50 protein-coding genes (2 of these 50 running past the window's edge) are annotated in these 57,671 nt (G+C 62.4%); 20 read left to right on the plus strand and 30 right to left on the minus strand.

Annotated features, from left to right (window positions below; translation table 11 throughout):
- The 13 genes from fliD to QZ497_RS07080 all read right to left on the minus strand — a co-directional run.
- Window positions 1–388: the start of a flagellar filament capping protein FliD gene (gene fliD / locus QZ497_RS07020; protein ID WP_295472558.1), read on the minus strand. It extends 1,052 nt beyond the left edge of the window; only the first 388 of its 1,440 coding nucleotides appear in the window; the start codon lies at window positions 386–388; its stop codon lies beyond the left edge, outside the window.
- A gap of 81 nt (window positions 389–469) precedes the next feature.
- Window positions 470–841 (minus strand): flagellar protein FlaG, encoded by a 372-nt coding sequence (locus tag QZ497_RS07025; protein ID WP_295472561.1) that lies wholly within the window; start codon window positions 839–841, stop codon window positions 470–472.
- A gap of 72 nt (window positions 842–913) precedes the next feature.
- The gene (locus QZ497_RS07030; protein ID WP_295472563.1) at window positions 914–1,762 is read right to left on the minus strand and encodes a flagellin domain-containing protein; all 849 of its coding nucleotides are present in this window, start codon (window positions 1,760–1,762) and stop codon (window positions 914–916) included.
- 254 nt (window positions 1,763–2,016) lie between these two features.
- Window positions 2,017–2,943 carry a ketoacyl-ACP synthase III gene (locus QZ497_RS07035; RefSeq protein WP_295472565.1) on the minus strand — a complete coding sequence of 309 codons (927 nt, stop codon included), beginning with the start codon at window positions 2,941–2,943 and terminating at the stop codon, window positions 2,017–2,019.
- Window positions 2,944–3,193: 250 nt separating this feature from the next.
- On the minus strand, window positions 3,194–6,079 hold the full coding sequence (locus QZ497_RS07040) for a glycosyltransferase (protein WP_295472566.1): 2,886 nt from the start codon (window positions 6,077–6,079) through the stop codon (window positions 3,194–3,196).
- A 19-nt stretch (window positions 6,080–6,098) separates the two neighbouring features.
- Window positions 6,099–9,677: a glycosyltransferase gene (locus tag QZ497_RS07045; protein ID WP_295472568.1), complete on the minus strand. Its 3,579-nt coding sequence runs from the start codon at window positions 9,675–9,677 to the stop codon at window positions 6,099–6,101.
- Window positions 9,678–9,768: 91 nt separating this feature from the next.
- Complete coding sequence (locus QZ497_RS07050) at window positions 9,769–11,358, minus strand: flagellar hook-associated protein 3 (RefSeq protein WP_295472570.1); 1,590 nt, start codon at window positions 11,356–11,358, stop codon at window positions 9,769–9,771.
- Window positions 11,359–11,371: 13 nt separating this feature from the next.
- The gene (gene flgK / locus QZ497_RS07055; RefSeq protein ID WP_295472572.1) at window positions 11,372–13,441 is read right to left on the minus strand and encodes a flagellar hook-associated protein FlgK; all 2,070 of its coding nucleotides are present in this window, start codon (window positions 13,439–13,441) and stop codon (window positions 11,372–11,374) included.
- Between the two features lie 11 nt (window positions 13,442–13,452).
- Window positions 13,453–14,715, minus strand: a complete 1,263-nt coding sequence (gene flgJ, locus QZ497_RS07060; protein ID WP_295472574.1) for a flagellar assembly peptidoglycan hydrolase FlgJ — start codon at window positions 14,713–14,715, stop codon at window positions 13,453–13,455.
- Window positions 14,716–14,725: 10 nt separating this feature from the next.
- Window positions 14,726–15,835, minus strand: coding sequence for a flagellar basal body P-ring protein FlgI (locus QZ497_RS07065; RefSeq protein ID WP_295472576.1), 1,110 nt, complete (start codon window positions 15,833–15,835; stop codon window positions 14,726–14,728).
- A 13-nt stretch (window positions 15,836–15,848) separates the two neighbouring features.
- Window positions 15,849–16,544, minus strand: a complete 696-nt coding sequence (gene flgH / locus QZ497_RS07070; protein WP_295472684.1) for a flagellar basal body L-ring protein FlgH — start codon at window positions 16,542–16,544, stop codon at window positions 15,849–15,851.
- 89 nt (window positions 16,545–16,633) lie between these two features.
- Entirely contained in the window at window positions 16,634–17,422 is a 789-nt protein-coding gene (flgG, locus tag QZ497_RS07075) for a flagellar basal-body rod protein FlgG (protein WP_295472578.1), read from the minus strand.
- A gap of 46 nt (window positions 17,423–17,468) precedes the next feature.
- The gene (locus tag QZ497_RS07080; RefSeq protein WP_295472580.1) at window positions 17,469–18,209 is read right to left on the minus strand and encodes a flagellar basal body rod protein FlgF; all 741 of its coding nucleotides are present in this window, start codon (window positions 18,207–18,209) and stop codon (window positions 17,469–17,471) included.
- 282 nt (window positions 18,210–18,491) lie between these two features.
- Between QZ497_RS07080 and QZ497_RS07085 the strand changes: the two genes are divergently transcribed.
- Window positions 18,492–18,683, plus strand: a complete 192-nt coding sequence (locus QZ497_RS07085; RefSeq protein WP_295472582.1) for a hypothetical protein — start codon at window positions 18,492–18,494, stop codon at window positions 18,681–18,683.
- Between the two features lie 238 nt (window positions 18,684–18,921).
- Here the strand turns inward: QZ497_RS07085 and flgE are convergent, their stop codons facing one another.
- The 6 genes from flgE to QZ497_RS07115 form a co-directional block, all read right to left on the minus strand.
- Window positions 18,922–20,277 carry a flagellar hook protein FlgE gene (flgE, locus tag QZ497_RS07090; RefSeq protein ID WP_295472584.1) on the minus strand — a complete coding sequence of 452 codons (1,356 nt, stop codon included), beginning with the start codon at window positions 20,275–20,277 and terminating at the stop codon, window positions 18,922–18,924.
- A 28-nt stretch (window positions 20,278–20,305) separates the two neighbouring features.
- The gene (locus QZ497_RS07095) at window positions 20,306–20,998 is read right to left on the minus strand and encodes a flagellar hook assembly protein FlgD (RefSeq protein WP_295472586.1); all 693 of its coding nucleotides are present in this window, start codon (window positions 20,996–20,998) and stop codon (window positions 20,306–20,308) included.
- Between the two features lie 13 nt (window positions 20,999–21,011).
- Window positions 21,012–21,455, minus strand: a complete 444-nt coding sequence (gene flgC, locus QZ497_RS07100) for a flagellar basal body rod protein FlgC (RefSeq protein ID WP_295472588.1) — start codon at window positions 21,453–21,455, stop codon at window positions 21,012–21,014.
- Window positions 21,456–21,458: 3 nt separating this feature from the next.
- Window positions 21,459–21,869: a flagellar basal body rod protein FlgB gene (flgB, locus tag QZ497_RS07105; protein ID WP_295472590.1), complete on the minus strand. Its 411-nt coding sequence runs from the start codon at window positions 21,867–21,869 to the stop codon at window positions 21,459–21,461.
- Window positions 21,870–22,175: 306 nt separating this feature from the next.
- Window positions 22,176–23,003 carry a protein-glutamate O-methyltransferase CheR gene (gene cheR / locus QZ497_RS07110; RefSeq protein ID WP_295472592.1) on the minus strand — a complete coding sequence of 276 codons (828 nt, stop codon included), beginning with the start codon at window positions 23,001–23,003 and terminating at the stop codon, window positions 22,176–22,178.
- A 38-nt stretch (window positions 23,004–23,041) separates the two neighbouring features.
- Window positions 23,042–23,974 carry a chemotaxis protein CheV gene (locus QZ497_RS07115; protein WP_295472594.1) on the minus strand — a complete coding sequence of 311 codons (933 nt, stop codon included), beginning with the start codon at window positions 23,972–23,974 and terminating at the stop codon, window positions 23,042–23,044.
- Between the two features lie 75 nt (window positions 23,975–24,049).
- On the opposite strand from QZ497_RS07115, the gene flgA reads away from it, so the two are divergent.
- From flgA to QZ497_RS07135, 4 genes are all read left to right on the plus strand, one after another.
- Window positions 24,050–24,808 (plus strand): flagellar basal body P-ring formation chaperone FlgA, encoded by a 759-nt coding sequence (flgA, locus tag QZ497_RS07120; protein WP_295472595.1) that lies wholly within the window; start codon window positions 24,050–24,052, stop codon window positions 24,806–24,808.
- Window positions 24,809–24,969: 161 nt separating this feature from the next.
- The gene (gene flgM, locus QZ497_RS07125; RefSeq protein WP_295472597.1) at window positions 24,970–25,287 is read left to right on the plus strand and encodes a flagellar biosynthesis anti-sigma factor FlgM; all 318 of its coding nucleotides are present in this window, start codon (window positions 24,970–24,972) and stop codon (window positions 25,285–25,287) included.
- A 40-nt stretch (window positions 25,288–25,327) separates the two neighbouring features.
- Entirely contained in the window at window positions 25,328–25,795 is a 468-nt protein-coding gene (locus QZ497_RS07130) for a flagella synthesis protein FlgN (protein ID WP_295472599.1), read from the plus strand.
- An 82-nt stretch (window positions 25,796–25,877) separates the two neighbouring features.
- A complete protein-coding gene (locus tag QZ497_RS07135; RefSeq protein ID WP_295472601.1) occupies window positions 25,878–26,624 on the plus strand; it encodes a flagellar brake protein in 747 nt (248 codons plus the stop codon).
- Between the two features lie 92 nt (window positions 26,625–26,716).
- On the opposite strand, the gene QZ497_RS07140 is transcribed toward QZ497_RS07135, so the two are convergent.
- Both QZ497_RS07140 and QZ497_RS07145 read right to left on the minus strand, forming a co-directional pair.
- Window positions 26,717–28,072 carry an MFS transporter gene (locus tag QZ497_RS07140; RefSeq protein WP_295472603.1) on the minus strand — a complete coding sequence of 452 codons (1,356 nt, stop codon included), beginning with the start codon at window positions 28,070–28,072 and terminating at the stop codon, window positions 26,717–26,719.
- Window positions 28,073–28,157: 85 nt separating this feature from the next.
- Entirely contained in the window at window positions 28,158–29,501 is a 1,344-nt protein-coding gene (locus QZ497_RS07145; RefSeq protein ID WP_295472605.1) for a glutamine synthetase family protein, read from the minus strand.
- Between the two features lie 259 nt (window positions 29,502–29,760).
- Here QZ497_RS07145 and vioA point away from each other — a divergent pair, with 259 nt between their 5' ends.
- From vioA to QZ497_RS07160, 3 genes are read left to right on the plus strand one after another with little or no spacing between them, the layout of a single operon-like run.
- Window positions 29,761–30,876 carry a dTDP-4-amino-4,6-dideoxy-D-glucose aminotransferase VioA gene (gene vioA / locus QZ497_RS07150; protein ID WP_295472607.1) on the plus strand — a complete coding sequence of 372 codons (1,116 nt, stop codon included), beginning with the start codon at window positions 29,761–29,763 and terminating at the stop codon, window positions 30,874–30,876.
- A gap of 3 nt (window positions 30,877–30,879) precedes the next feature.
- Entirely contained in the window at window positions 30,880–31,602 is a 723-nt protein-coding gene (locus tag QZ497_RS07155) for a class I SAM-dependent methyltransferase (protein WP_295472609.1), read from the plus strand.
- A gap of 57 nt (window positions 31,603–31,659) precedes the next feature.
- A complete protein-coding gene (locus tag QZ497_RS07160) occupies window positions 31,660–35,184 on the plus strand; it encodes a glycosyltransferase (protein WP_295472611.1) in 3,525 nt (1,174 codons plus the stop codon).
- A 96-nt stretch (window positions 35,185–35,280) separates the two neighbouring features.
- On the opposite strand, the gene QZ497_RS07165 is transcribed toward QZ497_RS07160, so the two are convergent.
- The 4 genes from QZ497_RS07165 to QZ497_RS07180 form a co-directional block, all read right to left on the minus strand.
- Window positions 35,281–35,871, minus strand: coding sequence for an acyltransferase (locus QZ497_RS07165; RefSeq protein ID WP_295472613.1), 591 nt, complete (start codon window positions 35,869–35,871; stop codon window positions 35,281–35,283).
- A 157-nt stretch (window positions 35,872–36,028) separates the two neighbouring features.
- On the minus strand, window positions 36,029–36,721 hold the full coding sequence (locus QZ497_RS07170) for a HAMP domain-containing sensor histidine kinase (protein WP_295472615.1): 693 nt from the start codon (window positions 36,719–36,721) through the stop codon (window positions 36,029–36,031).
- Window positions 36,718–38,319, minus strand: a complete 1,602-nt coding sequence (locus QZ497_RS07175; RefSeq protein WP_295472617.1) for a tetratricopeptide repeat-containing response regulator — start codon at window positions 38,317–38,319, stop codon at window positions 36,718–36,720. Before QZ497_RS07175 ends, QZ497_RS07170 begins: the two co-directional genes overlap by 4 nt.
- Window positions 38,320–38,603: 284 nt before the next feature.
- Window positions 38,604–39,284, minus strand: a complete 681-nt coding sequence (locus QZ497_RS07180; protein WP_295472619.1) for a TIGR04211 family SH3 domain-containing protein — start codon at window positions 39,282–39,284, stop codon at window positions 38,604–38,606.
- Between the two features lie 475 nt (window positions 39,285–39,759).
- On the opposite strand from QZ497_RS07180, the gene ppnN reads away from it, so the two are divergent.
- Window positions 39,760–41,133 (plus strand): nucleotide 5'-monophosphate nucleosidase PpnN, encoded by a 1,374-nt coding sequence (gene ppnN / locus QZ497_RS07185; RefSeq protein WP_295472621.1) that lies wholly within the window; start codon window positions 39,760–39,762, stop codon window positions 41,131–41,133.
- 54 nt (window positions 41,134–41,187) lie between these two features.
- On the opposite strand, the gene QZ497_RS07190 is transcribed toward ppnN, so the two are convergent.
- On the minus strand, window positions 41,188–42,054 hold the full coding sequence (locus QZ497_RS07190; RefSeq protein WP_295472623.1) for a helix-turn-helix domain-containing protein: 867 nt from the start codon (window positions 42,052–42,054) through the stop codon (window positions 41,188–41,190).
- Between the two features lie 145 nt (window positions 42,055–42,199).
- Here QZ497_RS07190 and pobA point away from each other — a divergent pair, with 145 nt between their 5' ends.
- Complete coding sequence (pobA, locus tag QZ497_RS07195) at window positions 42,200–43,384, plus strand: 4-hydroxybenzoate 3-monooxygenase (protein ID WP_295472625.1); 1,185 nt, start codon at window positions 42,200–42,202, stop codon at window positions 43,382–43,384.
- 167 nt (window positions 43,385–43,551) lie between these two features.
- Window positions 43,552–44,874: an MFS transporter gene (locus QZ497_RS07200; protein WP_295472627.1), complete on the plus strand. Its 1,323-nt coding sequence runs from the start codon at window positions 43,552–43,554 to the stop codon at window positions 44,872–44,874.
- Between the two features lie 66 nt (window positions 44,875–44,940).
- On the opposite strand, the gene hpaR is transcribed toward QZ497_RS07200, so the two are convergent.
- Together hpaR and hpaA are read right to left on the minus strand one after the other, a co-directional pair.
- Window positions 44,941–45,363 carry a homoprotocatechuate degradation operon regulator HpaR gene (gene hpaR / locus QZ497_RS07205; protein ID WP_295472629.1) on the minus strand — a complete coding sequence of 141 codons (423 nt, stop codon included), beginning with the start codon at window positions 45,361–45,363 and terminating at the stop codon, window positions 44,941–44,943.
- Between the two features lie 363 nt (window positions 45,364–45,726).
- Window positions 45,727–46,629 (minus strand): 4-hydroxyphenylacetate catabolism regulatory protein HpaA, encoded by a 903-nt coding sequence (hpaA, locus tag QZ497_RS07210; RefSeq protein WP_295472631.1) that lies wholly within the window; start codon window positions 46,627–46,629, stop codon window positions 45,727–45,729.
- Between the two features lie 194 nt (window positions 46,630–46,823).
- On the opposite strand from hpaA, the gene QZ497_RS07215 reads away from it, so the two are divergent.
- The 9 genes from QZ497_RS07215 (at window position 46,824) to QZ497_RS07255 (ending at window position 55,048) form a co-directional block, all read left to right on the plus strand.
- On the plus strand, window positions 46,824–47,495 hold the full coding sequence (locus tag QZ497_RS07215; protein WP_295472633.1) for a fumarylacetoacetate hydrolase family protein: 672 nt from the start codon (window positions 46,824–46,826) through the stop codon (window positions 47,493–47,495).
- Complete coding sequence (locus tag QZ497_RS07220; protein WP_295472635.1) at window positions 47,492–48,271, plus strand: fumarylacetoacetate hydrolase family protein; 780 nt, start codon at window positions 47,492–47,494, stop codon at window positions 48,269–48,271. Before QZ497_RS07215 ends, QZ497_RS07220 begins: the two co-directional genes overlap by 4 nt.
- A gap of 5 nt (window positions 48,272–48,276) precedes the next feature.
- A complete protein-coding gene (gene hpaE, locus QZ497_RS07225) occupies window positions 48,277–49,737 on the plus strand; it encodes a 5-carboxymethyl-2-hydroxymuconate semialdehyde dehydrogenase (RefSeq protein WP_295472637.1) in 1,461 nt (486 codons plus the stop codon).
- A gap of 123 nt (window positions 49,738–49,860) precedes the next feature.
- Window positions 49,861–50,784: a 3,4-dihydroxyphenylacetate 2,3-dioxygenase gene (hpaD, locus tag QZ497_RS07230; protein WP_295472639.1), complete on the plus strand. Its 924-nt coding sequence runs from the start codon at window positions 49,861–49,863 to the stop codon at window positions 50,782–50,784.
- A 55-nt stretch (window positions 50,785–50,839) separates the two neighbouring features.
- Window positions 50,840–51,250, plus strand: a complete 411-nt coding sequence (locus QZ497_RS07235; RefSeq protein ID WP_295472641.1) for a 5-carboxymethyl-2-hydroxymuconate isomerase — start codon at window positions 50,840–50,842, stop codon at window positions 51,248–51,250.
- A 50-nt stretch (window positions 51,251–51,300) separates the two neighbouring features.
- Window positions 51,301–52,611 (plus strand): MFS transporter, encoded by a 1,311-nt coding sequence (locus tag QZ497_RS07240; RefSeq protein ID WP_295472643.1) that lies wholly within the window; start codon window positions 51,301–51,303, stop codon window positions 52,609–52,611.
- Between the two features lie 10 nt (window positions 52,612–52,621).
- Window positions 52,622–53,425 (plus strand): 2-oxo-hept-4-ene-1,7-dioate hydratase, encoded by an 804-nt coding sequence (gene hpaH / locus QZ497_RS07245; protein WP_295472645.1) that lies wholly within the window; start codon window positions 52,622–52,624, stop codon window positions 53,423–53,425.
- A gap of 77 nt (window positions 53,426–53,502) precedes the next feature.
- On the plus strand, window positions 53,503–54,303 hold the full coding sequence (gene hpaI / locus QZ497_RS07250; protein ID WP_295472647.1) for a 4-hydroxy-2-oxoheptanedioate aldolase: 801 nt from the start codon (window positions 53,503–53,505) through the stop codon (window positions 54,301–54,303).
- 85 nt (window positions 54,304–54,388) lie between these two features.
- Window positions 54,389–55,048: a helix-turn-helix transcriptional regulator gene (locus QZ497_RS07255; RefSeq protein WP_295472649.1), complete on the plus strand. Its 660-nt coding sequence runs from the start codon at window positions 54,389–54,391 to the stop codon at window positions 55,046–55,048.
- Here the strand turns inward: QZ497_RS07255 and QZ497_RS07260 are convergent.
- Window positions 55,045–57,444, minus strand: coding sequence for an MMPL family transporter (locus tag QZ497_RS07260; RefSeq protein WP_295472651.1), 2,400 nt, complete (start codon window positions 57,442–57,444; stop codon window positions 55,045–55,047). The genes QZ497_RS07255 and QZ497_RS07260 overlap by 4 nt on opposite strands.
- 9 nt (window positions 57,445–57,453) lie before the next feature.
- Window positions 57,454–57,671, minus strand: the end of a protein-coding gene (locus QZ497_RS07265; protein WP_295472653.1) for a YCF48-related protein. The gene runs 844 nt beyond the window's last position; the window shows 218 of its 1,062 coding nt (coding positions 845–1,062); its start codon lies off the right edge, out of view; the stop codon is at window positions 57,454–57,456.

Here is a 57,671-nt window from a genome sequence, read left to right on the forward strand (position 1 = left end):
CACTCGGAATGGCACTGGCCTGGCTGGCGCTGAGCGCAGCCGTGGCCACCTTCGAAGCAGTAGCCAGGTTCTGTACTTTGATGCTGTAGCTACCGTTGACCGCCGAGTTGGTTGCTGTTGCCTTGATCACCGACTCGTCTGCCGAGGTGGCAGCGAACCCCAGAAATGCCGGAGTGGTCGTGCTCTTGAGCGTATTCAGAGTGCTCTGAAAGGTCGCCAGCGCCGACTTGATCTGGCTGATGCCCGAGAGAGACGCCGTGTTGGCCTTGGTCTGCTTGGTAATCTGGTTCTGCTTGGCCGCCTTGTCGGAGTCGACCAGCACCTTGACGATGTCGCCAATGTTCAGGCCTGAACCGATACCGGTCGTCGATGAGATTGGACTTGCCATATGCATCTCCTTCTAGAACGTTGCCAGTCTTTTGACCTTTCACCCGCATCAAAAGATCAGCAACAAGTTTCGTGCCAGGTATCAGACCTTGGCACTGAACAGCATGCTGCTTGCGTCACTCAAGCGATCCGCCAGTTTCAGCACTTCCTCGTTGGGAATTTGCCGAACCACCTCGCCAGAATCACTTGCAATTACCTTCACCACTACCTTGCCAGAACCTTCGTCCACTGAAAACTCCAGCTTGCGCTGGATGGAATCGAGAAACTTCTGGATCTCGGCAGCGGCCGTCTTGACCTGCTCATTTTCATCCTGCTGTGAGCCTTTACTCTCTTTCGTCGGAGCCACAGCTTCAGCAACGAGAGGTTTTTTCTCAGCCACCTTATCCACTGCGACAGCATCACTCGCCGGTTTAGCGGCTGGATAAGACAAGTTCAGCCTAACGCCCATATCCATGTCTATTTACCTCTGAAAGTAAAAAAGCGAGAGAGCACTTGACGCACCCCCTCGCCGATACTCACCCCAGGATTACTGGAGCAGTTTCAGTACAGCGGAAGGCAGCTGGTTAGCCTGGGCCAGGACCGAAGTCGAGGCTTGCTGCAGAGTCTGCTGCTTGGTCAGCTGGGCAGTTTCAGCAGCGAAGTCGGTGTCTTGTACACGACCCAGAGCGGCGCTGGCGTTCTCGTTGATGTTCTGCAGGTTGGAGATGGTGCTCGACAGACGGTTCTGAGCAGCACCGAGGTCCGCACGGCTGGAGTTCACCAGCGACAGAGCCGAGTCGATGGCAGCGATGGCGGCCGAGAACTTGGTTTCGGCATCAGCGCTGTCAGAGCCGGCGATGCTGATGGCGGAGTCCACGCCCAGGGCGCTGGCACCGAAGTCTTGGCTCAGGGTCAGGCTGATCTGGTTGGACGAACCAGTGTTGGAGCCGACCTGGAAGGTCATGGTGCTGGCGGTGCCGTCGATCAGGTTCTTACCGTTCAGGTTGGTGCTCTGAGCGATACGGGTCAGCTCTTCACTCATCTGAGTGAATTCTTTGTTCAGTGCGTCACGGTCGGTAGCGCTGTTGCTGTCGTTACGCGACTGGACGGCCAGCTCACGCATACGCTGCAGGATGTTGGTGGATTCTTGCAGGGCGCCTTCAGCGGTCTGGGCGATCGAGATGCCGTCGTTGGCGTTCTTGATGGCCATGGTCTGGCCTTTGATCTGCGAGTTGATGCGGGTAGCGATCTGCAGACCGGCGGCGTCGTCTTTGGCGCTGTTGATCTTCAGGCCCGAAGACAGACGGGTCATGGAGGTAGCCAGAGCGTCGGAAGCGCGACCCAGGTTCTTCTGAACGTTCAAGGAGGCAACGTTGGTGTTTACTGTTAAAGCCATGATGAATTCCTCGTTGGTTTGATTGCTGCGTGGCTTCCGGCCCCTGCAAGCGCCGGGTGTGCCTAGAGAACCTTCGTAATAGTTATCGTCGGCATGGCAAGTTGCTTGAGGGGTTTTTTTGAATTTTTTTGCCAGCATGGCGCCAGACCATGCAATTCAACGAGTTAGGGCGATTTCGCAGGGGGTACGAAGCCCTTTCTACAGAGACAAAACGCCCGGCTTGAGAGGCCGGGCATTCAGATCAAACGAGGGGCTCAGGCGCGATAGAGGATCGCCGAACCCCAGGACAAGCCTACACCAAAGCCGCTCAGTGCCACCCGCTGCCACGAGGAGCCCAGCACGTGCTTCTCGATCAGCAGCGGAATGCTCGACGACACGGTGTTGCCGGTCTCGACCATGTCCTTGACGAACTTCTCGGGCTGCTCTTCGAAACGCCGGGCCACGGCGTCGACGATCGCCGCGCTGCCCTGGTGGATGCAGAAGGCGTCGATGTCTTCAGCCTTGAGGCCCGACTCGTCGAGCAATTCGTGCAGGTGCGCCGGAACCTTGAGCAAGGCGAAATTGAACACCTGGCGACCATTCATGTAGAACACGCCATCACTGACCTTCAGATGCGGTGCGCCCGAACCGTCAGTGCCGAACTTGGCCTTGCCCAACTGCCAGGGGGCGTCCTCGCCCATCCAGGTGGCGGTGGCGGCATCGCCAAACAGCATGGTGGTGTTGCGGTCATCCGGGTCGACGATCTTCGAATAGGGGTCGGCGGTAACCAGCACGCCGTTCTTCAGGCCAGCGGCCTCCATGAAGCCTTTGATCGCATAGATGCCGTAGACATAACCCGAGCAGCCGAGGGAAATATCGAACGCCGCCACGGCGGTCGACAGGCCCAGCTTGTCCTGAACGATGGCCGCCGTATGCGGCAGACCTTCTTCATCGCCATTCTGGGTGACGACGATCAGCACATCGATACTGTCGCGGCTCAACTGCGGGTTGCTGGCCAACAGGGCATTCACGGCTTCGACGCACAGGTCGGAGGTTTCCTGCGCAGCGTCTTTGCGCGGCAAAAAGGTGGAGCCGATCTTGCCGAGGATGAACTCTTCATCCTTGCCGAACCTGGCGCCTTGCGCGTAGTTGTCCACCCCAGCGGAGGGCACGTAACTCGCTATGCTTTTTATGCCAATCATCGTGGCTTCCCAAATTAGTAAACGGCGGAACAGGCGCCCTGAAGCGATCAGGCCGCTCACGTATCAATTATGTGACGGATATTTTCAGGGGGCTGGCCACGAATAAGCAAGTCAGGCTCACTTCGCTCCCCGCAACGCACTCCATCAACAGATGCACGTTTGCGCTTGCAGGTCACTGACGCAGCAGGTTTTACGACTGACAGCGGATCGAGGGCGGCCGCAGAAGGCCGCCCTGCCCGCTCGAGAGGGACTAGATGTCCAGCGTGTAGCCCTGGCCGCGCAGCGCCAGATGACGATTGTAGGCGGTATCGTGCTCGAAGGCGGCGGCCCATTTGCTGCGTAGCGCGTGCAAGGCTTCAGGCGCCTTGGCGATATCGCCCGGATGCACCACCTGGACCTGCGGGGTCCATACGGTCAGGTAGCCGGCAGCCGACGCACTGAGGCATAGATCCACATCGGCATAGGCTGCAGCGAACACCTGCTCGTCCAGCCCCCCGAGCGCTTCGAACAACGCTTTGTCGATCATCAGGCAGGCGCCCGACACCGCCGAGACATTCTGCTCGACGGCAAGACGCTGCATGTAGCCGACGTCCTGCTTGGTGGCGCCCACGAATGCCGAACCCACCGCGTCGTCAAAGCCCAGAATCAACCCGGCCTGGGTCACGCTGCCCTGCTGATCGACGAGTTTCACACCCACTACGCCCACTTCCGGACGTTGTGCCTGGTTGAGCATCGATTCGATCCAGCCGACGTTGATCACCTGGCTGCGCGCATCCAGAAGCACCAGGTATTCCCCCTTGGCCTGCTGGCTGAGCTGGTTGTGCATCGCGGCAGAGCTCATCGGCTCGTCGGCACGGAATACCCGGATGCGGTTGGAAAGCTTTTCCTGCTGCTGCAGCCAGGCGAACACCTCGGGAGACTGGCTGCCGGCATCGCCGATGAGCACCTCGTAACGTGGGTAGCGAGAGCGCTGCAGCAGGTTGACCAGGCAACGCTGCAAATCGGCCAGGTTGTCCTGGCAACTGATCAGCACCGAGACCATGGGGCGATGCTCATGCCGGTAGTCGATCTTGAAAGTACCTGGCGATGCCGAACCCACCTCGGCCTGGTAACCGCGGGTGGCCAGATGGCGGGTCAGGACCTTCTGCTGATCCTCATTGGCCTCCGGCGAGGGGGCCTGGCAAATCACCACAGGTTCGCTGAGGTGGGCCATGCCGCCCATGCCGCCCTGCTCGATCAAGCGCAACAGCAGATCGAACTCCAGCGCATCCGGATAATCCCGCGAATAGCCGCCCGCCTCGACCAGTGCACTACGGCGTACCAGCCAATGACGCGCCATCAGGCTCGGCAGGCTCTGCAGCAGATCCAGGTTGAAATCGGGCAGCAGCACCGGTTGTAGGGTGTCATCGGCCTGACGATGAATGCTGTCGACCGCCACGGCACGGCAATCGGCCGCGTCCATCAGCGCATCGCTGGCCAGCAACAGCCCGGCGGGGGTGAACTGCTCGCCCGCCTGGGCCAGCATCAGCCAGTCGACGTCGGATTGGCGAATGACCTGGTTGATCCGGTCGACGTAGTTGCTGGCGGTCACCTTCACGAAATGCAGCGTGTGCTGCAGGGTGGTCGCGGCCGGCAGCTCGCCCGTGGTAAACACGATGACCTTGAAGTTGCGGTAATGGCTATTGATCAGGCTGTCGAAGCTGGCCTGTAACTTGAAGATATCGGCCTCGAGATCCAGCAATAGCACGCCGATCTGCGCGCCTGCCGGGTTAGCCGCCTGACGCACGAGCAGTCGCTTCAGCTCGGCAGCCTCCGGAGTTCGCGAAGCCAGCCACCTCAACAGGCGACCGGAAGGCATTTCGTCGAGCAAGCTGGCGTTGTCACGCGGGCTCGTTGCACGCAAACGCTGCCCCCAGGCGGTCAGTTGTTCGATCTGTTCGAGCCGGTCCTTTTCGTCACCCTGTTTGCTGCTACGCAGCTCCTGCTCCAGACGCCGTACGATACCTTCGCTGAAGGCATAGAGAGCGTAAGCCCGCCACAGTCGATTGAGCAGTGGCTCGGCATCCGGATTACTCTGCGGCCCTGCCAGTTCGGCCTGACGCAGCAGCACACCTTCCAGAGCGACCAACTGCCGCCCGGCGGGAAACACATGGATCAGGAATTCGACACGCGCCAGCACAGCGAAAAAGGCCTGGCTGTAGAACGGCAGCTCGACATGCTGACGCGGTTCGAAGTGTGCCTCACCCACTTCCCCGGCCAGATTCCAGATGCAGCTGAACAGCTTGTCGCGCCCTTGATAAGTCTGTTTCTTCAGCCCTTCGGCGAGCGACGCGAATGCCTCCAGCAGCCTGGATTCGTCGACCGGCAGGCTTGCAGCCAGCGCAGCGGCAAATGCCTGGCGCTCCGAACGAGTCTTGGGATCACTATGCTGCATGATGCCTTGCAGCGCGGCCGTGTGGCGGGCCTGCGCCTGAGCGTCAGCCAGATGCAGCGCATAAGGAACATCCAGAACACGCACCTGCCCGAGGTTCAGCAGATAGGCCGCCAGGCCAGCCTCCTGCAACGCGGCGCTGGTGCCACACGGCAAGGCCTGCAGGAAGGGCCGCAATGATGCCGTACGCAACACCGCATGCTGCAACGACACCGGCCGGCTCATGAAGCGCTCGATACGCTCGTGCCTCTCACCCTGATCATGACCGTCATCAACCTTGAGGTCTCGCAGCAGGTAATCGATTCGGTCAACGCCCGCCTCGTAACCGAGGCTGTAGCCTTGCGCTCCCACATGCCCAGGGTGCGCTTCCAGAAACTCGACCGCTTGCTCGAGTGCATCAGGCAACAGGAAGCTCTCGACGCTCGCCCAGACGACGTAAGGACTGTCGACACCCTCGAGGGCATGCAGGAGCCGTTCAGACAGCTCGGCGCCTGCCAGCTCGGGGACGTGCAGATAGTCAACGCCCACCCGGCCAGAGGCGTAGGCATCGGCACTCGCACTGCTGTCGAGCACCTTCACGACCATCGGGAAATCGCCGTACCAGGCCAAGGCACGGCGCAGGAATTCACCCTGCTCGCAGGCCAGCAGGATGAGCGTGAAGCGAGAGTCTACCGATGGCACTTCATGGCCGTTAGTGCTTTGCATAGTCATTCCTGTTGTCAAATCAGTCCGGCAACCAACCATTGGCCCAGTATTGCAGGTTCTCGCCGCGCAGCATGAAGTCGCGCAGCACGGTTTCACGCAATTCGTCACCCATGCGGTAGCTGGCGGCAGGATCGGCCAAATGCATGCGCACGGCGTCAAGCCATTGTTCAGTGCTGTTGTCCTTGACCCGGGTGGCGGGTAGATGACCTGCATAGGCCAGAGTATTGCTGCACACCACCGGATAGCCGCACGCACCGTACTCGAGCAGGCGCAAGTTGCTCTTGCAGTCGTTGAAGATATGCATCTCCAACGGTGCCAGAGCCAGGTCAAGATTCAGGCTGGCCAGTTTGGCGGGGTACAGGTGCAGCGGCACCGCCCGGTGGAACTCGTGAATATAGGGGCGCAGCAGCTCCGGGCACATGCCGAAGAATACCCACTCCACCTCATCGGCCAGTTCGCGCACGACGTCGACGATCAGTTCCAGATCGCCGCGGTGGCTGGTCCCGCCGCCCCAGCCGATACGCGGTTTGGAAGACGACCGGCGAACGCTCTTGAGCCCGTTCCACATGTGCGGTGCGAGCATGTTGGGCACCACGCGAATGTCGTGGTGCATACCGGACAGCGCATCGGCCAGCGGCTGGGTCGACACCACCAGCCGATCGCACATGCCGATGCCACGGCGCAGCACGTCCTCGAGGTTGTCCGGCATGCTGCGACGGTGCTCGTTCTTGGCCGGCACGTTGACGATGTAGTCATCCAGTTCATACACCCGCAGCGCATTGGAAAACACTTTTACGCGATCGATATCCGCCAGACGAGACTCGTTGTAACGCCCCTGAATCACCACTACGTCAGGGTCCTGACGCACCACCTCGGCCAGCGACGGCATCTCGTAAGCGATCTTGCCAATGATCCGTCCTGCCGCCTCCAGCTCGGACAATGGCTGGCTGAGACGATAATGGCCGACCGCGCCCGAATTGACCGCCATACCCAGGATCGAGGGCAAATGCCGCGTACAGAAAGGATTCCAGCCGCTGCGTATACCAGGATCAAGCAGATAGGCGCCGGCTTCGCTATGCACCAGATTGACGTTGTAGGCAGGATCACTCACCACTCTGGGCAACCACTTCAGAGACAAGGCCTGCTGCTGATTGACCAACCTGCCGTGCACCTCAGGGGCCTGCGGCGGTATGGCAGACTCATCGAGCACCACACAAGGCGTCGGGTCCCAGACCACCAGGTAGCCCTGCTGACCGGCACGCAGGCACAAGTCCAGCTCGTTCAGGCCATCGCTGAAGGTGGCCTCGTCCAGCGGGCCGATGGCCTCCAGCACGTCCCGGCGCACCATCAGGCAATGCCCGCCCAGCACCGTCCAGTTCTGCACCACCTGCAAGCGCTGCATATAGCCCATGGCGTCGCTCGGAACCCGCAACGAAGGCCGCCCGGCGACACTTTCCATCCACAGCACCATGCCGGCATGCAGCACCCTGCCCTGTGGATCGACGATCTTCGGCCCCACGACACCCACCTCGGCGCGTTGGGCATGATTGAGCAAGCATTCGATCCAGCGCTCATCCCGCACCAGCGCCTGCACGCTGAAACGCAGCAGGTAAGCGCCCCTGGCCTCGGCAAACGCCTGATTCCACGCCGCCGCCTCGTTTTCGCCATTCGTGGCCTTGATGACCCGCAGCTTATCGGAGCCCATCTCGGCCATGGCCGACAGCCAGGCCAGGGTCTGCGGTTCCCGGCTGCCTCGATCGACGATCAATACTTCATAGTGTGGATACAAGGTATGCGTCAACAGACTCTCGACACAGCGTTCGAGCACTGACAGCTGATCACGCACGAAGAGGATGATCGACACCAATGGCTGGTCGGCATGCAGGTACTCGACCTTGTTGAGCAGGGGCGAGACGTCATGATGAATGACGTGTTCGATGCCGAGGCGCTGCAGATGCCCATGAGTCAGGGTTTCGCTGGCCTGGATGACCGCAGGCGATGACAACCAGTCGGCCAGGGACAGACTGCTCTCCACCAACACCTCGGCGATGTGCTCGATGGCGTGCGGCCCTTCTGCCTCCACGATGCGCCAGATCACATCGTGCGGTGCCAGCTCTCCATAGTGCCTATCCAGGCCGCCGACACCCAGCAAGTGCTGGCGCTCGAAGGCCAGCACCCGCCCGACATAGGGATAGCTGCGCAATAGGTCGAGGTTGAAGTCGGGCTTGAAGGCCGGCTCCCGGGATTCATCGTCGCGCAGCGCGCCCTCGTCGCTGTAGACGCATTTGAGCCCGGGCATCTGCGCCACGCGCTCAGCGAGAATCAGCAGCGCGGGCTGGACCAGGCGGTCACCGGCACGCAGCAAGTAAACCCAGTCGGCCTGGTTCAGCAGCGGCACGATTTCATTGAGTTGCTGCAGTCCGTCACCACGCAACGGAAAATGCATCAGCTGGGCCTGCTCGGCCAACTGCGCATCGCTCAATACAACGATGGATTCCGGCGGGTAATCCTGGTCCATCAGGCTGTCGAGTGTCAGGCTCAGCAGCAGCGGGTCGTTATCGCGGTCAATCACGATCGGTACGATGCGCGGGCGGGAATGCCAGGAAGCGATGCGTTTGGGGAAAAGTTTTTTTTGCGCTGGGGTGTAGACCCGCTCAGCCAGCCACTGCTTGTACAACTCGGCGAAACTCTTGGCATAGGCGCCCACGCGGTTACGCAGCATGCCCTGGCGAGTCGCGGCAATGGCGTAGAGGCCGACCTCATCCCACTCCCGTGGTTCGAGTGCCGCGTTACGCAGCGCCACGAAGCGAGTCCAGCCCAACAGGGTCTCGGTCTTCTCCTCACGCACGGCCATCATCTGCCGCAGCCAGTCTTTCTCCACCTCGGCAACGGCAGGGATCCTGGGGTCCTGACTGAGCGCATCGGGGTGAATGCGCTCCGCCACGCTGACCGCATTAAGAGCAATCAGGTGGCTGTGGCGCAGCAGGCAGATGAACAGCGCGAAATCCAGCAGCGCCGAAAATCCCTCGCCGCCCGAGGCCAGTTGCGGCAGCAGCCTGGCTGCATCGTCGCGGCGCATCAGCGCCGCACTGAAGCCGCCCAGGTTGTTCTGCAGCAACTTGTCGAAGGCACCCAGAATATCTACGCCATGAAACAGGGCGTCATAGGGCACCAACCCCATGTTCTCCATACGCTCAGGCAGAACGTAGTTTTCTTGATCGATGAAATACCGCCGCGAGACGACCAGCCCGACATCGGTATGGCGCTGCAACGCATCGGCCTGCATAGCCACGCAATGGGGGTACAGAACATCGTCATCACAGAGAAACTTGATGAACTCGCCGCCAGCCTGCTCCAGACACTTGAGCATGTTGGCCTGGAAGCCCAGGCGCTGCGGATTGGCCAGATAGCGAACTGGATGCCGGGCGTCTACGACGCACTCGTCGAAAACGGCCTTGATTTCTCCGGTCTGGCAGTCATCGCAAACGATGATCTCAAGGTTCGACCAGGTCTGCGCCAACGCACTGTCGAGGGCAGCACGGAAGAAGCGAGGGTTGAATGCGGGGATGACGATACTGACGAGGGGGACTGAATTCACGATGAGGACCCACAGGCGGCGTGAAGGGCTCGCACCGTGAGCCCTCCGTTGCCACTGAAAAAAGACGGCTGGCTATGCTCGGAAACAGGCTTTACAGCATGCTGAACAGGCTGAGTTTGGAAGTTTGCAGGAACACCTGTTGAGACGCATCGAGCATGGTTTTCTGAAGCGTCAGGCGCGAAGCGGATTCGAACGGATCGGCCTGGGTGTACGAGTCGGACTCCAGCTTGTTGTTGCCCTTGAGCAGATCGTTTGTCGTGCCCTGTGCCGAGGCGGCCACCATCCGCGCACCGATACCGGAAATCGCCGTAGCGACCTGCTCGGTAGCACTGGTGAGGTTGCCCAAGGCCGAATTGACGGCATTGGTGAGCTTCTGCGTGGCGACCAGGTTGCCATCTGCCGGCGTGGTCAGGACCGCGATGAAATCGCTCAAGGTATTGAGCACGTTCTGGGTCTGATGGGTATTGGCCTCCACCACGAAGGTATCGCCATCCTGCGGTGTGCCCGCAACAGTGAAGTTGATACCGGCGGCGTTGATCGACGGGCCAAAGCCCGTGCCGGTGGCAATCGGCGGCTTGCCGTTGGTGACCGGTGACGCATACAGCTCATAGCCCGTGGTGGTGAACTTGAGGGTTGCACCACCGGACGGGAAAGTATTGTTGAACGCCGCTCTGTCCGCCACCGTGGTCCCGACCTCGGACTGGGTGATGGTGGCTGTGGAAGCATTGCCCGGGCTGCGCGATACCGCGATGTCCGGCGGGGTAGCGTCCAGGGTGTAGGTGCGCCCCAGCAGCGCCGCCTCGGCGGTGCTGGCACTGGCCGCTTCAGCCTGGGACAGGTTGACGTTCAGGTTCAGGTCGACCCCGCGGAAGGTGATGGTCTGGGTGGTAGACGTGTTGAACTTGAAGTCGCCTGCCGTACTCGCGTCGGTGGTGACGTCGGTACCGTTACGGTCGGTGATCAGCAGCTTAGGGCCACTGACGAAGGAGACCGTGTAGGGCTCGCCGCCCAGGAAGCCCGAGTTGTACGCAGAGGTAGACGACACCGTCCCTCCTGCCAGACCGACCTTGCCATCATCGGTCGCCGGCGAGGTCAGCGTAGTGCTGGCGCGGGTAGTGTTGACCGCCTGTTCGAAGGCCTCGTAGCCCGTGGTGTTGGCGGCGAGGACCAGGCCATCGCCTACCGCCAGGCCGACACCCGTCTGGTTGCCATGATAGGTGTAGGAGCCATCGGCGTTTGTCGAGTAAGGCGGCTGCGAACCGTCGGAACCGGAGAACAGGTACAGGCCGTTGGCGTCCTGGGTATTCATCAGGCCGAGGACCTGCTTCTGCAACTCCTTGAGCTCGGCGGCAGTGGACTGCCGATCGGCGTCGGTGTAGGAACCATTGCCAGCCTGGATCACCAGTTCACGGACCCGTTGCAGGGCGTCACGAATGCTCTCCAACGCAGTCTCGGCATTGGCGCCGTTGTTGTTGATCGCCGTGATGTTGGACGAATACTGGTCGAGCATCGCGTTCTGCTGCGCCAGCTGCAGCACACGCGCGGCACCGATCGGGTCGTCGCTGGCGGTATTGAGCTTGACCTGGCTGCTGACCTCTTCGCCGGTCTTGATGAACTTGGCGTAGTTACGCTGATAGTTGGCCGCCGAGGCTTCGTAAATCTGGCCAGTGGAAATGCGCATGGTCTACGACTCCTTAAAGACTGTTGATCAGCGTGCTGAAGATGGTCTGCGCCGCCTTGATGATCTGCGAAGAGGCGGTGTAGTACTGCTGGTACTTGACCAGGTTGGCCGCTTCCTCATCCAGCGACACGCCCGACACGCCATCACGAGCCGTTTTGGCCTGAGCCAGAACGGCGTCCGTAGCGGTTACATCGCTCTTCCCCTGGCCAGCCTGGGTACCGACCGTAGAGACAAGCTGGCCATAGGCGCTGGAAATGCTGGTGCCCACGCTGCCATCAGACACACCGACAGTGCGTGCGGTCTGCAAGCCAGCCAGCACGGTGGCGTTGCGGTTATCCGAGGACCCCGCACCGGTCAGGCTGATGCTGAAGGTATCGTTGGCATTCGGCGTGCCGGAAACGGTCATCTCGACGGTGAACGACTGCTGGGTCGAGCTGCTGTCGGTGTAACCGATGTTGAGCTTCAGGGTGTTGCTCTGACCCTGGATGATACTGCCGGTAATCGGGTTGCCACTCTGATCGTTGACCGGCGCGCCCTGGGCGTTGACCAGCGAGTAACTCTGGATGCCGCCACTCGCAGTGCCCATGACCAGACGCATCGGCGTGGCGCCCTTGAGGCCGTTCTGCAGGTCGAGCAGCTTGGTCGAATCGTAGATGTCCGGCTTGGTGGTCAGCACCGGTTGGGTGAAGCCGCCGGTGCCGCTGTTGCTCACCCCCGCCGCCGCAGTCAGCGGTGCAGCCGCGGCGAAGTCCTGGGGATCCTTCATGATCACCGAGATACCCGAGGCACCATTGACGGTCGGGGTAACCTTGAACACGTCGCCTGCTGCGACCGTGCCGACGCTTAACGAGGTGATCGAGAAGCCTTCGATACCGCCGGCTGGCGTTGCCGCTGCGGGAGGCGAGGTGGTCTCGAGGGTGCCGCTGCCGACACTTTCGCCATTCGGCAGGCGGCGCACGGTGTAGGCCGAGGCACTGGTGAAAGTGACTTCGTAATCGTTGCCGGTCAGCTTGCTGCTGTCGGTGATGGCAACGTTCAGGTTACCGGTACCGGTGTTGCCTACCTTGCCAACGCTGCGCTGCGACATGGCGTCGGCGGAGTTGATATCGCTGAACAGCGCCGTACCGAACTTGCCCTTGAGGTCGATACCTTGGGCCAGCTGGGTATTGACCTGGTCGGCCAGCACCATGCTGACACGGCCCAGTTCGTTGAAGGCCGGTGTCAGAACGTCGGAGCGATAGCGCAGCAGACCACCGATGGTGCCGCCGGTCACGACCGAAGTGACATCGGTCGGCGTGCCGCCGTAATAGACCTGCAGGTTGTACTGAGTTGGATCGGTCGAGCTGGGTGCGGCATCCATCCGGTACGACGTGCCCGCGACCACCAGCGATTGGCCGGTGCCGGTGTAAACGTCGAACCCGGTATTGTTTTCCACGACCTTGACACCAATCAGCTCGTTGAGCTTGCGCACTGCTTCGTTGCGCGAGTCCATGAGGCTGTTGGCCGACGTGTTGCCCGCCGACGCCTGGGTAATCTGCTTGTTGAGGCTGGCAATGGTGCTGGTCAGCGTATTGACGTTATCGGCCACGCTTTTGAGCTGGGTGTTGATATTGTCGTTCTGCGAGCTGAGCTGGGCCGCGATGGAATTGAAACGCGAGCTCAGCGCGGAGGCCTGGGTCAGCAGCGCCGAACGCTCAGCCGACGTGGTGGCACTGGCCGAAACCGACTGCATCTTGGTAAAGAAACTGGCCAGCTGCGCAGCGATCCCCGTGGTGCTGTCCGACAGCATGGTGTCGATCTTGTTGGCCTGAGTGGAGAACGCCGTGGCCTCGGCACTCAGTGCCGTGCTGTTCTGCAACTGGGTTTCCAGGTAGCCGTTGTAGATGCGTCGCACGTCGGACACGGTGGTGCCGCTGCCGATGTAACCGATGCCCACACCGATGCTGATCGGCGTCGAGGCAGTGGTCTGAACCTGCTGGCGCGAATAGCCGGCGGTGTCCACGTTGGCGGTGTTGTTGCCAATGGTGGCGATCGCAGCACTACTGGCATTCAGCCCTGAGAGTCCAATATTGATCAGCGACATGATTCAAGCCTTCATAAAGTCGTGGAAGAGTCCGATACGGCGGCGTAGTTCTGGTAACTCTTCATCTGCTTAGCGATCTGGGAAATCTTGCTGGCGTAGTCCGGGTCGGTGGCGTAGCCAGCTTTCTGCAATTCTTTTACAAACTGTTCCGGGTTATCGGCCGAATTGACCACTTCTTTATAGCGGCTGTTGTTCTGCAACAAGCTCACCAGGTCGTGGAAGCTGTCGGCGTAGGAGTCGTAGGCACGGAAGTCAGCGGTCTCCTTGACCATCTTGCCCTCGCGGAACTCACTGGTGACGGCACGCGCTTCGGCGCCCTTCCAACTGCCCATGGCCTTGATGCCGAACAGGTTGTGGCTGCTGCTGCCGTCGTTCTGACGCATGATCGACTTGCCCCAACCGGTTTCGAGGGCCGCCTGGGCAACCAGCATGATCGGATCGACGCCGATGCGTGCAGCGGCGTCCTTGGCCAACGGCAGCATGGTGGCGACGAACTGGTCGGCGTTGCCAAATGCACGTTTGGCGGGGGCCAGCGGTGGCTGGGCGATGCTGCGGCTGACCTCGGCGGGGGTCGCGAAGTCCGGGTTGCGCGTCCAGTCACCGTTGGCGCGGGCGATCAGCTCGCGCCCGGACACACCACTCGACGCCCCTGGCACATCGATACGCTTGTTGCCCTGCCCTTCGGCTGCCGTGGTCGCCGACGGCACGATACCGGCCAGCAGGCGGTCAGTGAGCTTGCTGGGCAGCGACAGGCGCCGCGAGTTGAGCATGGCCATGTCATTGCGCGCCTGCCCCGAGGCTTCGCCAGCGGCCAGCGCCTGGGAGGCGGAACGCGAACGGTTGGCCCACAGCGGTTGCTGATAGATGCCCGTGGCCAGCGCCGGTTGAGCCGCCTTGTCTGCCGGCTGCGTTGCAGCGTCGGCGACCGGCGTGTGCTTGACGCCCTTGTCCTTGGACAGTTGGCGCATCAGCACGTCCTGCAAGCCGATACCATTGCCACGGGTCGACAGGGTCACCGCCAACTGCTGGTCATACATGTCCTGATACTGGCGGGTGGCGGCCGTATTCATCGGGTTGTCCTTGGCCAGCACCTCGTTGGCCGAACGCATGGCCTTGAGCATCTGGCTGACGAACAGCGACTCGAACTCGCGGGCTACCTTGCGCAGGTTTTCCGGGCTGTCCTTGTCGCCGCCCTTCAAAGAGGCCAGGCGATTGACGTCGGTATAGGCACCCGAATCGACAGTGGACGAGGCCGGGCTCTTGGGCATATCCATCGACGCGTCCTCAGATCACGATCAGGTCGGCCTGCAACGCACCGGCCTGCTTCAGGGCTTCAAGAATGGCCATCAGGTCGCCAGGCGCGGCGCCCACCTGGTTCACCGCACGGACGATCTCATCGAGCGTGGTACCAGGGCCGAACTTGAACATCGGCTTCATTTCCTGCTGCGCATTGACCTTGGAGCGCGGCACCACCACGGTCTGACCACCGGAGAGCGCGCCCGGCTGACTGACGATCGGGTCTTCGGTGATGGTCACGGTCAGGCTGCCGTGGGTGACCGCAGCCGGTGAAACCTTGACGTTCTGGCCGATGACGATGGTGCCGGTACGCGAGTTGATCACTACCTTGGCCGAAGCCTGGCCCGGATTGATCTCGATGTTTTCCAGTATCGACAGATAGTCGACGCGCTGGGCCGGGTCCAGTGGCGCGGTCACACGCACCGAGCCTCCATCCAGAGCCTGGGCCACACCAGGGCCAAGCATGTCGTTGATCTTGTCGACGATACGCTTGGCAGTGGTGAAGTCGGAGCGGTTGAGGTTCAGGGTCAGCGAGTTGCCCTGGTTGAAGCCGCTCGGTACCGCACGCTCCACTGTGGCACCGCCGGGAATACGGCCGGCAGACGGAACGTTGACGGTGATCCTCGAACCATCCGCGCCACCGGCGTCGAAACCACCGACCACCAGGTTGCCCTGGGCCACGGCGTAGACGTTGCCATCGATACCCTTGAGCGGGGTCATCAACAGACTGCCACCGCGCAGGCTCTTGGAGTTACCAATGGACGACACGGTGATGTCCACGACCTGGCCAGGCTTGGCGAAGGGAGGTAGATCCGCGTACACGGCCACCGCCGCAACGTTCTTGAGCTGTACGGTGCCGGAGCCTGCCGGCACCTTGATACCGAACTGGGCCAGCATGTTGTTGAAGGTCTGCAGCGTGAACGGCGTCTGGGTGGTCTGGTCGCCGGTGCCATTGAGGCCCACGACCAGGCCGTAGCCGATCAGCTGGTTGGTCCGTACGCCAGAGATGCTGGCGATGTCTTTCAGACGCTCGGCCTGGACCGCGAAGGATGCGGTGCACAACAGAACGGCGGCGATCAGTTTCTTCAAGGCGATCATGGCTATCCCGCGATCAGAAAGGGAACAACGGACTGAGGAAGAAGCGATCGAACCAGCCTGGCTGGCTGGAGTCGGCGAAGGCTCCGGTACCCGAATAGGTAATCCGTGCATCGGCCACACGGGTCGACGACACGGTATTGTCCGTGGCGATATCGTCAGCGCGGATCAGCCCGGCGATACGCACCAGCTCATTGCCGGTGTTGAGTGTCATCCATTTCTCGCCACGTACCGACAGGATGCCGTTGGGCAGCACGTCGGCCACGGTCACGGTCACCGAACCGGTCAGGCTATTGCTCTGCGCCGCCTTGCCATCACCCTTGGTGGTGCGGGCACCGCTGTAGCCGGCGTTGAGGCTCAGGTCGTTGCTGCCGATCGGGTTGTTGGTGGTCAGCCCGGAGCCGAACAGCGAAGTCAGGCCGATGCTGTTGGTGCTGTTCTTGCTGAGATCGGAACTGGCCGCCTTGCTGGCGGCCATGCGCTCGGACAGGGTGATGGTGATGATGTCACCGACCCGGAACGCCTTGCGGTCGCCATAGAGGTTCTGCTCGAAACCGGCCTGGTAGATGGCGCCATTGTTGGCCGCCGCCGACATCGGCGTGCGCGGCAACACCGGAGCGTAGTAAGGGTCATCGGGCTTGGCGGTCGGCGCCACGCAGCCGCTCATCAGCAAAGCAGCGCACAGTGGAGCGACCAGCACGGGAAAACGCAGAACAGAAAAGCGCTTCATGACTCTTGAAACCTCGCGGTGTAGCAGGCGCCGTGACGGCGCCTTGACGGATTGAGCAGGTGCATCAGTTCTTACAGGTTTTGTACCAGGTTCTGCATCATCTGATCGGCGGTCGAGATCACCTTGGAGTTCATCTCGTAGGCACGCTGGGTGGTGATCATGTTCACCAGTTCCTCGACCGTGCTGACGTTGGAGTTTTCCAGGGTGTTCTGCAGCACCGGACCCAGACCGTTGAGGCCGGGCTGGCCGACGTTCGGCGCGCCGCTGGACGCGGTCTCGACGAACAGGTTGCCGCCCATGGCCTGCAGGCCGGCCGGGTTGATGAAGTCGGCGGTCTGGATGTTGCCGATCACCTGCGGCGTTGCAGTGGCGCCGGCCAGGGTCACCGATACGGTGCCGTCCTGAGCGACGGTGAAGGTCTGCGCGTTCTGCGGCACGACGATGGCCGGTTCCAGGGCAAAACCGTTGGAGGTGACGATCTGGCCGTTGGCGTTGAGGTGAAAGGTGCCGTCACGGGTATAGGCCAGGGTGCCGTCAGGCTGCATGATCTGGAAGAAACCGCGACCGTTGACCGCCATGTCCAGCGGGTTTTCCGTGGTCTGCAGGCTGCCGGCGACGAAGCTCTTCTGGGTGCCGACGATGCGCACACCGGTACCGACCTGCAGGCCCGAAGGCAGCTCGCTGTCCTGGGTGGACTGCGCGCCGGGCTGACGCTTGATCTGGTACAGCAGGTCCTGGAACTCGGCACGATCGCGCTTGAAGCCGGTGGTCGAGACGTTGGCCAGGTTGTTGGAAATGGTCGTCAGGTTGGTGTCTTGGGCAGACAGGCCGGTCTTGGCGACGTAGAGAGCTGGAAGCATGAAATTTCTCCTCGGGCGCCGACTTACCGGCGCGAGCTGTCAATGGTTAGCCAATCTGCAAGACGCGAGCCATGGCCTGGTCGTCTTCTTCGGCGGTCTTCATCATTTTCACGTGCAATTCGAACTGTCGGGACAGCGCCAGGATCGAGGTCATTTCCTCGACCGCATTGACGTTGCTGGCCTGCAGCACCCCCGACTCGACGCGCACGTTGGCATCCATCTCGGCGGCCTGGCCATTCTTGGTATGGATCAGGCCATCCGGGCCTTTCTCCAGATTGTTCAGTCCCGGATTGACCAGCTTGATACGGTCGATCTGCGCCATCACCTGCGGGCTTTCGCCGAGGGAGCGGACACTGATGGTGCCGTCGGAACCGATCTCGATCTGCTGTTGCGGCGGCACGGCGATCGGACCGCCGTTGCCCATGACCGGCAAGCCGTTGGCAGCGCGCAGCATGCCCAGGGCATCGATGTTCATGCCGGCACTACGGGTATAGGCTTCGCCGCCGTCAGGGGTCTGCACGGCGATCCAGCCATCACCCTTCACCGCAATATCCAGGTCCCGACCGGTCTCGATCAGCGGCCCGCCGGAAAGATCGGTGCCTGGCCGCTCGCTCATGGCATAGGCACGCGACGGCATGACCTCACCGAACACCGGCATGGAACGCGCCTGTTCGAAGTCACGCTGAAAACCGGTGGTGGATACGTTCGCCAGGTTGTTGGCACGCACCTTCTGCGCCAGGGCGTTTTCCGAGGCCCCGCTCATCGCGACGTAAAGCAACTTGTCCACAGTCTGTCTCCTCCGACAGGCACTTGCCGCCTGTAGCTGTACTGAAACAGGCAAAGCAATTTTTGAACCAACTTTCCAAGCCCGCTGAAAATGCGCCAATCCCCAGCATTCACGGGCGCTTGCGAGAAAGTGGCGATATGCCTCCACACAGACAGCGGCGAAGTCCTGCCGCCCCGCGACAGGAATCAGCCTGGGGGCCGCCAAAAAAACTGCGCGACTCGGCTTTGCCATTGCCGAAGCGGTGTTTTATCGTGATGGCATCACAACCTTGAGGGCATCGACATGCGATTCCCCACCATCATCACCACCACACTCGGCACTGCCCTGCTCTGCGCCACCCTTGTCACCGAAGCCGCCCCAGCCCGCTATTACAAATGGCAAGGCGCCGACCGCGTGGTGTGCGCCCAGACCAGTCCAGGCTGGGGCTGGAAACGCCTGAACGGCTCCTATGTGAAGTCCGACTGCTCGATCTGAGCGCCCTCCCAAGCGTCGCTAACCTCCGCCCCCCCTAAACCAATACTGGTCAGTTAGTTAGTCGTCATGCGGCCCAGCAGAAGCGGCTTCAGTCGAAAGCGCAGGAAATTCAGTGCATCTGCCATGAACAGGCGGTCGCTTCGCGGCTAAAGCCGCTCCCACCCGGTTCAACCGAACAGTATTGGTCCTTAAACAAAAAACCCCTGCACCAGGCAGGGGTTTTTCGGTAGAGCCGCTATCAGGTCATCTGGATAGTGGTCTGCATGATGGTGCTCTGGGTGGAAATGGTCTTGGCGTTGGCCTGGTAGTTGCTCTGCGCCTTGATCAGGTTGACAAGCTCGGCGGTCAGGTCGACGTTGGAGTCTTCCAGGGCCTGGCCGGTGAGGTAACCCAGGGTGCCACTTTGCGGCGCACCACTCACCGGCACGCCGGAGGAGAAGGTTTCACGCCAGTTGGTACCACCGGCCGAAGCCAGGCCCTGAACGTTGGCGAAGTTGGTCAGCGACACCTGGCCGATAACCTTGGACTGGCCGTTGGTGTATGTGGCGAACATGTTGCCGGTGGCGTCGATGCTCAGGGCGCTGATCTGGCCGGTGGCATAGCCGTTCTGGCTTTGAGTCACCAACCCCGATGCCGCAGCGGTCTGGGTGATGCCCAGCATGTCCAGACGGATACCTGCCGGAGTGCCAGTGAAGCCATCAGCACCGTTAGCCGCCCAAGTTACGGTAGTGCCCGAAGAGGTCTGCACACCCGGCACCCAGTTAGTGACCTGGAAGGTACCGTCGGTGTTGAGCGAGACATCACCAGCAGCCACCGGAGCACCCGTACCGCTGGTGATCAGCTTGCCCGCCGCATCAAAGGTCAGGGAAACCTTGTCGGCAGCCAAGGTAGTCGCAGTTGGATCAGCCACTGGATCGGAAATGGTACGACCATCGATCAGGGAGTACATGTCCCAGGTATTCACGCCGGTCTTGACGAAGTAGCTTTCCAGCTTGTGGGCATTCCCCTGGGAGTCGTACACAGGAGTGTCGTACTTGAGGTTGTAGCTCTTGGTGTCAGCCGGGTTGAACACCGTGATCGACGGTATGGCCGACGTGGAATTCAGGTTGGCGGTGTTGGTGATCGAGCTGGTGGTCTGCGGCGCCAAGTTGGAAGAGTCAACCCGCAGGTTGGACAGCGTACCGACCACTACACTGCCGTTCTCGTCGACGTTGTAGCCCTGCAGGTTCATGCCCGAGCTGTTGACGACGAAACCATCCTTGTCAGTGTGGAAGGCACCGGCACGAGTGTAGAGCTTCTCGCCGTTGTTGCTCAGCTGGAAGAAACCGTTGCCGTTGATCGCCAGGTCCAGGCTGTTGCCAGTACCGGTGGTCAGGTTGCCTTGCTGGAACTGCTGGGCCACTGCACCCACGACCACGCCGCTACCGCTGTTGACGTTGCCGGAGGTGCCGCGAATGGATTGCGCGTACTGGTCCTGGAATTCGGTACGGGACGACTTGAACCCCGTAGTGGCGACGTTGGCAATGTTGTTGCCGGTCACGTCCAGACTCTTGTTCGCTGCGTAGAGCCCACTCAGGCCGATATTGAATGACATTTACCACTCCTCGCCGTTTGGTCGGCTCTTACAATCCGATGGTCTGTACTTTGGACAGCGCGATACTGCTACCGCCTGCCAGATTAAGGGTCATGTCCGAGCCACTGGCTGCGGTCGTCACGCTATTGACGGTGGCCGGCAGGTAGGTGGTCAGGCCAGTGCCCGTGCCACTGATCGATGCATTGGCCTTGAACGTGTAATTACCTGCCGCCAGGGCAGCGCCGTCACTTCCCGTGCCGTCCCAGGTGAAGCTCTTGGTACCTGCCGATTGAGCCCCCAGATCGATGGTATCGACCAGATTGTTGTCCGCGTCGTAGACGCTGACAGTGGTCGAGGCGCTGGACGCCGGCAGCACCACCGAACCGGTGAGCCCCTTGGCCGGGTCCAGATAGACCGTACCGGTGTCCACCGTGACCGAGCGCCCGACCAACGAAGAAGCCTGCAGTGCCTGCGAAGACTTGTAACTGGTGGCGATGGCATCCACCGACGAGGTCAGGTTCTGCATGCTTTCCAGGCTGCTGAACTGCGCCAGTTGCGAAACGAACTGGGTGTTGTCCTGCGGATCCAGGGGGTTCTGGTTCTTCATCTGGGTCACGAGCAGTTGCAGGAATGCATCCTTGCCCAGTGCGCTGGTGCCGGTCTTCTCTTCGCTCTTGGTGGAGGAAGTCGGGTTCTGCAGCGAGTTGACGAAGTTTTTCGAAACGTCATTTTCAACGGCCATGTTCTACCGCTCCTTACTGACCGAGGGTCAAGACTTTCTGCATCATCGTCTTGGCGGTGTTCATGATTTCCACGTTGGTCTGGAACGACCGACTGGCAGAGATCATGTCGGCCATTTCCTCGACGACGTTGACATTGGGGTAATAGACATAGCCGTTCTGGTCGGCCGATGGATGATCCGGCTCGTAGCGCGCCTCGAGGTTGGAAGAGTCCTCGATGATGCCCGCCACCTGCACACCCTGCCCGGCCTGCCCCTGATCCTGGAACAGCGAGCCACCGGAGATCGACTGCTGGCCCTGCAGCACGGTGGCGAACACCGGATGACGGGCACGGTAGGTCTGGTCCAGGCTCGAAGACACGGTCTCGGCGTTGGCGATGTTGCTGGCCGTGGTGTTCAGACGCGTGGTCTGGGCACTCATGGCGCTACCGGCAATGTTGAATACATTGGACAGTGACATGGATTACTCTCCGCGAAGGGCCGAGACCAGCCCTTTGAACTTGCTGTTGAGCAGCGTGAAGCTGGCCTGGAAACCCATGGCGTTTTCGGTGTAATTGGCCTGCTCGACCTGAGCATCGACGGTGTTCTGGTCCAGCGACGGCTGCGACGGCGTGCGATACATCAGCACCCCCTCGTTGTCACCGCCCATGCCCTGGGCTTCGATATGACGGCTATTGGTGGTATTCAGCGCGAACTGACCCTTGCTGGCCTTCTCGCTCTCGGCCGCCAGTACCGCAGAGAACTCCAGGTCACGTGCCTTGTAGTTCGGGGTATCGGCGTTGGAGATGTTGTTGGCCAACACCTCTGCACGTTGCGCACGATAGCTCAGGGCTTTTTCGTGGATACCAAGCGCTTTATCGAAGCTGATGCTCATGTCGGGAAACCTTTCCGGTTGACCTGATGTTCGTGCAATGGAGAAAGCAATCAGCGTGCCACTTCCTGAAACCCTTGATTTACAGGGCCTGCACCGCCACTCCACGGCAGTGATGCCAGAAAAGCGGCAAGTCTTTTCCCCTGCACACGAGGAAGGCGGCAAGACGGGTGCCGTTTTTTTGCCAGTGCCACTGCCGCCCTTGCCCGCACCCAGAAACGAAGACGGGAGCGAAACCGGCGCCTCTTTCGAGGACGGTGTCGCTCCCGCGCAAGCTTCCGGTACGACCCGGAAGCAGCCATGTCGTGATTACTTGGCCTTGTAGATGATCCCTGGACTGCACTGCACCATCTGGTAATGGTCCGGCAAGCCGTTGAGCGCCTCCGATGCACCCAGGAACAAGTAGCCACCCGGCTTGAGCACACCATGAATGCGCAACAGTATGTCTTTCTTCACCTCGGCAGAGAAGTAGATCAGCACGTTGCGACAGAACACGATATCGAACTTGCCCAGGCTGGCGTAGCTGTCGAGCAGGTTGATCGGACGGAACTCAACGCGATTCTTGATCGGCGCCTTGACTGCCCAGCGCCCGGGACCCTTGGTGTCGAAATAGCGCTGCAGCCGCTCGCTCGACAAACCACGACCGATGGCCAGGCTGTCGTACTCGCCGGTCTTGCAGTTGTTGAGCATGGCGCTCGACAGGTCGGTGGCCACGATCTGCACACCGGACTTGAGCTGACCCGGATTGCTGCGTTCGAACTCATCGATGGACATCGACAACGAGAACGGCTCCTGCCCCGAAGAGCAGGCAGCCGACCAGATCCGCAGACGCTGGCCAGGGCTGGCCTTGATCTGCTCGGGCAATACCTTGTTCTTGAGCACCTCGAACGGGTAGGTATCACGAAACCACAAGGTTTCGTTGGTGGTCATGGCATCGATCACCTGCTCGCGCAAACCGCCGCGAGGCTGCGACTGGATCCGCTGCACCAACTCGCCCAGGGACTTGATGCCCTGCTGTTCCATCAGCTTGTTGAGACGGCTTGAAACCAGGTACTGCTTGTTCTCGCCCAGCAGGATGCCACAGGCTTTTTCCAGAAAGACCCGGAACTGTTCAAAATCCAAATTACCCGTAGACAAGGTGCCGCCTCTCAAATCATGTGAACACCAGGGAAACCCTAGCTTTGGTCTGCTGCCTTGATCCTCGCGACCACACGGGCCGCAAGATCGTCAGGGCGGAATTTCGCCAGGAAATCGTCAGCCCCTACTTTCTTCACCATCGCCTGGTTGAACACCCCCGACAACGAGGTATGCAAGGTGATGTGCATGTTCTTCATGCGCGGATCGCTGCGGATGGCTGCCGTCAAGGTATAGCCATCCATCTCCGGCATTTCAATGTCGGAAATCATCATGAGGAATTCTTCCTCGGGATTCTTGCCCTCGGCGAGCATGCCCTGCAGGTAATCCAGCGCCTGGCGACCGTCGTTGAGCGCGACCACTTCCACGCCCACGGTTTCCAGGCAGCGGCTGACCTGCTTGCGCGCCACGGAGGAGTCGTCGACTGTCAGCACACGCAGTGAAACCGCCTTGTGCTGGGTCGCTTCGTCGACCAGACCCGCCGACACCGATTCGGTGATGGGCGCCACCTCGGCGAGGATCTTCTCCACGTCGATGATTTCCACCAACTGGTTATCGACCCGCGTCACCGCCGTAAGGTAGTGATCGCGACCGGTGCCCTTGGGTGGTGGATGAATCTCTTCCCAGTTCATGTTGACGATGCGTTCGACCGAATGCACCAGGAAGCCCTGCACCTTGGTGTTGTACTCGGTGATGATCACGAAGGAATTCTGCAGGGAAATCATTCCGGCCGAACCGGTGGCCATGGCCAGGTCCATGATCGGGATGGTGCCGCCGCGGATGTTCGCCACGCCACGCACGATCCTGCTCGACTTCGGCATGATGGTGAGCTTGGGGCATTGCAGTACTTCTTTGACCTTGAACACGTTGATGCCGTAGAGCTGGTTGCCTTGCAGACGAAACAACAGCAACTCCAGGCGATTCTGCCCCACCAGCTGCGTGCGCTGGTTAACTGAATCCATCACTCCTGCCATGCCCTGCCCCCTTTCAGCCATCGTTCACCACGTACCAGGCTTGGCAAGCGGCACGGGCCTTGCTTTTTATACGTCATGAACGCCAAGACGACAATTTTTCGACACGCTGCATTAGAAACCCGCAAATGGCTGGGCGCAATCGCCCTGCTTTGCCTTTTCTTCGTAGCGGCACCCGGCAAGGCGGACAACTTCACCCTGCCTGAACAACTTATCGGCGCGACTCAGGGATTTCTTGAGTACAGCGTGCAAGAGTATTTATCGAGCGGCCAGATCGAGGGGCGCTACGAGATCAGCGTCAAGCAACTGGACCCACGGATGCGCCTGGCACACTGTGACAAGGATTTGACAGCATCGATGGAAAGCGCGCGCCCCATCGGCCGAGTGTCGGTCCGAGTGCGCTGCGAAGGCTCATCGCCATGGACCGTGTACGTCCCCGCTCAGGTGCAGTTGTTCCGCGAGGTGGTGACCACCTTGCGCCCCCTCAAGCGCGGCACGGTGTTGAGCGAGCAGGACGTCGCCCTGCGTGAACGGGATATCGGCACGCTCGGCCTGGGCTACCTGACGGCGGTCGATCAGGTGGTGGGGCAGAAACTGACCCGACCAACGGTCGTCGACCAGGTACTGGCGCCCAACTTTCTCGAACAGCCCGCCATGGTGCGCAAAGGCGACCATGTGGTGATCATCGCGCGCAGCAACAGCCTGGCCGTGCGCATGCCCGGCGAAGCCTTGTCTGACGGGGGTTTCAACGAACAGATCCGGGTTCGAAACCTGAATTCGCAGAAGGTGATAAAGGCCAACATCACCGGCCCTGGGCAGGTTGAGGTCGCCATGTAGCAAGGATTTATGCTGGTACAACCGGGTGGTTTTTCTTAGACTGCGGAGCATTTTCAGCGGTGTGCTGTCTGTTTTTCAGGCATCTGGTGGATTGAGCCTAAAGTTCTGCCAGGGGTGGCCGAAAACAAGGCAAGCGTCCAGACACCCAGAGGTAAAAGATCATGCCCATAGACTTCAGTCGACTAGGAAATTCGCAGCCAGTGAGCGGGGCTTCCCGCACCGGCAGTACCAAGGAAACCGGCAAGGCCGATGCGCAATCGCCTGTCGGTGCATCCGCTGACGTGAAAAGCGCCGGCGAATCCGTACACCTGAGCAGTGAGGCTCAACAGTTGCAGAGTATCACCGACAAGCTGCGTGACCTGCCGACCGTCAACAGTGCTCGCGTAGCCGAGCTCAAACAGGCGATCGCAGACGGCAGCTACAAGGTGGACAGCAACCGCCTGGCTGGCAAACTGCTCAATTTCGAAGCCCTTCGCTAATCGCGCGGGATCTTCAGGACGCTGAAAACCAGAGCACGCCATGCAAGATACGACTTTGCTCCAGATGATGACGGACGATCTCGTCCCGACCCGCCAGCTGCTTGACCTGCTCCAGGCTGAATCGCTGATCCTGCACGGCCGCAACATGGTCGAAATGGAGCAGATCCTGGCGCAGAAGCAGGCGCTGGTGGTACTTCTCGAGCAACACGGCCGGCTGCGCAGCCAGGTGTTGGCGAGCCTCGGGCTGCCGACCAATCGCAAGGGCCTCGAAGAACTGGCCAGCCAGTCTCCGATTGGCGAGGCGCTGCTGCAAAAAGGTGATGAACTGGCGACGCTCATCGCAGAGTGCCAGGCACTCAACGAGCAGAACGGCAAACTCATCCAGCTTCAACAGGTGACAACAGCGCATCAATTGCGCATCCTGAATGGCGGCGACACGCCGACGTTGTATGACAGCCGTGGCTCGACAGCAGGAAGAGCCAGGCCACGCCCACTCAGTCAGGCGTAACCTGTTATTTCAACGCGCCAAAGGTGATGGCAGAATGCCCATCATTGCGTTGCTGTAGTTTTTTGCCTGGAGATGCTTAGACGTGAATGGTTTAGCTGCGGATGATGCTCCGCAACCCCCGAAGGTTCTCAATACGCCTTTGGAAATTGCCTCGAACCTGCGGTTACTCATGGAGAGTCACGACCCGCTGATCATCAGCTTCCATGAACGTTCCCAGCGCTTCCAGAGCTACCTGGTGGAAGTCGATCGTGATACGGGGCTGATCGGCCTGGACGAAATGATTCCACGCGACGGCGAACGTTACCTGGCGGCGGGCGAGTCGTTCCGTGTCGAAGGCTTCCACGATGGCGTGCGCATCGCCTGGGAATGCACGACCCCAATGACCGTCGTCGATACCGACGAGCAACGTCTTTATCGCGGCGCCATGCCCGAGGAAGTCGTCTACCACCAGCGTCGCAACGCGTTCCGCGCTGCCCTCAAGCTGACCCAACTGGTCGACATCGAGATCGGCGGTGACAAGCTCAAGTTTCCCTTGACCGGCAAGCTGCTGGACATCTCCGCCACCGGTTGCAAGCTGCGCTTCGACGGTGATGTTTCCGAACGCATGCAACTGGGCCAAGTCTACGAGCGCTTTGTCGCCAAGCTGCCCTTCGGCGCCATGACCGCACCGGTCGAACTGCGCTACCTGCACTTCGAAGAGCGCTTCAACACCACCTTCGCTGGCGTGCGCTTCCACAACATGAGCGGCCTGGTACAGCGCCAGGTGGAACGCTTCGTGTATCAGCTGCAGCGCGAAGCGCGCCGTTTCGACAAAGACGACGACTTCTGATTCACCACCAGGCAGCCCGCCAGCGCCGTTCTCCGGCAATGCGCTGCGGGCACCTGGAAAAGCCCTCCCCCTCTACGCTCCCCCCTCCTCTCCTAACCCTGCTTCTCGGCCTGCCTGACCTCGTCATCGACCGTCTCGACCACAGGTTGCTGATGCGCCTCGGCAGGTTCGTCGGTATGAGTTTCTTCAACCTGCATCTTTTCCTGGACCACCTGTTCGTCGACCCGCGGGTCAAGAGCCACGGACAAGGGCGAACTGGCCATGCTGTCGGGCATCGGTACGTGGTGCAGCGGCGCGTTCTCGACCTCATGCAAGCGCGTGACGGCCTTGGGCCGGATCAGCACCACCAGCAGGGCTGCCATACCACTGATGAACGCATAGAGCATATTGCCGCCAAAGGTGCGCATCAGCACACCGGCAAGCAACGGCCCGATGCTCGCGCCGATACCGTAGGTCATCAACAGCATGGCCGTCAGCGATACGCGACGCTCGGCCTCGACGTGGTCGTTGGAAAACGCCACCGCCAGCGGGTAGAGGCTGAACTGCATGAGTGCCGCCACGAAAGCGATGACGAACAGCAATTCGACGGGCACGTCGGACAAGATCACCAACGGCAGGGTAAACAGCAGCAATAGCACAGCCACCATGCGGATCAGTCGAATACGGTCGAAGCGGTCCGACAGGATTCCCAGCGGCCACTGCACCACGAAACCGGCCAGGATGCAGCAGCCCATGAACAGACCGACCTGATCGGTGGGCATGCCATGGCTGGCGGCGTATACCGGAGCAAGGCCGTAGAAAGCGCCGAGGCTCAGGCCGGCGCCCAGCACGGCAGTCAGCGACTGCGGCACGCGCTTCATGAAGAACAGCGGCTCCAGGGGAGCCGGACGCAGCGGTGCGGGGTGGATGCTGCGGGTCAGCGCCACAGGCACCAGGCACAGTGCGAAACACATCGCTACCAGCATCAGCAGTTCCGGCCCCAGTTGCGGATGGACCACCAGGATCAGCTGACCCAGCACCAGCCCCAGGTAAGAGGCGATCATGTAGCCACTGAACACCAGACCGCGTTGCTTGGCACTGGCCTGCTCGTTGAGCCAGCTCTCGATCACCATGTACTGGCACATCATTCCCAGACCAACGATCAGACGCAGCCCGAGCCAGGCTGGCAGCCAGTCGGTCAATCCATGCCCCAGCACCGCCGCGCCGACGATACCGGCACAGGTGGCATAGGCGCGGATGTGCCCGACGCGGCCGATCAGCCGATGCCCCACCTTGCCGCCCAGCACCAGCCCGAAATAGTTGGCGGCCATCAGGGCACCCACCCACAGGCTGTCGACCTGATCGGCTGCCAGACGCAGCGCCAGATAGGTGCTCAGCAGACCGGAACCGATCAGCATCATCAGCGAGGCAAAATAGAGGGCGCGAAAGGACTTCCAGATTTGACGCATGGGATTTCCGACTGTCAGGTGGCAGGTTCGACAAGGTGTACAGGATTTTGCAGGGCCGCCCCGAATCAGGGGCGACCTGCCCGTATCAGATCTGGCTGCCCAGCACCCGACGCTCCCAGGGGGTGATCTCGTCGAGGAAGCTGGTCAGCTCCAGGGTCTTGGTGGCAATGAAGCCTTCGATGAACTCCGGCCCAAACAGTTCCCGTGCCGTCTGACTGTGACGCAAACGCTGCAAGGCGTCCTGCAGGCTGGTCGGCAGGGCCAGGTGTTCTGGCACCTCGATGTCGCCCTGCAGCGCCTCGCTGGGCACCAGCTGATGCTCCAGGCCATGCAACCCCGCTGCGAGGCTGGCAGCAATGACCAGGTACGGGTTGGCATCGGCGCCCGGCAGGCGGTTCTCCACGCGCCGGGCTTCGCCCGGGCTGGCCGGAATGCGCAGTCCTGCCGCGCGGTTGTCGTGCGACCAGCAGGCATTGTTGGGCGAGGCATAGGGATGGAACAGCCGCTGATAGGAGTTCACGTTAGGCGCGAACAGTGCGGTGAAGTCCGCCAGGCAGGCTTGCTGGCCACCGATGAAATGCCTGAAGGCGGCGGTCGGCTGGCCCTCTTCATCATTGAAGATATTGCGCCCGGACTCCAACTCCACCACGCTCTGGTGAATGTGCATGGAGCTGCCGGCGGCATGCGCCAAGGGCTTGGCCATGCACACCACGTTCAGGCCGTGCTTGAGGCCCACTTCCTTGAGCAGGTGCTTGAACAGGAATGTCTGGTCGGCCAGCCGCAAGGCATCGCCATGCCACAGGTTGATCTCGAACTGGCTGACGCCCATTTCGTGCATGAAGGTGTCGCCAGGCAGGCCCAGCGCGGCCATGCAGGCGCGTACCTCGGCGAAGAACGGCCGCAGGCCGTTGTGCGAGCTGACGCTGAATGCCGAGAACCCCTGCTCGCGACGGCTGTCCAGCCCGATAGGGGGCACAAAGGCTTGCTGTGGGTCCGGGTTGGGCGCGAACACGTAGAACTCCAGTTCGGTCGCGACCACCGGCGCCAAGCCACGCTCGGCATAGCGCGCCAGCACCCGCTTGAGCTGCGCCCGGGTCGACAGCGGGCAAGGCTTGCCGTCCAGCTCGTCGGCATCGCAGATGGCCAGGGCCAGGCCATTTTCGCTCCAGGGCAGCCTGTGGACCTGCGCAATGTCGGCGCTCAACGCCAGGTCACCGTCATCGCTGCCATAGAAGCGCGTGGCCGGATAGCCGCCCATGATGCATTGCAGCAGCACACCACGCGCCATCTGCAGGCGCCGCCCGGCACGAAAACCTTCGACGGTCATCACCTTGCCACGCGGTACACCGTTGAGGTCGGGCGTGACGCATTCGATTTCATCTACCCCGGCCAGACCATCCTGCACGGCCGTGGATTCGTCGCGAGTCATTTCTCGGATCCTTCGTCACTCATACCGCCAAGCGGCAAGGGCTACACCATAAGCAGCGCGTCGCGAGAATTTCAAGCGCGACATCCGGACCAGGTAGCACCAGAGGCAGCGAGACCACATTGGCCGGTTTCTTGCTATTTCCAGAGCACACAAAGCGCGGCTGTCATTTTTATGTCGTTCCCCGCCATGCGATCCTGTCGGTGCGGCTTCTCTGACATCGGCAGCGGCGATCCTTCAGATCATGCGTCGAGAGTTGTCCATGAGTGCACCCATTCCTGTCACCCGCCCCCTGCTTCCGCCGCTTGAGGAATTCATTCCCTATCTGGAGCAGATCTGGGACAGCCATCAGCTCACCAATGGCGGCCCCTTTCACCAGCAACTTGAAGCTGCCTTGGCTCAGTATCTGGGGGTCGAACACCTCTCGCTGTTTTCCAACGGCACGCTGGCGCTGATGACGGCGATTCAAGCGCTGCGTATCAAGGGTGAAGTCATCACCACACCCTACTCGTTCGTCGCGACGACTCATTCCCTGCTGTGGAACGATCTGACACCGGTATTCGTGGATATCGATCCGCATACCTACAACCTGGCGCCCGAACGCATCGAAGAAGCGATCACGCCTGCCACTACCGCAATCATGCCGGTGCACTGCTACGGCATTCCCTGCGATGTCGAACGCATCCAGCAGATCGCTGATCGTTACGGCCTGAAAGTGATCTATGACGCCGCCCACGCGTTCGGTGTGCAGCATCAGGGCGAGAGCCTGCTGCGTCACGGTGATCTCTCGGTGCTGAGTTTCCACGCCACCAAGGTGTTCAATACCTTCGAAGGCGGGGCGATCATCAGCCCGGACGCCAAGACCAAGCAGCGCATCGACTACCTGAAGAACTTCGGCTTCGCCGACGAGGTCACGGTGGTCGCACCGGGCATCAACGGCAAGATGAGCGAAGTGAACGCAGCCTTCGGGCTGGTGCAGTTGCGCCACATCGACCAGGCCCTGCTGCGTCGCCAGCGTATCGATGAACGCTATCGCGAGGTGCTGGCATCGATTCCAGGCATCCGAATCGTCTGGGAGAGCCGCGAAAAACACAACTACGCCTATTTCCCGGTGCTGGTCACCCCTGAATTCCCGATCAGCCGTGATGCGCTTTACCAACGCATGCGTGACGACAATATCCTCGCGCGTCGCTATTTCTATCCACTGATCTCGACCTTCCCGATGTACCGGGGCCTGGATTCGGCAAGGCCCGATCGCCTGCCGGTTGCCACCGAACTGTCACAGCAGATCCTCTGCCTGCCTATTTTCGATGGGCTGGACGATGCCCAGTTCGATCGCATCGTCCAGGTCATCGTCACTGCGAGTAAAGAGAACTAACTCATGCGTACCTGCCCGGTCTGCTCTTGCCGTTTCCCGAATTTCTACCCGTTGTCCAGAGGGCATCTGGAGATCACCAACCGCCTAGGCGTCTTCTACTCCATTGAAGATTTCGAAACGCTGAACCTCGGCCAGTACAGCTGCCCGGAGTGCAATGCCTCCGACCGCGACCGGCTGTACGCCCTGTATGCGATGCACCACATGAATCACCCACCAGGGCAACCCCTGCGCATTCTCGACATCGCCCCCGCGCCGGTGCTATCGGCTTTCCTGCGCAGCCTGCCCAATGCCCGCTACCGCTCTGCCGACCTGTTCTCACCGCTGGCCGATGACAAGGTCGACATCATGGACATGAATATCTACGCGGACGAATCATTCGACTTCATCGTCTGTTCGCACGTGCTGGAACATGTACGTGATGACGCGCGGGCCATTGCCGAGCTGTACCGGGTACTGGCCAAGGGCGGTTCGGCGATTCTGATGGTGCCCATCCTGCTGACCATCGACACCACTGACGAAGACCCTGACGAGCGCAGCGAAGATGAACGCTGGGCACGCTTTGGCCAGGACGATCATGTGCGCATGTACGCCAAGCATGACTTCGTCGCGCGCCTGCGGCACGGCGGCTTTCACGTCGAGGCCCTGGACACCCTCGCCTTCGGCGCAGGGACCTTCCGGGAGCATGGCATCACCGAACAATCGGTGCTCTACGTCGGCCGCAAGTAAGCCATTTAAAAGCGGCCTGCCCCTGGCTGGCCCTCATTCTTCAAAACGGGTATCGCGATGAGTTCATCACGCCTGGTCAGTATTGTCATTCCCGCCTACAAGGCGGATTTCTTCGAAGAGGCGCTGATCAGCGCCCTGCGGCAAAACCATGATCAGATCGAAATTCTGGTCTGCGACGACTGCCCCACCGATGCCATCCAGCGCATCGTCGAACGCCTGACACCGGGCAGTCGCTGGCCGATACGCTATTTGCGCAATCCCGAGTCACTGGGCGAAGCGCGCAACATCGCACGTGGCGTACGCGAAGCGCGCGGGGAATACATCAAGTTTCTCTACGACGATGACATTCTGGTTGCGGATTGCACCCGCCTGCTGTTCGAGGCATTGCATCAGCAGCCCGACATCAAACTGGCCTCCGGCCGCCGCCAGCGTATCGACGGCCAAGGCAATCCACTGGCGGATAACCTGGCCACCCTGAATCCATTTGGTCGCAATGTGATGATCAATGGCCCGGACCTGGTGTCGTTCCTGGCACAGAATCCAGTCAACTTCATCGGCGAACCCAGCTCGGTCATGTGCCGTCGGCGTGACCTGCTGCCGTTCGGCGAGCAGATCATGTCGCTGGAGCAGACCCTGATCGTCGGCCTGGGCGACATGGCGATGTACCTGAAGCTGCTGCGTCAGGGCAACCTGGCGCTTCTGTCCAGGACCCTGTCGTATTTCCGCGTTTCCGAGCTGCAGACCAGCGAAGACTTGCGCATGAACCCTGGAAAAGCCAGCGAAGGCCACGCCAACCATTACCGCCTGACCCGTGAACTGGGCTGGCTGCGTCCTCGCGAACAGAACGGAACAGTCCGGGTTGCGCCTTTGGCGATGCGTGAACCGAGCCAGCCCCTGGACCTGCGCGCCTGGTTCGATCGCCGCTCGGAGTCGGCACGCAAGACCTCGGAGCTTGCACTCTGGCTGGACACACGCAAGCCGTCCGAGGCCGAGCGCGCGCTGCTAAGTGAACACCTCGCAACGAACGATGGCGGGCCGGCCATTGCCATTGTGATTTCAGACTTCAACAATCAGCCCGAAAGTGTCCTCGGCACCCTGCAGAGCCTCGGCGCACAGGCGCCGTTGCTGGACAAGATCAAGGTATTCGTCCTGGCCGACTACGACCGCGACCACCAGACGCCGCTGCAGGCGCAGTTGCCCTGGCTTTGCGCCACCCGAGAAAACCGTGGCCAAGTGATCAACCAGTTACTGGAGGACAACCCGCACGCCTGGTGGATGATGGTCGATGCCGGGATCACGTTCACCCACAGCGGACTGCTGCAGGCGGTGTTGCAACTGCTGGAGATTCCACAGGCCAGCGCTCTGTTCGGCGACGAGGTCCAGGTCGATGCCGGGCAGGCCGCCAAACTGGTATCGCGTCCGGACTTCAGCCTGGATTATCTGCTGGCCCGTCCTTCAAGCCTCGCCCGGCACTGGCTGTTCAATCGCGAACACATCCTGGCAGCGGGCGGTTTCGATAACGAGCAGGCCAACGCATTGGAACTGGACCTGATCCTGCGCCTGATCGAGCACCCGGACTTCACCGGTTTTGCACATTGCTGCGAGCCGCTGGTGGTCGCACCGGCGCCGCTGTCCCTGGAAAACCCGCATGAGGCTCGCACCCTGCAGCGCCACTTGCACGCCCGTGGCTACCTGAACTGCGAACTGCGCAGCCCGACGCCGGGGCAGTATCAGATCGACTACGGCCACGACAGCCAGCCCCTGGTGTCGATCCTGGTGCCCTGCACCGACGACCTGCAGACCTTGCTGCCCTGTGTGGAAAGCATCCTGGAGAAGACCGCCTGGCCTCGCTACGAGATCCTCATCGCCGATAACGCCAGTCAGGATGCTCAGACCGTGCAGTGGCTCGACTCCATGAGCGAGCTGCAGTCCGAGCAGATCCGTATCCTGCGCCAGGGTGAACGCCTGAGCCAGGCGGCGCTGATCAACGCTGCCGCCAGCCAGGCACGCGGCGACTACCTGCTGTTGCTGAACAACGCCACGTCCATCATCCAGCGCGAGTGGCTGCATCACTTGCTCAACCAGGCGCAGCGTCCGGAAGTCGGGGTCACGGGCGGCAAGTTGGTAGGCCTGGATGGCGGGATTGTCAACGCCGGCATGGTGCTGGGCGTGAATGGCTCGGTGTCGGTACTCACCGGCGAGCAGGCGGCCAATGCCAGTTTTGCCGAGCGGCTCGACACTGAGCAGAACTACAGCGCGGTCAGCGCAGACTGCCTGATGATGCGGACGAGCCTGTTCCAGGATCTGCAAGGCCTGGACGAACAGCTGTTCGCCGAGCGCCTGCATGATGTCGATCTGTGCCTCAAGGTGCGTGAGGCCGGTCACCTGGTGGTGTGGACTCCGCACGCCATTCTGGCCAGCCGCAACGCCTTGCAACCATCCGCCGTGCCGTCGCTGGACTTCGCCACCCGAGCGCTCTATCACCGCTGGTTGCATTACCTGGCCTGGGACCCGGCGTACAACCGCGCACTCGCCCTGGATGGCGCCCCCTTCGAAGCACAAGTTGATCCCGAGCTTGGCTGGCGACCGCTCTCGCACCGCCCCCTGCCAGTGGTCCTGGTGCAGCCGGTGGACGCCGGTACTACCGGCAATCGCCTGGCGGCTCCGCTACGAGCCCTGCGCCGCGCTGCCGTCGTGGACGGCATCATCGCCTGTCAGACCCTGTCGCTTCCGGAAATTGCGCGCCTGAGCCCTGACCTGGTGGTACTTCAGGGGCGTGGCAGCGTTGCCGACGGACAACAGATCGAACTGCTCAAGGAGCACACCAACGCCCGTGTAGTCTACGACCTGGTGGAGTTCCCGCCGTTCGCCGAACTGGGTGTCGTGGCGGCGCCGCTGCTGGAGGTCCATGCCACGCTGCGCCATAGCCTGTCCAAGGCCGACCGCATCACAGTACCCACCCAGGGGCTGGCAGACTTGCTGGAGGGCATCCATCCCGATGTGCAGGTCCTTGAAACCCGCCTGGAACCGGAAACCTGGCTGTCCCGCCAGCGACCCCGCGCCCAACGCAGCAAGCTGAGGGTCGGCTGGATTGGCAGAGCTGGACAATCCGCCGACCAGGCACCACTCGATACCGCGATCAGACAACTGGGCGACAAGGTCGACTGGGTAATCATGGGGACCTGCTCGCGTTGGCTGAAGCCCTTCGTTACCGAGCTGCATGCCATCCCTGAAGACAGCCTGTACCCAGGCCTGCTTGCAGAACTCGACCTTGACCTGGCGGTTGTTCCGGCCCCCGCCCACCCGCTGAATCGCAGCCGTGACCCTGTCGCGCTGCTGGAGCTGGGTGCCTGCGCTACGGCAGTCATTGCCAGCGACTCGCTGCCGAGCCGCAGCCTGCCGGTGACACAGGTGAGTGATGAGCCATCGGCTTGGATCGATGCGATCCTCGCGCATGTCGACCGCCGGGAGCAATGTGCGCACAACGGTGAAGAGCTGAGACAGGCGGTGGAGCGACAGGCTGCGCTGGACACAACAGCCCTGGCGGCCTGGTTCGATAAGATGAGTGGAGCACCTTCGTAACAGCGATGGATGACTGGGAAGGAGCGTGGCACGCGGGTATCGGTGCCACCTCAGCTCCTGGATGGCGCCGTTGCAGTCATGGCCTTGCCGAGCGGATCAGAGCGCGGCGCGCGAAGCCAGAAAATCCTTTTCGAGTTCCAGCAGGTCCTTCTTGCGGTCCTTGAGCTTTTTCGCAGGTGTCCCGAAGTACACCCCCCACTCGGGCAGGTCCTTGCTGACCAGCGACAAGGCCCCCACCGACGAACCCTCACCGATGCTCAGATTGGGCAGGATCACCGTACCGGAACCGATGATCACGTGACGGCCAAGCCTCACGGGGCCTGCCGTGACGCCGGTGTATTGCGGATCGACCGTAGGGTTGGTCAGGAACCGCCCCGTGTAGTCATCGGTGCGGCTGTAGATCCTGACACCTTGCGACAGGCCGCTGAAGTCCTCCATGGTGATGCCAGCCCCGGCGGACAGCAATGAATAGCCGCCGATGTGGATAAACGAGCCGAGCGTCAGCCCTCCCTGGTCACCTGCCACGATGGTGGTGTAGCCGTCGATTCTGACGTCGTTGCCAATGGAAATATTGTGCAAGCCCAGAATGGTGCAGTTCTTGGCGATCAACACGTTACTGCCCAGGCTCTTGAAGCCGAAGTCGCGCAGTTCGTGCTCGGTGTAATAACCCACATCAAAAGGATTCATGGCCAGCCACTTCAAATAGAAATACTTAACGACTCAATAACTATCCCTACCCGCTTGGCTTACGGTACACCGCCCGCCAGAAGGCCATGGACATTGCCTGGCCTCCTTTAGAGGTATAGCAGTTCACACGCTATTGCACGAATGGCTGTTCGGTCTCTCAAGGCAGGTAAAGCGTGAACAACGCGCCACCCAACTCACCACCGTTGGCCAGTTCCACGCGCCCCGGCACGCCATTGCGCGAATGCAGCGCGGCGATGTGCCCGGCGAAGTAGAGCCCCAGGCCGGTGCTGCCGTTCAGCGGATCGATGCCCTGCACCAGGGTCTGCTGCTGCTCGATCATCGCCTCCGGGAAACCGCGGCCATCGTCGTTGATGCTAATGGTCAACTGGCCGCCCTGCTCGCCAGCACGGATCACGATGGCCCGCTGCGCATAGCGGATGGCGTTGACCAGCACGTTGTTGAGCACCGAGCCGACCAGCTCGCGGTCGAAGAAACCCAGCGGGCTCTGCGGATCGACTTCGTAGCTGGCGGTCAGGCCGCGACTGTTCAGGACATCCTGGTGATGCACCAGCTGAGCCTCGAGGAAATCATCCAGGTCGTGGTAATCCGGGCGCATCGGCAGCTGGTTGACGCCCAGTTTGTAGAGCCCGAGCAATTGCACCAGCATGCTGTTCAGCCGCGCGAACTCGAACTCGACCACGCCGTGCTCGGGGCTGTCGAGCTGTTCGGGAGACAGGCGCTCCTGCCAGTGGCTATGCGCCTGGCTCAGGATCGACAGGGAATTCTTCATGTCGTGTACCGCGGAGGCGATGACCATGGAGAAATCCAGTCCCTGCTCTTGTTCACTCATGCTCCGAAGGCCCTCTCCTTGAGTTTCTGATAGCGCTCGAAACGCGCGTCGCTGTCTGGCATCTTGCCGACCATGGTCAGGCAGGTGCGGCATTCCTGAAGGTTCGCGGCGGTCAAGGTCTGGCCGGGATGCAACAATGCCTGAGCCAGGTTGAGGGCGATACTGATGTTCTTCGGCTGCAGGGCCAGGGCCTTGCGGAACAGCTCCTGGGCCTCGGCCAACTGGCCGGCCTTGTAGCTGCGAACCCCCTGGACGTTGAGGTCCAGGGCGGTCTTGTTGGCACCCAGGATCTCCGGATCATCGGTAAGGCTCGACAGGCTCTTCATGACCTGCGGATCGTCACCGTAGATCTCGGCGGTGTTCTTCAGCACGCTGGCACCCGCCTGCTCCTGCCCCAGCTGCTTGAGCTGGGTGGCCACCAGCATGGCCGCGTCAGCGCTCAGGAACTGTTCCATGTTGCCCAGCCGCGCCACCGCCTGCTCGGTCAGCTTGGCGGCGGTTTCCGGGTCCGAATGCTGCAGGCTGGCGGCCTTCATCAGCCGCGTACGCACCTGCAGGCCTTCATCTTCGGCGTGCTCCTTGGCCACGTCGCCCAGTGCCTGGTTGATTTCCACCCGAGCACGGGCATCGAGCCCGGCATCGCCGCCCTTGTTGATCAGCGCGTGGGCCAGGCCCAGGTTGGTTTCCGGGTTCTTGAAGCGCGAATGCTGGCCCTGGGAAACCGCCTGGCGGTAGGCCCGCGAGGCGCTGTCGAAGTCCTGGTTGTCCATCGCCAGCTTGCCCAGCATGGTCTGCCGGCGCACCGCCAGCGGCGACAGGCGCACGGCACTTTCCAGCACGCTCTGGGCACGCTTGGTGTCGCCACGGGCGATCAGCGTCTCGGCCAGGCCATCGAGCAAGGCGGGGAACATCGGAAACGCCTTGCTGGCTTCCTGATAGACCGTCTCGGCCTCGGCGGTGCGGTTACGCTTGAGCAGCAAGGTGCCGAGCATGCCATAGGCCCAGGGCGTCGGGCGGTCGGCGAGGATCGACTTGAGCAGGGTCTCCAGCGGTTCGTGCTGGTTGAGGTCACGCAAGGCGGCAGCCTTGTAGCGCAGGCACAGCGGCGCCAGACGCGGGTCCTGCTTGGCCAGGTTGACGCAGGCCGCCAGCACTTCAGCGGGCTTGCCACGATCCAGGGCCTGGAAGATCGGCCGAAGCAGGTTCTTGCGCTGCACCAGCTTCTCAAGACGCTGCGCCAGCCCGGCGCGGTTGAAGGGCTTGGTCAGGTAGCCATCCGGCTCCCATTCCAGAGCACTCATGACCATCGCCTGGCTGTTCTCGGCGGTGACCATGATGAATACGCTTTCATAGCTCAGCAGCCGCTCGGTCATCAGGTCTTCGAGCACGTGCTGGCCGTTCTTGCGGCCATCGCCGAGGTTGAAGTCATGCAGGACGAAGTCATAGCGCTTCTGCGAACACATGCGCAGGGCCTGCTCACCGTTGTCGGCCGTATCCACTTCCTTGACGCCCAGTTCGCGCAGCATGGACCTGACCGAACTGCGGAAGTCGGAAAAGTCATCGACGATCAGAAAGTTTTTTTGGTTGTACGCCAGCATCCAGTGTCCCGTCTCCATAGCGGCCAGAGGCCAGGCAGATGAACGCCCGACAACCCGACCCGATTCTGAGGGCGCCGATCATAACCAACGGCATAACGCCATCAAACGATTTTCGAACACCCGTTCGGCCGCCTGCCTGTCATCACAAGTTAGCAAAGCCAATGAGTTTTTCGACCTGCAAGCGGGAAACTGTAGCGACGGATCACAAAAGTGCGGAAACAGACAGGCTGAAACCTCGACCACAGACAGTTTCTGCAGTCGAGGCGGCAGCGACAGCGGTGCGATCAGACCCAGCCGTCGTTGCGCTTCTTGCGTCGGGTCATCGCCGGAAGGATCAGGCCGACCAGCAAACCGGCACCGGCGATGCTGCCGCCGTAGACCATGTAGCTCATCAGCGCCTGCTGGTTCTCGACCCCCAGACGCGCCTGGGTGTCACGCAGCTCGGATTGCGCCTTGCTCAGTTGTTCGGAAAGCGCCTTGTTGCGCGCCTCAAGCTCGTCGACCAGCGCCTTGCGCGAGTCCAGGGTTTCCTGCATGCCCTGCACGCGATTCTTCCAGGTGTCGTCGATCTTCGCCAACTGGTCGGTCAGTTGCGCGACCTCGGCCTTCAGTTGCGGCAGGCGTTCGAACTGGCCCGGCTCGTCCTGCAGGTCACTGGTGAGGATCCATACGACGCTGCCGCCCTCGCCGCGAATCTGACTGTAGGCGCCCTGAGTGCCGAGCAGTTCGACCTTCTGCCCGGACTTGAGCGTACCGACGATACGGTGACCATCGGTAGGCCCGCTGCGTACATAGGTGTTGAGGCTGTCGCTGACCCACCGATCATTTTCGGCAGCCTGCAGTGTCTGGGGAAGCAGCAGGCCCAGGGCAGCCAGCAATGCACCGGCCTTGAGGCAGCGGCGCGGTGAATCGGAGAGGTTCAGGGTCTGAACGCGGGCCAGCAGTGCGGAAAGGTGACGGGGCATGGCATTGACTATCTTGACTGAATGAAACAAAGGCTCCGTCGGTGTTGCATGAACAATCGGCAAGTGAAGCCAAGGCAAGCCGCCTTTACATACAAGACCTGGAACGGGCCAGCGCACGATGGGCATTGGCTGTGCAACTCCCACAGGAGCCGGATGTCTGCTGAAACAGACGCTTCGCCAGCCCTTCATGAGCGCTGGCGGGTGCAAGCCGTGGAAAATCCATCGGTCTACAGACCCTGTAAAAGGTGTCAGGTTCACTACCGGCCGGCGGTCGTGTCAATTTTCCGTGCTGGCGGGCACGCCACGCCGGCGGTCCGGCACCGGCGGCGGCGACTTGTGCAGCGCCAGTGCTCGGGCGGTTTGCTTTCCTGTCACGCAGCCAGCAAGAATAGTCCCCAGGCGTGAACGTCCCTGATGCTCACCATCAAGATGCCAAAGGCCCAGGGCCCGCGGCATGGCTCTAATGGAAAATAGAATGATCCCAAGACAAGTGATTAACGCCTCGGTCAGCCCCAAGGGCAGCCTTGAAACACTTTCCCAGCGCGAGGTCCAGCAGCTCTCCGCCGCCGGCTCCGGCAGCGTGTACTCCCTGTTTCGCCAGTGCGCCCTGGCCATCCTCAATACCGGCGCCCACGTCGACAACGCCAAGACCATTCTGGAAGCCTACGAGAACTTCGAAGTCCGTATTCATCAGCAGGACCGCGGCGTGCGCCTGGAACTGCTCAATGCCCCGGCCGACGCCTTCGTCGACGGCGAAATGATCGCCAGCACCCGGGAAATGCTGTTCAGCGCCCTGCGCGACATCGTCTACACCGAAAGCGAGCTGGACAGCCAGCGCATCGACCTGAGTTCCTCGCAAGGCATCACCGACTACGTCTTCCACCTGCTGCGCAATGCCCGCACCCTGCGTGCCGGCGTCGAGCCCAAGCTGGTGGTGTGCTGGGGCGGTCACTCGATCAACACCGAGGAATACAAGTACACCAAGAAGGTCGGCCACGAGTTGGGCCTGCGTAGCCTGGACATCTGCACCGGCTGCGGTCCGGGCGTGATGAAAGGCCCGATGAAGGGCGCGACCATCGCCCACGCCAAGCAGCGCATCCACGGCGGTCGCTACCTGGGCCTGACCGAACCGGGCATCATCGCCGCCGAGGCGCCCAACCCGATCGTCAACGAGCTGGTGATCCTGCCGGACATCGAAAAGCGTCTGGAAGCCTTCGTGCGCGTCGGCCACGGCATCATCATCTTCCCCGGCGGCGCCGGCACCGCCGAAGAGTTCCTCTACCTGCTCGGCATCCTCATGCACCCGGCCAACCAGGACCTGCCCTTCCCGGTATTTCTCACCGGGCCGAAGAGCGCTGAACCCTTCCTGCGCCAGCTCGATGCCTTCGTTCTGGCGACCCTCGGCGAAGCGGCGCAGAAGCACTACCGGATCATCATCGACAACCCGGCCGAGGTGGCGCGGCAAATGGCCCAGGCACTCAAGGAGGTCAAGCAGTTCCGCCGCGAGCGCAACGACGCCTTCCACTTCAACTGGCTGCTGAAGATCGACGAAAGCTTCCAGCACCCCTTCGACCCGACCCACGAGAACATGGCACGCCTGAAGCTGGACCACGACCAGCCGCCCCACGAGCTGGCCGCCAACCTGCGCCGCGCGTTCTCCGGCATCGTTGCCGGCAACGTCAAGGACAAGGGTATCCGCCTGATCGAGGAGCACGGGCCTTACCAGATCCACGGCGACCCGGCGATCATGGGCCCGCTGGACAAGCTGCTGCAGGCCTTCGTCGAACAGCACCGCATGAAGCTGCCAGGTGGCGCGGCCTACGAGCCCTGCTACCGCGTCGTCAGCTGACAGTCTGTGGGCGCGATTCCGGTCGCGCCCACTGCCGCATCGCTCTCCTGCCCCTTATCGCTGCTCGCGAAACTGCCGGGGCGACATACCCGTCGCGCGCTTGAAGAACCGTGTGAAATAGGCCGGTTCCGAGAACCCCAGGCTGTCGGATACCTGATTGATGGTCATGGTCGTGTAGATCAGGTTGCGCCGTGCCTCCAGCAGCAGCCGCTGGTTGATCACCTGCAACGCCGACTGGCCGCTCAGGCGCCGACATAACGCATTGAGGTGCGCTGCGCTGATACCCAGGCACCGTGCATGCTCGTCGATCGGCCAGTGCAGGCGAAAACTCGACTCCAGCTGATGCATGAACGCCTGCAGGTGCTCACGTCCGCGATCCGGAGCGGCCACCTCTGCGGTTGGTTGGCCGCCCTGGCGATGCAGCCAGACCATCAACTGACTGATCAGCGCCTGCAACATCAGTTCACGGCCCGAGCGCAGTTGCAGGTACTCCTCGACAATGGCGCTGAACAGCCGATCCACCGGCTGCCCGTCGCCTGCCAGCCGGTGACAGCGCGCCTCACCCAGCGCCAGGCCATCGAGGGCCGCTTCCATTCGTTCCACCAGCGGCATGGCCAGGGTCAGGATATGCCCCTGGATGTCCTCGGCAAACTTGAAGGTGTGCACGCTCAGCGCGGGCACCACCAGCAGTACCGGGCCGTCCACTTCATGTACCTGGTCCTCGACCTTCAAATGCGCATGCCCCGTACGCACGAACAGCAGTTGCACCAGATCGCCGTGCCGATGCGGCTTGATTTCCCAATCGTGCAGGCTGCTGCGCTCGGCAATGGATTCGCAGTGGATCAGGTCTGGCGTGGGCCAGGCGGTGGTTTCTCCATAGAGTTTGAAGACCGGAACAGGACTGGCAGGCGGCTTGATCATGGGAGGAAGGCATCCTCGAAAAGTCCAGATAATGCGCTCGATAGTGCCTTCTTATCCGCCATTCATCCATTAAAAATGCAGGAGACAACAACAAACCGCCTCCGCCGGCTTGCCGTGCAGAAGGCTACGAGACAGGACAACAACAATGAAAACCCAAGTCGCGATCATCGGCTCAGGCCCCTCCGGGCTGCTGCTGGGCCAACTGCTGCAACGTGCCGGCATCGACAACATCATCATCGAACGCAAGGACCCCGCCTACATCCTCTCGCGTATCCGCGCCGGGGTACTGGAACAGGGTATGGTCGACCTGCTGCGTGAGGCCGGCGTCGGCGCACGCATGGACCGCGAGGGCCTGGTTCACGATGGCTTCGAGCTGGCCTTCGACGGCCGCTGCGAGCGTATCGACCTCAAGAGCCTCACCGGCGGCCAGACCGTGATGGTCTACGGCCAGACCGAAGTCACCCGCGACCTGATGGAGGCCCGCCAGGCCGCCGGTGCACTGACCGTCTACGACGCCGAAGACGTCCAGTTGCACGAACTCAAGGGCGAGCGCCCTTACGTGACCTTCCAGAAGAACGGCGAGCGCGTACGCGTCGATTGCGATTACATTGCCGGCTGCGACGGTTTCCACGGTGTGTCGCGCCAGTCGATCCCGGCCGAGACCCTCAAGGTCTTTGAGCGCGTCTACCCGTTCGGCTGGCTAGGCGTGCTGGCCGACACGCCGCCGGTCAACGAGGAACTGGTCTACGCCAACCATGCACGTGGTTTTGCCCTGTGCAGCATGCGCTCGCCGACCCGCACCCGCTATTACGTGCAAGTCAGCGCCGAAGAGCGCGTCGAAGACTGGTCCGACGAGCGCTTCTGGGAAGAGCTCAAGCGCCGCCTGCCCACCCACCTGGCTGAACGCCTGGTCACCGGCCCGTCCATCGAGAAAAGCATCGCACCGCTGCGCAGCTTCGTCGCCGAGCCCATGCAGTACGGCCACCTGTTCCTGCTCGGCGACGCCGCGCACATCGTCCCACCCACCGGCGCCAAGGGCCTGAACCTGGCCGCCAGCGATGTCAGCACGCTGTATCGCATCCTGCTCAAGGTCTACCGCGAAGGCCGCACCGACCTGCTGCAACGCTATTCGGCGATCTGCCTGCGCCGGGTGTGGAAGGCCGAACGTTTCTCCTGGTGGATGACCTCGCTGCTGCACAAGTTTCCAGACACCGACGCCTTCAGCCAGCGCATCCAGCAGACCGAGCTGGACTATTACGTCGGCTCACAGGCCGGGCGGCAGACCATTGCGGAGAACTACGTGGGGTTGCCCTACGAGGCGGTGGAATGATCTGACGCTTGAAATGCCTTCGGCCGGTCTTTGGGGTCGGCCCGGGCATTGTGCAAGGCAACAACAACGGCGCCATGCAACAGTGCAAGGCGCCAAAGCCTTTTGCTTGACAGGGCCATAAGATCGGCAGGCTGCCTAACAACAACAAGCCTCGAGGCCCGACTGTCATGTCCGATTCTCCGATCCGCGCGGTCGGCGACGAGGATGGCAACGCCATCTATCGCCGCATCACCCTGCGCCTGATTCCCTTCATCTTCGTCTGCTACCTGTTCAACTACCTGGACCGCGTCAACGTGGGCTTCGCCAAGCTGCAGATGCTCGACGCGCTGAAGTTCAGCGAGACGATCTACGGCCTGGGCGCCGGGATCTTCTTCATCGGCTATGTGCTGTGCGGCCTGCCCAGCAACCTGGCACTCAACCGCTTCGGCCCGCGGCGCTGGATCGGCCTGATGATGATCACGTGGGGGACCTTCTCCACCTGCCTGCTGTTCGTCACCACGCCCACCGAGTTCTACGTGCTGCGTTTCCTCACTGGCATGGCCGAGGCCGGTTTCTTCCCTGGCATCGTGCTGTACCTGTCGCGCTGGTACCCCAACCAGCGGCGTGGGCGGATCATGGCGCTGTTCATGTCGGCCATTCCGGTCTCCGGCCTGCTGGGTGGGCCTTTCTCGGGCTGGATCCTCAACCACTTCGCCGCCGGCCAGGGCGGCCTGGAAGGTTGGCAGTGGATGTTCCTGATCCAGGGCCTGCCCACCGTGGTGCTGGGCCTGATGGCCTTCGTGCTGCTGTGCGACAAGGTCGAGGACGCCGGCTGGCTGACTCCCGAACAGCGCCAGCGGGTGCGCCATGACGTCACCCAGGATGAACTGGCCCGCCCAGTGCAGGCCAACTCGTCCATCGCCAGCGTACTCACCACGCCGCTGATCTGGGTACTGGGCTTCATCTACTTCTGCATCCAGAGCGGCGTGTATGCGATCAACTTCTGGCTGCCGTCGATCATCAAGAACCTGGGGTTCAGCGACAACCTGGTGATCGGCTGGATCAGCGCCCTGCCCTACCTGCTGGCCGGCGTGTTCATGCTGCTGGTGGGCCGTTCGGCCGACCTGCGCAACGAGCGCCGCTGGCACCTGGTGGTGCCGATGCTGATGGGCGCACTGGGGCTGATGATGGCCGCCAACTTCGCCGCCGTGCCGGTACTGGCGATTGCCGGGCTGTGCATCGCGACCATGGGCGCGCTGACCGGCCTGCCGATGTTCTGGCCATTGCCGACCGCCCTGCTGAGCGCCAGCGTGGCGGTGGCCGGGCTGGCCCTGATCAACTCCATCGGGCAGCTGGCCGGCTTCCTCAGCCCTTACCTGGTGGGCTGGATCAAGGACCAGACCGGCTCCACCACCGTGGCGCTGTATACCCTGGCGGCGCTGACCATCGTCGGCAGCCTGACCGCGCTGCGCCTGAGCCGGCCACAAGGCCCACGCGTCGCGACCGCCTGACGACGCACAGGCCGCAACGAAAAAGCCAGACCCGCGGGTCTGGCTTTTTCATGCGCTGCACCCAACTCAGGGCTCAATGCGCTTGAGTTCGTGCAGCAGGTCCAGCAACTGTTGCATCTTCTCTTCGCCGAACTGTGCCTGGATGCGCTGATAGTTGCGCTCCATGTCTTCGCTCATCGCCACGAAGCACTGCTGGCCCTGCTCGGTGAGCCCGACCAGCATGCGCCGCTGGTCGTGCGGCGGCTTCCAGCGGCGCACGATACCGTCGCGCTCCAGGCGCGCCAGTACCCCGGTCATGCTCGGCTTGAGAATGCAGGCCTGCTCGGCCAACTGATAGCTCTCCATCTCGCCATGCTGGCGCAGGATACGGATCACCCGCCATTGCTGTTCGGTCAGGCCGTGCTCGTTCAGAGAGGGGCGGAAGAACGCCATGGCCGCTTCGCGGGCCTGTAACAGGGTAAGGGTCAGGGAAGGTCTTGGGGTCGGCATGATCTTTTTACGATGGCCGATGCGGGACCGGCGATGGGAGGGCTTGGACTGTCAGGCAACGCCGGGGACTATAGCCCAATGATAATTAACAAGTAAACGAACCAACGCCCTTTCCCCCAGCCATACAGCCGCTTGCAGGACCCTACCCTGGTGCCCCCTGAAAAGTACAAGCCGTCCTGTGCAAAAGCCATTTCCCGGCCATCTGCCTGGCCGGATCATGGCTCCCGGACAAACGCTCCATGGCAGCGGCACGCAACCAGACGGCCATGCCCGTTGCCCTGGACGATTGGATCAACCTCTCATTGCTTCGGCCGCGTTCGCGCGGCTTTTTTACCGCCCCGGCAGGAGCGCGCCATGCCGCATTCAACGCAGGCCCGGTTGCCGCTGCCGGTATTCGCCAGGGGTCATGCCGGCGTAGCGCAGGAAAAAGCGGCTGAAGTACGCCGGGTCCTTGAAGCCCAGCCGGTAACAGATCTCGTTGGCCGACAGCCCGGTGAACAACAACAGGCGTCGTGCTTCCTGCATCAGCCGTTCGAGAATCAGCCGCTTGGACGGCAGGTCGGCGATGCGCCGGCAGACATCGTTGAGCCGCGCCTCGGTGACGCCGATACCACTGGCGTAGCGCGGCAGCGGCCAATGCTCCAGGTAGTGGCTTTCGATCAGCTCGTTGAAGCGATGGAAGATCTGCAGGTCTTCGTGGCGCGCCGGGCGAGCCTGCAGCGACCGCGCGCAGAGGCGCAACAGGCTGGTCATGATCAACTGGGTCAGGTTGTCCAGCGCCATGCCACGCCCAGCCTGCGCGGCATTGATCTCGGTGCGCAGTTCTTCGAACAGAAACTCGAGGCGGCGCACTTCCCCGGCGAACTCCGGACCCAGCCGCGAAATCGCCACACAGGCAGCCGGCAGCTGCGACCCTGGCGCCAGGCTGGGGTCGGCTTCGATCAACGCCCAGACCAGTTGCTGGCGCACGGTCAGCACATGGCCGTCGCTGTCGGCTTCGGTGACGAAGGAATGCGGGATGGTCGGTGGGGTGAGGAAGAACATCGGCCCGGACTCGACGTACTGCTGGTCGTCCAGATAAACGCGCACCGTGCCGCTGTTGACGTAGTGCACCTGGAAGAAGCGATCGTGGCGATGCACCGGCATGTTGCGGCCGAAGAAGCCCGCGAGGTTGCCCAGCTTGTCGTAATGCACCTCGGCATCGCTGTAGCGCTGGTCGTAGACCTGACCGATGTTGATGTTGGGGATCGGCTGTCGCTGCTGCATCGCTCGGTTCTCGTTGTGGATCTTGTTGTCAGGGCGCGCCACGGCCGCGGCCTATGCTCCGCCTTTTCGGGTGCGACCACCAGAGGCTTTGCGGCAGGCCGCTTGACGATCGTTAACATCTTAACTTATAAAGTTAACACATTAACAATTAATCGATCAGGCAGCCTCTGCCTGGTCACTGCCAGGAGAAGAGCATGAGCCGTGCCCTGCACGACATTGCCCATGGCACCCTGTTCGGCGTTGCGCTGAATTACCGGGGCCTGCTGGAGCAACGTCACGCCGAATTCAACCAAGCGCCTTACCAGAAGCCACCGGTCAAGCCGGTGCTGTTCATCAAGACCCCCAACACTCGCAACGTGCATGACGGTGAAGTGCTTCACCCGGCCGGCGAACGCCTGCAACCGGGTCCGGCGCTGGGCGTGGTGATCGGCAAGCGCGCCAGCCGGGTACAGGCCGACCAGGCGCTGGCGCACGTGGCCGGCTACGTGATCGTCAACGAGTTCAGCCTGCCCGAAGACAGCTATTACCGCCCGGCGATCAAGGCCAAGTGTCGTGATGGTTTCTGCGCCCTGGGCCCAGAACTGGTGCCCGTCGAGCGCCTCGGCGAGGCCGGTCAACTGACCTTGCGCCTGCTGGTCAACGGTGAGCCGCGCCAGGAAAACAGCACCGCCAACTGGGTGCGCAACGTGCCGCAACTGATCGCCGAGATCACCGAGTTCATGACCCTGCATGAGGGCGACGTACTGATCACCGGCACCCCGGAAGGCCGCGTGGACGTGCAGCCCGGTGACTGCGTCGAAGTACAGATCGACGGTCTGGGCAGCCTGCGTAACCACATCGTCGCCGCACAGGAGCCACGTCCATGAGACACGCCCGCATCCGCTTCGAAGGCGAGGTTCACCAGGTCCTGGTGGAAGCCGACAACGCCGTGCGCCTGGCCGACGGGCGTCTGCTCGGCGAAGACCAGGTGCAATGGCTGCCACCGGCCACCGGCAACATGTTCGCCCTGGGCCTGAACTACGCCGACCACGCCGCCGAACTGGCCTTCAAGCCGCCGACCGAGCCGCTGGCGTTCATCAAATCGCCCGGCACCTACACCGGCCACAACCAGGTCACCTGGCGCCCGGACAACGTCGCCTACATGCATTACGAGTGCGAACTGGTCGCGGTGATCGGCAAGCCTGCGCGCAACGTCAAGCGCGAGGACGCCTTGCAGTACCTGGCCGGCTACACCGTATGCAACGACTACGCGATCCGCGACTACCTGGAGAACTACTACCGGCCCAACCTGCGGGTCAAGAACCGCGACGCCACCACCCCGGTCGGCCCGTGGATGGTCGATGCCGCCGACGTGCCGGACCCGTCCGACCTCAAGCTGCGCACCTGGATCAACGGCGAGCTGAAACAGGAAGGCAGCACCCGCGACATGATCTTCGACATCCCCTACCTGATCGAATACCTGTCCAGCTTCATGACCCTGCAGCCGGGCGACATGATCGCCACCGGTACGCCCGAGGGCCTGGCCGATGTCGTGCCCGGCGATGAAGTGGTGGTGGAAGTGCAAGGCGTGGGCCGACTGGTCAACCGCATCGTCAGCGAAGCCGAGTTCTTCGCCCGGCAAACCCAACTACAAAAGGCGTGAAGCAGATGATCAAGCACTGGATCAATGGCCGTGAGGTCGAGAGCAAAGACGTATTCGTCAACTACAACCCGGCCACCGGCGAAGCCATCGGCGAAGTCGCCAGCGGCGGCGCCGAAGAGGTCGCGCTGGCCGTCGCGGCGGCCAAGGAGGCCTTTCCGAAGTGGGCCAACACCCCGGCCCAGGAACGCGCCCGGCTGATGCGCAAGCTGGGTGAGCTGATCGAGCAGAACGTGCCGAAGCTGGCCGAACTGGAAACCCTCGACACCGGCCTGCCGATCCACCAGACCCGTAACGTGCTGATTCCGCGCGCCTCGCACAACTTCGACTTCTTCGCCGAAGTGTGCACGCGCATGGACGGCCATACCTACCCGGTGGACGACCAGATGCTCAACTACACCCTCTACCAGTCGGTGGGCGTGTGTGGCCTGGTGTCGCCGTGGAACGTGCCGTTCATGACCGCCACTTGGAAAACCGCACCGTGCCTGGCACTGGGCAACACGGCGGTGCTGAAAATGAGCGAGCTGTCGCCGCTGACCGCCAACGAACTCGGCCGCCTGGCCGTCGAGGCCGGCATTCCCAACGGCGTACTCAACGTGATCCAGGGCTACGGCGCCACCGCCGGTGATGCGCTGGTGCGTCACCCGGACGTACGCGCCATCTCCTTCACCGGCGGCACCGCCACCGGGCGCAAGATCATGCAGACCGCGGGGCTGAAGAAGTACTCCATGGAGCTGGGCGGCAAGTCGCCGGTGCTGATCTTCGAGGACGCCGACCTGGACCGCGCACTGGATGCCGCGCTGTTCACCATCTTCTCGCTCAACGGCGAACGCTGCACAGCCGGCAGCCGCATCTTCATCCAGGAAAGCGTGTACCCGCGCTTCGTCGAGGAATTCGCCGCACGCGCCAAGCGCCTGATCGTTGGTGATCCGACCGATCCCAAGACCCAGGTCGGCTCGATGATCACCCAGCAACACTACGACAAGGTCACCGGCTACATCCGCATCGGCCTCGAAGAAGGGGCGCGTCTGGTCGCCGGCGGCCTGGAGCGCCCGGCGGGCCTGCCGGCGCACCTGGCACGCGGGCAGTTCATCCAGCCCACGGTGTTCGCCGACGTGAACAACAAGATGCGCATTGCCCAGGAAGAAATCTTCGGCCCGGTGGTGTGCCTGATTCCGTTCAAGGACGAGGCCGAAGCCTTGCAGCTGGCCAATGACACCGAATACGGCCTGGCCTCGTACATCTGGACCCAGGACATCGGCAAGGCGCACCGCCTGGCGCGTGGCATCGAGGCCGGCATGGTGTTCATCAACAGCCAGAACGTGCGCGACCTGCGTCAGCCCTTCGGTGGCGTGAAGGGCTCGGGCACCGGTCGCGAGGGCGGCCAGTACAGCTTCGAGGTGTTCGCCGAGATCAAGAACGTATGCATTTCCATGGGCAGCCATCACATTCCTCGCTGGGGGGTGTGAGGCCGCTACAAGCTTCAAGCGACAAGCTGCAAGCCGTCATGCACGAATCCGCAACCTGCGACATGGCGCTTCAGGGCTTGCAGCCTGACGCGGGCGTCAACAAGAACAACAGGAGAAACCCCCATGGGCAAACTCGCTCTGGCTGCCAAGATCACCCACGTGCCTTCGATGTACCTGTCCGAACTGCCCGGCCCGCGCCAGGGCTTTCGCCAGGCGGCCATCGACGGGCATTACGAAATCAGCCGACGCTGCCGTGAACTGGGCGTGGACACCATCGTGGTGTTCGATACCCACTGGTTGGTCAACGCCAACTACCACGTGCTGTGCGGGCCCCACTTCAAGGGCGTGTACACCAGTAACGAACTGCCGCATTTCATCAGCAACATGGAATACGAGTTCCCCGGCAACCCCGAGCTGGGCAAGCTGCTGGCCGAGACCTGCAACCGCTTCGACGTCGAGACCATGGCCCACCACGCCACCACGCTGGGCCCGGAGTACGGCACCCTGGTGCCGATGCGCTACATGAACCAGGACCAGCATTTCAAGGTGATCTCGGTCTCGGCGCTGTGCACCTCGCACTACCTCAACGACAGCGCACGCCTGGGCTGGGCGATGCGCAAGGCGGTGGAAGACCACTACGACGGCACAGTGGCATTCCTGGCCAGCGGTTCGCTGTCGCACCGCTTCGCGCAGAACGGCCAGGCGCCGGACTTCGCGACCAAAGTCTGGAGTCCGTTCCTGGAAACCCTCGACCACCGCGTGGTGAACATGTGGGAAAACGCCGAGTGGCCGGAATTCTGCGGCATGTTGCCGGAGTACGCCGCCAAGGGCCACGGCGAAGGCTTCATGCACGACACCGCGATGCTGCTCGGGGCGTTGGGCTGGTCGGCCTACGACGGCCAGGTGCAAGTGCTGACCCCCTACTTCGGCTCTTCGGGCACCGGGCAGATCAACGCCCTGTTCCCGGTCACGCCGCAAGACGGCTCGGCCATTCCACCGGCCCAGGCCGCCAACCCCGCTGGCGTCGTCTCCACCAGCCGCCTCTGAGCCCGAACCCCGCAGCGGCGGCCCGGCCGCAGCTGCCTTTTGCGAGGACCCGACCATGCCCCACCTGGTGCTGCTCTATACCCCTGACCTGGAACGCGAAGCCGACATCCCCGGCCTGTGCCGCGCCTTGGCCGACAGCCTGCTCGAACAGCGCGACGAACACGGCAAGGCGGTGTTTCCCGTCGGCGGCACCCGGGTGCTGGCCTACCCTGCCGCGCATTGCGCGGTGGCCGACGGCGCCGGTGACTACGGTTTCCTGTACGCCAACCTGCGCATGGGCAACGGGCGCAGTGCCGCCGTCCACCAGGCCGTCGGCACAGGGTTGACCGACGTGCTGCGCCAGCACCTGGAGCCGATCCTGCAACGCCGCCCAGTGGGCATCACCGTGCAGATCGACGAGAGCCACCACCAGGTCTACGACGGCAAGCACAGCACCCTGCACCCGCTGTTCAACAAGGGGGCCTGAGCGCCCTCGTCCCCCCTGACGCTGTCTCACCTCACAAAAAGTACAAGACCATGAGCACCGTTCATTCCGTTACTGCTGGCACGCCTGACCAGGCCGCCAGCGACAGCACCCACCGCACCGTGACCTGGCGGCTGATGCCGCTGTTGCTGGTGTGCTACCTGTTCGCCCATCTGGATCGCATCAACATCGGCTTCGCGAAGATGCAGATGAGCGCCGATCTGCAGTTCAGCGACACCGTCTACGGCCTCGGCGCCGGGCTGTTCTTCGTCGCCTACGCGCTGTTCGGCGTGCCCAGCAACCTGGCCCTGGACCGGGTCGGACCACGGCGCTGGATCGCCCTGCTGATGGTGGTCTGGGGCCTGCTCTCCACCAGCATGTTCCTGGTGCACACACCCGCCGGCTTCTATGCCCTGCGCTTTCTGCTCGGGGTCGCCGAGGCCGGCTTTTTCCCGGGCATCTTGGTCTACCTCAACCGCTGGTATCCGGCGCGCCGCCGCGCGCAGATCACCGCGCTGTTCGCCATCGCCGTGCCCATGGCCGGCGTGATCGGCGGCCCACTGTCAGGGCTGATCCTCGAAGCCTTCAACGGCACCGGCGGGCTGCGTGGCTGGCAGTGGATGTTCGTGCTGGAAGGCTCGCCGGTGATCCTGCTCGGCCTGTTGGTCTGGCGCGTGCTGCCGGAGCGCTTCGATCAGGTGCACTGGCTCAACGACGCGCAGAAGCAACAACTGGGCGCCGAACTGGCCGGCGAGGAACAGCGCAAGACCATCACCTCCTTCAGCGGCATCCTGCGTGACGGCCACGTGTGGCTGCTGGTGGCGATCTACTTCGCGGTGATGCTGGCGGTGAACACCCTGGCGTTCTGGATGCCCACCCTGATTCACGGCGCCGGCGTGGCCAGCGACAGCACCGTGGGCCTGCTCAGCGCCGTGCCCTACCTGGCCGGTGTGTTGTTCATGCTCGGCTGCGGGCGCTCCTCGGACCGTCAGCGCGAACGCCGCTGGCACCTGTGCATTCCCCTGCTGATGTGCGCCATCGGCATCGCCTTGGCCGGCCTGGCACCCGGCAGTGCGCTGCCGGTGATGACCGGCCTGGTGGTCGCCGGCATGGGTGCCAGCGCCGCACTGCCGATGTTCTGGCAACTGCCGCCGGCGTTTCTCTCGGCACGCACACAAGCGGCCGGCATCGGCCTGATCAGCTCGTTCGGCAGTATCGCCTCGTTCCTCGCGCCCTACCTGATCGGCTGGATGCGTGACACCACCCACAGCGCCAGCCTGGCGCTCTATGTGCTGGCCGTACTCATCGCCCTCGGCGGCCTGCTGGTGCTGCGCACCCCGGCCGCCATCGTCAATCCGCAATAAGGACTTTCCCATGCTCGACCATTCGATCATCCAGCAGGCCGCCGAGCGGCTCGACCAGGCCGAACGCTCTCGCGAGCAGGTCCGGCAGTTCTCCCTCGATCACCCCGGCATCAGCATCGAAGACGCCTACGCCATCCAGCGCGCCTGGGTGCAACGCAAGATCCGCGACGGGCGCAAGCTGGTCGGCCACAAAATCGGCCTGACTTCACGGGCCATGCAGGTGTCGTCGAACATCACCGAGCCCGACTACGGCGCGCTGCTGGACGACATGTTCTTCGACGAAGGCAGCGACATCCCCTTCCAGCGCTTCATCGTGCCGCGCGTCGAAGTGGAACTGGCGTTCATTCTCGGCAAGCCGCTCAAGGGGCCCAACGTCACCCTGTTCGACGTGCTGGACGCCACCGAATGGGTGATCCCGGCGCTGGAAATCATCGATGCGCGCATCCAGCAGGTCGACCCGCAGACCCAGGCCACCCGCAAGGTCTTCGACACCATCTCCGACAACGCCGCCAACGCCGGCGTGGTGATGGGCGGCCGTGCCGTGCGCCCCATTGACATCGACCTGCGCCGGGTGCCGGCGGTGCTGTACCGCAATGGCGTGATCGAAGAATCCGGCGTATCTGCCGCCGTGCTCAACCACCCGGCCAAGGGCGTGGCCTGGCTGGCCAACAAACTGGCCCCTTACGACGTGACCCTGGAGGCCGGCCAGGTGATCCTCGGCGGCTCGTTCACCCGGCCGGTGGCCGCCAACCCCGGCGACACCTTCCACGTCGACTACGATCAGCTCGGCAGCATCGCTTGCCGTTTCATCTGATGCCTTAACCGCCCGGTGATGCTCGTGGGAGTGAGCGGGCTCGCTCCCACGGCCCGATAGAGCCTTGGAGTTCTCTCATGGAAATGCCCATCAACACCTTCAAGCAACGCCTGCAATCGGATGATGCGCAGATCGGCCTGTGGCTCGGCCTGGCCGACCCTTACTGTGCGGAACTGGCTGCCAACGCCGGTTTCGACTGGCTGCTGATCGACGGCGAACACGCGCCCAACGACCTGCGCAGCCTGCTCGCCCAATTGCAGGCCGTGGCGCCCTATGCCAGCCAGCCGGTAATCCGCCCAGTGCTCGGCGACACCGCGCTGATCAAGCAGATCCTCGACATCGGCGTGCAGACCCTGCTGGTGCCCATGGTCGAAAGCGCCGCCCAGGCCCGCGAACTGGTACGCGCCATCCACTACCCGCCCAGCGGCGTGCGCGGGGTGGGCAGTGCCCTGGCACGGGCATCGCGCTGGAACACCATCCCCGACTACCTGGACAAAGCCGACCAACAGATGTGCCTGCTGGTGCAGATCGAAAACCTCGAAGGCCTGGCCAACCTCGACGAAATCCTCGCCGTGGACGGCGTGGACGGTGTATTCATCGGCCCTGCCGACTTGAGCGCGGCCATGGGCCGGCGCGGCCACCCCGGGCACCCCGAGGTGCAGGCCGCCATCGAAGACGCCATCCTGCGTATCGTGCGGGCCGGCAAGGCAGCCGGCATCCTCAGCGCCGACCAGGCGCTGGCACGTCGCTACATCGAGTTGGGGGCGAAATTCGTTGCCGTCGGCGTCGACACCACCGTGCTGATGCGTGGCCTGCAGACCCTGGCCGGCGCCTTCAAGAACGCCCCGGCGCCGACCCGTGGTGGCGGAGTCTACTGACACTTGCGCCTGGCAGGCAGAGTCAAGACAGCCCGGCAGGCGGGGCCGATACTGCACCGTCATCCCCGCCTCAGGAAATCAGCAAATGGATACCCGGCATGAACTGGCCCGCCATTGCCTGAGCGCGTTCACCCGCCAGGTCCCGGCGGCACGCTGCGTCTTCTACCGGATCGACGCCGGCCTGCAGGCCTGCGACTTTCAATTGCAGGGCATGCAAGCAGGCATGCACGACGCCTATCTGGACCACTATCGCTGGCTCGACCCGCTACAGCCCAAGGTCTGCGCGGCCATCGACCAGCCGGTGATCGCGCTGCGCGAGGCGCTGGCACGCCAGGACACTCAGACCAGCAGCCAGTACCGCGACTTCCTGGCCCGGCACCAGGTGGTCGACGTGGTGGAAATCATCGCTCAGGTCGATGGCCGCCCGGCGCTCGGTGTGTCGCTGCTGCGCCATCGTCGGGAAGGCCTGTTCCAGCCCGACGAACTGCAAAGCCTGTTGCCGCTGCACGGGCTCATGCAACTGGCCGCGCAGGGCTTGCCTGCGGCGAGCGACGAGCAACGCCTGCACGGCCTGACCCCACGTGAACGGCAGATCGCCCTGCTGCTGCGCGACGGCGCCAGCAACAAGCAACTGGCGCGTCAGCTCGGGCTGGGCCTGCCAACGGTGAAGACCCACCTGATCAACCTGTTCCGCAAGCTCGGGGTGGGCAGCCGCACCGAGCTGGTGGCCCGCCTGTTTCTCTAGCTGGCAAGTGGCCTTGGCGCGGACCGCAGCAGCAGCCAGGCCAAGGCCGGCAGCAGAATCAAGGCGCCGAGCATGTTGACCAGGAACATGAACGCCAGCAGCACGCCCATGTCGGCCTGGAACTTGATCGGTGAGAACGCCCAGGTCGCTACCGCCACCGACAGCGTGACCCCGGTCAACAGCACCACCTTGCCCGTGAACAACAGAGCCTGGTGGTAAGCCTGGGCCAAGGTGTCGCCGGCACGCAGACGCGCCAGCAGGACACTGAGTACATACAGCGCATAGTCGATACCGATGCCGACGCCGAGGGCGATCACCGGCAGGGTGGCGACCTTGACCCCCATGCCCAACGCCACCATCAGCGCTTCGCAGAGCACCGAGGTGAGCATCAGCGGCAAGAGCGCGCAGAGCGTCGCTCGCCAACTGCGGAAGGTCACCAGGCACAGCACCGCTACGGCGCCGTACACCCAGAACAGCATCTCGCGCATGGACTGGCGTACCACGATGTTGGTCGCCGCCTCGATGCCGGCACTCCCGGCGGCGAGCAGGAACTGCGCCCCCGGTACCTGGCGCTCGGCGATGAACGCCTCGCTGGCCGCCACCACCCGCTCCAGGGTCTGGGCCTTGTGATCGGCCAGGTACACATACAGCGACAGCCAGGAGCAGCCCTGGTTGAACAGCTCGCGCGGGGCGCGGGTCTGCACGGCTCCCAGGGCACCGTCATTGGGGATCAGCTCGTACCACTTGAGGTTGCCCTCGTTGTAGCCCACCCCGGCGATACGGCTCAGCGCCGCCATCGATGCGGTGGCTTCCACACCCGGCAGGCGTTCCAGCCGGGTGGCCAGTTCATCGACCGCCGCCAGGGTGGTGTAGCGCGTGCACTGGTCTTCACCGGTGCGCACCATGATCACGAAGATGTCCGAGCTGGCCCCGTAGTTATGAGTCATGAACGCCGCATCGCGGTTGTAGCGCGAATCGGCGCGCAGCTCTGGCGCACCCGGATCGAGGTCGCCGACCTGCAGCTGCAGGCTGGTGACGAACCCCAGTACCGCCAGGGCCAGGCCGGTGCCCAGGGCCAGCAGCGCCGCAGGCGGCGCCGTGAAGCGCAGCAGCAGCGCCCACAAGCGGTTGCCCGCGCCCGGCTCACCTTCAGGGACCTCGGCACGCAGGCTGCGTGCGGCTGCCTTGGGGCTGACGCCCAGGTAGCTGAGCAGCACCGGCAGCAGGATCAGATTGGTGAACACCAGCACCGCCACGCCCAGGCTGGCGGAGATGGCCAGGTCGCGGATCGACTGGATATCGATCAGCAACAGCACCACGAAACCCACCAGGTCACACAGCAACGCGGTGATACCGGCAGCGAACAGACGCCGGAAGGTATAGCGCGCGGCGACCACCCGGTGGGTGCCACGACCGATGTCCTGCATGATGCCGTTCATTTTCTGTGCGCCATGGCTCATGCCAATGGCGAACACCAGGAACGGCACCAACGCCGAGTATGGATCCAGCGGGTAACCGAGACTGGCCAGCAAACCCAGTTGCCAGAGCACGGCCACCAGCGAGCAGGTGACCACGATCAGCGTACTGCGCAGGCAGCGGGTATAGGCCAGCAACACCGCCACGGTGACCAGCACGGCGATGAGGAAGAACACCGCGACCTGAGCCAGCCCCTCGATCAGGTCGCCGATGATCTTGGCGAAACCGGTGACGTGCAGGCTCAACTGGTCGCTCTGGTATTTGGCACGCAGGGCTTCGAGCTGCCGCGACAGCTCACCGTAGTCCAGTGCTGCGCCGGTCTGCGGGTTGACGTCCAGCAGCGGCACGAAGATCACGCTGGACTTGAAGTTGGCCGCGACCAGTTGGCCGATCTCGCCGGAGCGGGCGATGTTGGCGCGTACCCGCTCCAGGCTCTGTGGCGAGCCATCGTAGTCATCGGGAATCACCGTACCGCCGTCCAGCCCCTCCTCGGTCACTGCAGTCCAGCGCGTGGTGGGGGTCCACAAGGACTTCATGTAGGGGCGGTCCACCCCAGGCAACAGGTAGATCTCGTCGTTGATCTTCGCCAGGGTATCGAGGTACTCGCGATTGAAGATATCGCCCTGGCGGACCTCCACGGCGATACGCAGGGCGTTGCCCAGGCCACTGAGTTCGGTGCGCCCGGCGAGGAAGTTGAGAATGTACGGATGGCTGCCAGGAATGCTTTTTTCGAAACTGGCGTTGACCTCGATGCGCGTGCTCTGCCAGCCCAGCAACAGGGTCACCAGCAGGCAGGCCAGAACGATCCACGGCCGATGATTGAAGATGGCCCGCTCCAGGCGGTTGCCGCTGGAAGGGTCGAAGGCGCCCAGGTGAGCGACCACCGCCTGCCCGGTGCTCAGCGGTTTCTCGTAGTGCATGTCGTACTCCTACTGCGATTGCGCACCGGCCAAGGCCGGATCGTTCGGATAGCGCTGCAAGCCGCCCAGGCCGCCACCGATCAGACGACCATCGGCGGCCTGCAACAGGCTGGCGAATGCGCCGCCGGGCAGGCGACCGGCCGGCACCAGCTGCGCGCCCTCGACGCGCAGCAGTTCGCCTTCCTGTGAAAGCAACAGCGCCTGGCCATCGTTGGCGGTCAGCCCGG

The organism is uncultured Pseudomonas sp., assembly GCF_913777995.1.
Lineage (GTDB): Bacteria > Pseudomonadota > Gammaproteobacteria > Pseudomonadales > Pseudomonadaceae > Aquipseudomonas.

Bases quoted from the DNA above. Each gene is read 5' to 3' on its own strand.
- QZ497_RS07175 (WP_295472617.1), bottom strand. From the start codon at position 38,319: ATGCTGGCGTACAACCAAAAAAACTTTCTGATCGTCGATGACTTTTCC.
- flgB (WP_295472590.1), bottom strand. From the start codon at position 21,869: ATGAGCATCAGCTTCGATAAAGCGCTTGGTATCCACGAAAAAGCCCTG.
- QZ497_RS07240 (WP_295472643.1), top strand. From the start codon at position 51,301: ATGAGCACCGTTCATTCCGTTACTGCTGGCACGCCTGACCAGGCCGCC.
- hpaR (WP_295472629.1), bottom strand. From the start codon at position 45,363: ATGCCGACCCCAAGACCTTCCCTGACCCTTACCCTGTTACAGGCCCGC.
- ppnN (WP_295472621.1), top strand. From the start codon at position 39,760: ATGATCCCAAGACAAGTGATTAACGCCTCGGTCAGCCCCAAGGGCAGC.
- pobA (WP_295472625.1), top strand. From the start codon at position 42,200: ATGAAAACCCAAGTCGCGATCATCGGCTCAGGCCCCTCCGGGCTGCTG.
- hpaD (WP_295472639.1), top strand. From the start codon at position 49,861: ATGGGCAAACTCGCTCTGGCTGCCAAGATCACCCACGTGCCTTCGATG.
- QZ497_RS07170 (WP_295472615.1), bottom strand. From the start codon at position 36,721: ATGAGTGAACAAGAGCAGGGACTGGATTTCTCCATGGTCATCGCCTCC.
- flgK (WP_295472572.1), bottom strand. From the start codon at position 13,441: ATGTCGCTGATCAATATTGGACTCTCAGGGCTGAATGCCAGTAGTGCT.
- flgG (WP_295472578.1), bottom strand. From the start codon at position 17,422: ATGCTTCCAGCTCTCTACGTCGCCAAGACCGGCCTGTCTGCCCAAGAC.
- flgM (WP_295472597.1), top strand. From the start codon at position 24,970: ATGCCCATAGACTTCAGTCGACTAGGAAATTCGCAGCCAGTGAGCGGG.
- flgJ (WP_295472574.1), bottom strand. From the start codon at position 14,715: ATGGATATGCCCAAGAGCCCGGCCTCGTCCACTGTCGATTCGGGTGCC.
- QZ497_RS07255 (WP_295472649.1), top strand. From the start codon at position 54,389: ATGGATACCCGGCATGAACTGGCCCGCCATTGCCTGAGCGCGTTCACC.
- QZ497_RS07030 (WP_295472563.1), bottom strand. From the start codon at position 1,762: ATGGCTTTAACAGTAAACACCAACGTTGCCTCCTTGAACGTTCAGAAG.
- hpaI (WP_295472647.1), top strand. From the start codon at position 53,503: ATGGAAATGCCCATCAACACCTTCAAGCAACGCCTGCAATCGGATGAT.
- hpaE (WP_295472637.1), top strand. From the start codon at position 48,277: ATGATCAAGCACTGGATCAATGGCCGTGAGGTCGAGAGCAAAGACGTA.
- QZ497_RS07085 (WP_295472582.1), top strand. From the start codon at position 18,492: ATGCGATTCCCCACCATCATCACCACCACACTCGGCACTGCCCTGCTC.
- QZ497_RS07040 (WP_295472566.1), bottom strand. From the start codon at position 6,079: ATGCAAAGCACTAACGGCCATGAAGTGCCATCGGTAGACTCTCGCTTC.
- QZ497_RS07095 (WP_295472586.1), bottom strand. From the start codon at position 20,998: ATGGCCGTTGAAAATGACGTTTCGAAAAACTTCGTCAACTCGCTGCAG.
- hpaA (WP_295472631.1), bottom strand. From the start codon at position 46,629: ATGCAGCAGCGACAGCCGATCCCCAACATCAACATCGGTCAGGTCTAC.
- QZ497_RS07155 (WP_295472609.1), top strand. From the start codon at position 30,880: ATGCGTACCTGCCCGGTCTGCTCTTGCCGTTTCCCGAATTTCTACCCG.
- QZ497_RS07165 (WP_295472613.1), bottom strand. From the start codon at position 35,871: ATGAATCCTTTTGATGTGGGTTATTACACCGAGCACGAACTGCGCGAC.
- QZ497_RS07190 (WP_295472623.1), bottom strand. From the start codon at position 42,054: ATGATCAAGCCGCCTGCCAGTCCTGTTCCGGTCTTCAAACTCTATGGA.
- QZ497_RS07025 (WP_295472561.1), bottom strand. From the start codon at position 841: ATGGATATGGGCGTTAGGCTGAACTTGTCTTATCCAGCCGCTAAACCG.
- QZ497_RS07235 (WP_295472641.1), top strand. From the start codon at position 50,840: ATGCCCCACCTGGTGCTGCTCTATACCCCTGACCTGGAACGCGAAGCC.
- QZ497_RS07115 (WP_295472594.1), bottom strand. From the start codon at position 23,974: ATGGCAGGAGTGATGGATTCAGTTAACCAGCGCACGCAGCTGGTGGGG.
- QZ497_RS07180 (WP_295472619.1), bottom strand. From the start codon at position 39,284: ATGCCCCGTCACCTTTCCGCACTGCTGGCCCGCGTTCAGACCCTGAAC.
- flgA (WP_295472595.1), top strand. From the start codon at position 24,050: ATGAACGCCAAGACGACAATTTTTCGACACGCTGCATTAGAAACCCGC.
- QZ497_RS07160 (WP_295472611.1), top strand. From the start codon at position 31,660: ATGAGTTCATCACGCCTGGTCAGTATTGTCATTCCCGCCTACAAGGCG.
- QZ497_RS07200 (WP_295472627.1), top strand. From the start codon at position 43,552: ATGTCCGATTCTCCGATCCGCGCGGTCGGCGACGAGGATGGCAACGCC.
- flgE (WP_295472584.1), bottom strand. From the start codon at position 20,277: ATGTCATTCAATATCGGCCTGAGTGGGCTCTACGCAGCGAACAAGAGT.
- vioA (WP_295472607.1), top strand. From the start codon at position 29,761: ATGAGTGCACCCATTCCTGTCACCCGCCCCCTGCTTCCGCCGCTTGAG.
- QZ497_RS07215 (WP_295472633.1), top strand. From the start codon at position 46,824: ATGAGCCGTGCCCTGCACGACATTGCCCATGGCACCCTGTTCGGCGTT.
- QZ497_RS07260 (WP_295472651.1), bottom strand. From the start codon at position 57,444: ATGCACTACGAGAAACCGCTGAGCACCGGGCAGGCGGTGGTCGCTCAC.
- QZ497_RS07065 (WP_295472576.1), bottom strand. From the start codon at position 15,835: ATGATCGCCTTGAAGAAACTGATCGCCGCCGTTCTGTTGTGCACCGCA.
- QZ497_RS07220 (WP_295472635.1), top strand. From the start codon at position 47,492: ATGAGACACGCCCGCATCCGCTTCGAAGGCGAGGTTCACCAGGTCCTG.
- hpaH (WP_295472645.1), top strand. From the start codon at position 52,622: ATGCTCGACCATTCGATCATCCAGCAGGCCGCCGAGCGGCTCGACCAG.
- QZ497_RS07050 (WP_295472570.1), bottom strand. From the start codon at position 11,358: ATGCGCATTTCCACTGGCCAGATTTACGAAGCCTCGGCGGCCAACTAT.
- QZ497_RS07035 (WP_295472565.1), bottom strand. From the start codon at position 2,943: ATGATTGGCATAAAAAGCATAGCGAGTTACGTGCCCTCCGCTGGGGTG.
- flgC (WP_295472588.1), bottom strand. From the start codon at position 21,455: ATGTCACTGTCCAATGTATTCAACATTGCCGGTAGCGCCATGAGTGCC.
- QZ497_RS07130 (WP_295472599.1), top strand. From the start codon at position 25,328: ATGCAAGATACGACTTTGCTCCAGATGATGACGGACGATCTCGTCCCG.
- QZ497_RS07140 (WP_295472603.1), bottom strand. From the start codon at position 28,072: ATGCGTCAAATCTGGAAGTCCTTTCGCGCCCTCTATTTTGCCTCGCTG.
- QZ497_RS07145 (WP_295472605.1), bottom strand. From the start codon at position 29,501: ATGACTCGCGACGAATCCACGGCCGTGCAGGATGGTCTGGCCGGGGTA.